Origin of the sequence: Micromonospora cremea (assembly GCF_900143515.1) — a bacterium.
GTDB lineage: Bacteria > Actinomycetota > Actinomycetes > Mycobacteriales > Micromonosporaceae > Micromonospora > Micromonospora cremea.
On record NZ_FSQT01000002.1, the window covers coordinates 4771250 to 4826671 of the forward strand.

The window sequence follows — 55422 nt, forward strand, 5'->3', positions numbered from 1 at the left end:
CGTCCTGTTCGCGTTGCAGCGTGGAGATCGCCGTCGACATGAGGCCGGTGCGCCGCTGGTCGAGGGCGGCAAGGAGAGCGCCTTCACCGACGAGTTCCGCCGTTATGGCCCCGTCCAGTGGCTCGTCGTCCACGCCGACGACGGCTGATCCCCTCGTACGTATGTGACGGCGCCGTGCCTGACCTTGTGGGTCGACAGCCGTCGCGGTGTAGAACGGCCGAGCTGCGGGAGCGCGCCAATCGAGCAGCAGTGGCTCACTGTCCTCGCTGTCGTTGCGGAGACCGACACGGCCTACGTGTCGTACGGTGCCATCAAGACCGTCGAGGCGGCCGAAGACCAGCCCTTCTCGTGCTCGCCGTAGCTCTTCGTACTGCTGGCGGAGCATGCGCTGCCGGGCCCGTTCCAACGCGTCCAGGGCCTCTGACGAAAGCTCGACCTGTAGGTGGTCGGCCAGCCTGTCGCGCCGGGCCGTGGCCAAGTCGAGAAACGCCTGTTCCTCGGCGACCGCGGATCGGCGCGCGACGCCCTCTGCGGTAGAGGTCGGCGGGTCGCCGTCCGGTGTTACTTCGCTGACGCCAGCAGTGCCGTTGTTCAGAGCAGACGTCCGGCGCATTCGCAAATCCTTGTATTGGTGTCCCCTCGGCCCGGATGAGCCGCAGTGCATTCGGCGGCAAGCATAGAGTTGGTTTCCCGCGTCGGCCAGGAACTCCGCCGGCAGAGATGGGAATCTCAATACCTTGCAGTTCCGGGTCGCTTGTGGCCTCAACCAATCTTGATTCGCTTATTGACAGTCCGGTCCTTATCTGATCTGCGGGTGCGTTCCGACCAGCCACACGTCGCCCACGATGCGGATCCACGATGCCAGCACCATCGGGAGTGGGCCGAGACGCTTTTCCAGCCAGTGAAGGTGCTCTTCGGCCTCAGGGTCGGGTGTGGTGTATGGCTCTGTCGACGTCTGGTCGTCGTTGTTCTGGTGGAATCGGTAGCCCTGCTCGCGCAGGCGCGTGACCAGTGTTTCGATGTTTGCTCCGGGCTGGGCGGCCATCTCGTCGCATACTGCCTGTGCCTTTGGGCCCATCCGGTCTGGCGATCGGTGATTGGAACCGCTGACGATCGCGCGAGGCAGGAGTTCGTCCGGACTGCCTGGCATGGGAAGCGCTTGACGATCCGCGGAAACGAGCTCGGGAACGGGGGGGTCGCAACGGGCGGATGAGGCGGTGAGCCGCAGCATGGAACGGCATATGAGGGCGTCGTACCTGTCCGTTTCTAAGGACGTTTCAGCCTATCCTGGCATGTGGCTCAAGGGGTCGTCGGTTCGAATCCGGCCGTCCCGACACAGGTGAGGGGCCATCTCGGAAGTTCGAGACGGTTCCTTTGTCGTACCTGGGTGACTAACTGAGTGACTACGCCTCAGCGTCGAAGATTCGGTCCATGGCGATCGCGCCGCCTTGGAGCACCGGCCGCAGTTGGTGTCGGTACACGCTTTCGGTGACAGTCGTACCGGAGTGGTCGCAGAGGTCAGCGATTTGTTCGAGGCTCATGCCGCTATCGGATAGCAGGGATACGAAGCTGTGCCGCAGCTCGCGGGGTGTCCAGTCGCGCGGGTCAAGGCCCGCTTTTGCGACGACCGGGCGGAAGGCCCGAAGCGCGTTGTGCCGATCGAGGGCCGTGCCTGCGGCAGAGGCGAAGACGAGGCGGTCGGCCGCAGGTGGGTCCTGGCGGTCGCGGTGGGTGCTGAGCGCGGTGACGCACCGGGCCGGCAGAGCCAGGGTGCGACGCGACTTCTTGGTCTTGGTGTCTCCGTCGGAACGGACTGAGCGCCAGACCTGAATGGATGGCGGCACCCGGGGATCGTTGTCCGGCTTGCCGGTGAGGTCGATGTGTGCCCGGGGTGAGGGCTCGCAGTTCTTCGGTGCGAGCGCCGGTCAGCAGTGACAGCACGATGTAGGCGTGCAGTGAGCTGCCCTCGGCAGCGGTCAGGAGCGCTTTGCCGTGGTCGAGCGTCAGTGACTTCGATGGACGGCCGCTGCGACCGGTGGGCACCTCACAGAGTGCTACGACGTTGCGCTTGACCATGTTCCGCGCCACGGCCGATTGACCGCGCGGTTCAGCAGCGAGTGAAGGAGGCGCAGAGTGCGGGTGCTCAGGTGTTGGGCTTTGCCCATGAGCCAGCGGTCGACGTCGGTGGCGCTGAGGTCTCGCAGCTTCCTCGCACCGAGGTCGCTGATGATGTGGGAGCGCACGAGGGTCGCGTTGTTCGCCTTGGTGCTCTCCGACTGGTTGCTCAGGCCGTAGGTGAGCCGGTCGATGAGAGCGCCAGCCACGGTGTGCCCGTCTTTGACAGGGGCGAGGCCGTCTTCGTAGTCACGGATCTTCTCCCGCAGTTTGGTGCGGGCCTCGGTCTTGGTCTCACCGCTGCCTTTGCGCACGATGCGTTTGCCGGCCGGGGTGTAGCCGACGGTGACAGTGGCGATCCAGTGTTGCCGGGACTCGTCCCAGTGCAGGCCGCCTTCTCCTCGGGCGCGGCGTGTGGTCATCGGGTACCTCCTCTCTCGGCTTCCTGTTCGAGCAGGTTGACGTAGGCGGTGATGGCGGCGGGGATGAGCCGGGTGCGGCCGTGTCGGACGGTGCGGAGTCTGCCGGCGCGGATCTGTTCGTAGATCACAGACCGCTGGGGCATGCGATTCCCCGATGCCGGTCAAGACACGCGGTCAGCGGCAGATGAGGATGTCGCCCTGGGGCCGGCGGCAGAGCGTGCATGCTTGCGGTACTTAGTTGGGCGACCCGATCGCGTCCCAGCCGCCGATATTGCATTGATGATCCTCGTTGTCTCCGGCGGCGACAACCGTCCCGTCCGCGCATAGTCCGAGAGTGTGGGTGGATCCGGCCGCCACCGCAACGATCTCGCGCCAGTCGGCTACGTCGCACTGGCCGAAATCGTTGCTACCCACGGCCACGACTCGGCCAGCCACGGTGACTCCGACGGTGTGGTAGCTCCCAGCCGCCACTGCCACAACGTCCCTCCAAGCACTGACGTCACAGGCGCCCGTCGATTGATCCCCGACCGCAAATACACGCCCGTCGTTGGCGAGACCGACCGTGTGAAGGTAGCCGGCGGCGACGGCGGCAACGTCACGCCACATGTCGACCGCGCACTGACCACGGCGATCGTTCCCCACGGCAATGGCGGTCCCATCGGCTCTGAGGCCCACCGAATGCCAGTCGCCACAAGCCAACGCGACGACCTCACGCCACTGCCTCACGTCACATGCTCCCTCGCGGTGCCGTCCCGCAGCCAGCACGGTGCCGTCACCAACTAGCCCCAAGGTGCGGCGCCAGCCCGCGGCGACAAGTGTGACGTCGCGCCATGACGCGACGTCACACTGTCCGTCGCCGTTCCAGCCGGTCGCCATCACGATGCCGTCCACGCGCAGGCCGACGCTGTGGGACCGCCCAGTGTTCGACGCCGTATGCACGTTGCCCGCCGCTACGGCGACCACTTGGGCCCAGTCCTCGACTCGACACTCGCCAGATGTCCCCCTGCCGGCCGCGACCACGGTGCCGTCGGCACGTAGCCCCAACGAGTGTCGGCGTCCAGCGGCGATGACAGGACCACTCATGTGCACAGCATTACGGATTACATGGCCCTGGGCAGACCCGGTCCCGCTCCATGTCCCTCCAGGCTGATGAGCGTTGCCACGAAGTCTTCGAGATTCCGGACCTCCAGCACCCGCTCATCGGCTACTTGTTTCATTGACCTGCGACCGTGGCCCGGCCAGGCTTCGGTCGAGGCGCCCGGGCTGTCGCTCTCATTTCGGCTGCCCACGATGGTCGTGTGGCTCTTATCTGGCCTGCGCGGCCCGCGCGTCGCCCCAGGGCGGGGAGAGGCTCAAGAGGGGTTTGCTCGGCTCGAAATAGCGTTGCCCTCCCGGCTCGACAACCCAGGTGGATCGAGCATCGAAGGACCCGTTGAGTGGCACGTCAGATCGTGTGGTCATCGGCATGGACCCGCACAAGCGCTCTGCCACGATCGAAGTCATGGCCGGCAACGAGACCGTCAGCGGCGGCGGCCGGTTCGGCACCGACCGCGACGGCTATGCGGCGATGAGGAAGTACGCCAGCCGGTGGCCGAACCGGGTCTGGGCGATCGAGGGCTGCCAGGGCATCGGCCGGCACATCGCCAACCGGCTGCTGGCCGATGGCGAGCAGGTCGTGGACGTGCCACCGAAGCTGTCCGCCAAGGCGCGGGTGTTCGCCACCGGGCAGGGCCGCAAGACCGACGCCACCGACGCCCACTCCATCGCGCTGGTCGGCACCCGCATGGCCTGGCTGCGCCCGGTGGTTAACGATGAGCAGCGGTCCTTGTGCTGACGGCCGAGCTTGAGCATTGTCCGGTAGCCGTCGCGGTCGGTGCCGAACCGGCCCTGTGCGAGGATCTTCTCGCGGTGATTGATGATCTCGATGGTCGCGGACCGCTTATGCGGATCCATACCGATGATGACTTGTCCCACGCTCGTCCTCCTCGATCAGACAGGGGCTGAATCCGGCGAGGAGGGCAGCGCTACTTCGAGCTGGGCAGACCCCTCTTGAGCCTCTCCGCGCCACGGTGACCGGCGGGACGCACGCCATGAGTGAGCCACACCGAGACGCGGTGGGCAGCCGATGAGAGAGCAACCCCGCTGGTCACCTCGACCAAGCCTGGCCGGGCTGCGGTCGTACCACCAGTAGATAAGTAGCCGATGAGAGGTGCACCGACTGAGGCGTCGCCACAGCTTTCCCGTGGGCGTTTTCAAGCCTGCATCGCCAACTCGGCACCGAGACGACTATCGAGCTGCCACAAGGTCCTCTCACTGTTGGAATTCAAGGCCCGGAGTGGAGGACTCGAGTGACCGGGGTCACGCCCGGGTATGTCACGGATCGGAAGGCCGCCTTGTCCCGTGGCCATGACGGAGATGAAGAACCAGAGTGTGATCGTGGCCGGAGCCAGTGGTGTTTTCGGCCGGCACATCCGCGAGGCGCTGACCGACGCCGGGCACACCGTGCTAGGCGTGGGCCGCGGCGAGGGCAACGAGATCCGCGCCGACCTGCTCGACCGCGACGGACTGCTGCGGGCGTTCGAGGGGATCAAGGCCGACGTCGTGGTGCACGCCGCGACCGCGTTGCGCAAGCCGCCGATGACGCACAAGGGCATGTTCGGCACCGACGACCTGCGGGTCACCGGGACCGCAAACCTGATCGAGGCGGCCAAACTTACGGGCGTACGCCGCTTCATCGGCGAAAACGTCGCCGTCGGCTACGGCTACCGCGACTTCGGCGACCGCGTTCTGACCGAGGCCGACGAGTTCGGGGCATCCGTGACGGACCCGAACATCAACCGGCACCTGGAGGGCATGCGGGAGAAGGAGCGCTTGCCCCGGGAGTCGGGGCTGGAGGCGATCTCACTGCGATTCGGCTTCTTCTACGGGCCGGGGGGCACCGAGACGATGGTGCACATGCTGCGGAAGCGACAACTGCCGGCGTTCAACGACCACGGTCACATCTCGCCGTGGACGCACCTGGCCGACGCGGCCGCCGCCGTCGTCGCGGCGATCGATCGCGGCCGGCCCGGTGAGGCGTACAACGTCGTCGATGACCACATGGGCTTCGGGGAGATGATCCGGGCGATCGCCGAGACCTTCGGCACACCCAAGCCGTTCACCGTGCCCACGTGGATGATGGCGGTCGCGCCCTACATGCACCTGATGCTCGGCGTCACCATGCGGGTCTCGAGCGAGAAGGCCCGCCGCGAGCTCGGGTGGCAGCCCGCGTACGCGACGGTGCTGGACGGGCTGCGGGCGCAGGCGCTCGGTCACGTCTAGCCTGTTCCCATGATCGATAGCCAGGTCTTCGCTCAGCATCGGCGGCTGCTCTTCGACGTCGCGTACCGGATGACGGGGAGCGTCGCCGATGCCGAGGACATCCTGCAGGAGGCCTGGCTGCGGTGCCGCGACGTCGACGGCGGCCAGCTCGCGAACCCCCGGGCGTACCTGGTCAAGACCGTCACCAACCTCTCGCTCAACCAACTCACCTCGGCCCGCGCCCGCCGCGAGACGTATGTCGGGCCGTGGCTGCCCGAGCCGGTGCTCACCGCGCCCGACGCGGGCCAGGAGGCCGAGATGGCCGAGTCGATCTCGATGGCGATGCTCGTCGTCCTGGAGACGCTCACCCCCGCCGAACGCGCGATCTTCCTGCTCCACGACGTTTTCGGCTACAACCACGCCGAGGTCGCATCCATTCTGGACAGGTCCGAGGTCGCGGTGCGGCAGACCGCGGTCCGGGCGCGGGCGCACGTCGCGGCCCGCCGGCCTCGCTTCGACGTCGACCAAGGCGTACGCCGAGAAGCAGTGGACCGGTTCCGAAAGGCCTGTGCCGGAGGCGACCTGAACGCGATGATGGAACTCCTGGCGCCCGAGGTGATCTGCTGGTCGGACGGCGGTGGCAAGGTGACCGCGGCCCGCCGGCCGCTGGAAGGCGCCGACAACGTCGCCCGCTGGCTGCTCGGGGTCTTCGCCAAGCCGGAGACGCAGAACACACGGCTCGTGATCACCGAGATCAACGGCGGGCCGGGCATCCTCGGCCTGGCCGACGGGCAACCGGCCGGGGCGATCTGCCTCGACTTCGACGGCGAGCGGATCACCGGCGTACGCATGCAGGGCAACCCGGACAAGCTCCGAGGCCTCACCCGCTGATCCCACCTCCCCCGTCGATCATGAACCTAAGATGATCCTCAACGGAACAGTTCCGGATCACCGTTCCATTCAGCCAGCCACATCAACGAGTACGCCGACAAGCGGTAAGTTGAACAGCCAGCGACCTGGTCGGCCACCGCAAACACGGCCACGTCGCCCTCAACGCACGGATTTGCCGATGAGCGCGCACCCCTGGCTTCCGGAGCGACGTCACGTGACGAGCACGGCGGTGAGCATCGAGAGATACGACTCGTGGGCGAGACGCAGGCTGTCAAGGTCGGATGTCTCGAACCACGCCACAGCGTCGTGCTCGTCCGGCGCGGCGTTGACGGGTGTTCCGGTCCACGTGTCGATCAACCAGATCTGCATGTCGATCGTCGCGGTCCGGATCTCATGCATCGGCGGGCTGGGCGGCACCGATGCCGTGATTCCCAACTCCTCCCGAAGCTCGCGGACAAGGCTCTCTTTCGGATCCTCCCCCTCCTCAACATGACCGCCCGGCAGGTCCCACACGTCGGGATACCAACGGCGTCCGGCGCTTCGATGACACAGCAACACCCGATCGCCGTCGCGAAGAACGGCCGTCACAATCCGGACCGGACCGGAGTCGTCAGTCGAGATCGTCATGGGCACATCCTGACCCATGCGGTTCTGCCGCCGTTCGTGCGCTCGGCCTGTTCGCCGGCCGTCACTGTTGCGTGGATTGCGTTGGATCGCCGCCCGTAGAGGGCTGCGAAGACGCGGTCCCGCAGGATCTCGTACTGCTGGCGGCATCGCCGAGGTGGGCCCGGCGGGCGTTGCTGGACTTGACCGCCGACAACGACTTCCGGTGGCTGGAACTGGTCAGCTGTCAGGTCGACCTCGCGGCCGTCGGCCAATCGATTCCAGTAGTGGTAGCCGACCTTGGCGTCTCCGGCGAGGACCTCGCCGAGGATCAGCTCTCCGCCGAGCAGGTCCTGAATGATCAAGGCAGTCACCCCGCATTGACCACGGGCTGCGTTGCCGGCGTGCCAATCCTGCACATCGTGCGGGTCGCAGGTATCCGCTCCCCAGCCGCCGCGCAGTACCGGCCGCAGCATCTCGAGGTCAATCGCGAGAGGGACTGATCGTTGGTCGCGCTCTTCAGACGTCACCCAGGAAGGGTCAGCCCTCGACCGGGTCGAGAGCCAAGAAATACCCCGCCTCGGGTCCTGGCCGGCCGAACGGCGCCTACGTTGTGTCTCTTAATCCGAGGGTCGTCCGCAGCCCGTCTTCCAAGATCGCCCTAGGCCGTGTTTCATTGGCGTGGTCATAGCCATTCGTTGATCGCGACGACGTGGAGGGTGGCCTGGTAGCGGACGGCCAGTTTGTCGTACCGGGTGGCGACACCACGGTGACGTTTGAGCCGATTGATGCCGCACTCCACGGAGTGGCGTTGCTTGTAGACCTCGGCGTCGAAGGCCGGAGGGCGGCCACCCTTCGACCCCTTCTTACGGCGGTTCGCCGCCTGGTCGGACTTGATCGGGATGCAGGCCTTGATGTCACGTCGACGCAGGTGTTCCCGGTTGGCCTTCGAGCTGTATGCCTTGTTGGCCAGCACACGGTCAGGTCGAGTTCGTGGTCGGCCACCGTCGGGGCGGGGAACCCGGATACCGGCCAGGACCCGGGTGAACTGCGGGCTGTCGCCGCGCTGCCCGCCGCTGAGCAGCATGGCCAGAGGCTTGCGACCCTGCTCACAGCCCAGATGAAGCTTGGCGGTCCAGCCCCCGCGGGAACGGCCCAGGGCGTGGTCGGCGGGCTCGGGCTCACCGCTGCCGCCGGGTGGTTCCTTCTGCACCTCGGGCCGGGTACGGGCACCGGCAGCATGTTGATGCGCACGGGCGATGGTGGAGTCCACGCTCACCTCCCAGGTGATCAACCCAGCGGCGTCGGCGCGGGTCTGCAACCCTGTGACGATCCGCTGCCAGACCCCGGCGCGCTGCCAGCGCCGGAACAGTCCATACACCGTCTGCCAAGGCCCGTAGCATTCCGGCATGTCGCGCCAGGGCGATCCCACCCGCACCCGCCAACGGATCCCGTCGATGAGCTGCCGTTTACTCCACTTCGGCGGACGACCTGGCTTCTCTCCAACGGGCAACAGCGGCGTCAGCGCCGTCCATTGCGCGTCGGTCAGGTCGAAACGCCTCGTCACCGCTACCCTGGCCACAACGTCTCCGGACTGATGGTCTTCATCTTGGTCGATGAACCACCTGCCGGAGACCTCGCTACATCTCGGGCACCGACACGCGCGTACTCGCCGGCTTGATTCGGCCTGAGCCGACTATTACTCGGCTTCGACCTCAGTGCGATAGGCAGTCAAGCCGCGTCGCTGATAGTTGCGTAGTGCATTCGGATGGTCCAACGAGCATGTGTGCAGCCAAACCCTGCGTACAGCCGGAGACTCCACGGCCTCACTGTCCCATGCTTGCCGGATGGTCAGCGTCAGCGCATGGCCACCGAGACCCCTCCCGACATATTCGGGCAACAGCCCAAAGGTGGTGATCTCCACATCTCCGTCAGGCTGGGGTTCCAAATTTGCAACCCCCACGGTCTCGCCCTTCAGGGTGATGAACCAGTACTGGCGCAGCGGACGACACCGCATCAGCTCCCGCCACTCTTCGTTCGTGCGAGACGCACTCCGCCACCCGTAGGGGGCTCCGACCTGAGCATTGGTGGCACGCACGAGCGGCAGGCCACCGTCAACGCGCCGTAGGAGAAGTTCCGGCACCACCTTCCCAGGCCGCAGGTCCTTGGCGTTATTCATCTCCAGGTAGGTGACAACCCTTGCCATCCCGGCAGGCTACCCATCGTTCCGAGTAGGCCCAACACGAGCACTTCTGAAACACGGCCTAGGTGGGTGATGTAGCGGCTTCCGTTGTTCCTGGCTCGTTGAGTGAAGTGATCACTGATACGAGGGGAACGCCATGACCGCTTTGGGACCCTGCGCTGGGCTGATGACAGATGGGTGAGCCGGGCGGCGAGCGGCTGATGCGCGAGGAAGCCAGCTGGCGGCGGGCTAGTTTCCTGGAGCTGTTCTTCGATCTCGTCTTCGTGTTCGCGCTCAATCAGATCAGCTTGCGGCTGATCAAGGACTTCAGCACCGGGCACCAGCTTCGGTTCGGCGAGCTGGCGGCGACCTTCCTGCTGTTCCTGATGCTCTGGACGTTGTGGCTGACAACGGTCACTCTGACCAGCCGATTGCACCCCGATGCACTGCCGGTCCAGATCATGGTGTTCCTGGCGGTGGCCGGGGCGGTGGTGATGGCCGTGGCGGTGGCGCAGGGGTTCGAGCAGCGGGCGCTCGTCTTCGCCGCCGCCTACGTCGCGTCCCGGATAGGCCGGGTGCTGCTCGCCCTGATCCTCCGCCTGGGTCAACGGGCCCCTATCCCGGTGCTGGTCTCAGTTAGCGCGAGCGCGGTGCTGTGGATCGTGGGCGCGTTGGTGGACGACCTGCTTGTCCGCGGCGTGCTCTGGGCCCTCGCGCTGGCCATCGACTACGGCGGGTACGCGCTCAGCGTTCGACGGACAGCCGGCGGACCAATCGCCGGCGAGCACCTGGCCGAGCGGTTCCAGCAGTTCTATTTGATCACGTTGGGTGAGGCGATCTTCGTATCTGGCAGGGCACTCACCAATAGCGACTTCGGCATCCCGCATGCGGCCGGGTTCGGTCTGGCGATCGTCACCACCGTGCTGCTCTGGCGGATCTATTTCTACCGGGCGGGGCTTACCCTGCCGATTGCCTTCACCCGCGCCCGGAACCCGGCCCGCGAGTCCCTGGCGGTCGCCGGGAGCCACCTGCTCATGATCGCCGGTGTCGTGCTCGCCGGTGTCGGTTTCGAGCTGTACATCGTCGAGCCGCTCGGCCGGCCGGAACCGCAGTGGCTCATCGCCATCCTCGGCGGATCCGCACTGTTCCTGGCCGGGCGGGCACCCTTCGAACTGCAGGTCTTCGGCCGGATCTCCCGATCACGGCTGGCCGGCCTGCTCGCCCTAGGCCTCCTGATCCCGGCCACGTGGTACGCGCCACCGCTGGCCACCGGTGCCGCCGCCACTGTTGTACTGGTCGGAATCGCCGCCTCGGATGCGTGGCGTGCCCGAGGCCGGGCACCCGAGCCACCCGCCCCACGGATCTGACCCACCAAAGCGGTTCGGGCACCGCGTGTAGCAGCGTCCGTAGCAACAACGCTGGACGAAGCCGGACGATCACACACCCGGGTTGCATGCGATCCTCGATGCCGGTCAAAGCGCGGTCAGCGGCCATGAGAGTGCCTGGGGCTGGCCCCTCGACGCAGCGAAGCGAAGCACCCGGATGCCGGGCGACGTCATGGGAGGGAGAGAGGAATCAGCGGGCGGGCACCGGTTCGGGCGACGGCCGCCACTCTCGCCTGATCAGCCCGTAGACCCACGAGTCGGAGACCTCGCCGTTCACGACGCAGTCTTCCCGCAACGTCCCTTCACGCACGAACCCGAGCTTTGCCAGCACCCGGGCAGATGCCACGTTGCGTGTATCGGTCTCGGCCTGGACTCGATTCAGGTTCAGCGTGTCGAATGCCCAATGCAGCAAGGCGCGCGCGGCCTCCGTCGCGTAGCCGTGACCCCACGCTGCATCGTCGAAGCAGTAGCCCAGCGATGCGCTGCGGTAGTCCGGATTCCACCGGTTCAGGCTGCACCAGCCGATGAACGACCCGTCCGAGACATGATCCACGGCCAGGCGCGCCCCGGTGCCTCCCTCTACCATCTGCCGGCAAGCCGTGATGAACCGCTCGGCGCGCACGCGTTCGCTCCACGGTGGTGGCGCGTCCCAGTAGCGCAGCACGTAGGCGTTGCTGTGCAGCGCGAAGAGATCGTTCGCATCCGCGTCGTCGAAGGGACGCAGTCTAAGGCGAGTGGTGTGCAGCGTGGGGGTGGGCAGCGACATGTGTGTCGTGTTCCCTCCTGTGATTGGTGGCCGATCAACCAGACATCCGGAACCGGCCACTTGCAATGTATTTCTTCGGAGGGGCGGGCGGAACGACGTGCTCGCTCATCGGCAGAAGCGGATGCCTGGCACACCAGCCGTCGTGGACAGTCGACGTCACGGTCCGTATACGGCATGCTCGAGGCCCGTGTAACCCATCAACCGAAGTCACCGCGTAACGCATCATACGGAGTACGACACACCGTCACCAGAATTGCCGGGTCTCAGGACCTCCGTGACAGATCAGTCTCATGACCCGCGTGACACATCCGGCTAGACGATCTTCCTCGGGTCGGCGATCTAGGGTGAGGTCGATGAAGCTAGCCGAGATTCGCCGTTATCCGATCAAGTCACTGCTCGGTGAGCAGCTCACTACAGCCGAGGTCGACCAGCGAGGACTAGTTGGTGACCGCTTGTGGGCCGTGCGTGACGCGGACGGGAAGTTGGGCAGTGGGAAGAACAGCCGTCGCTTCCGGCGGATGCGCGGCTTGTTCACGCTGCGCGGACATTCTGGTGATCCGGTGCCGGTCGTCGAACTGCCAGACGGAAGTCGCTTCGCTGCGGACGAGCCCGCGGGGCATGAGACTGTCAGCGAGGTGCTCGGCCGTCGCGTGACGATCGAGCGCGAAGCGGAGGTCATGCACCATGACGAGGGCCCGGTAAGCCTCATCACCACCGCCGCCCTACGGCGGCTCCATGACCTGTTAGGGAAGTCGGTCGACCCAGTGCGGTTCCGGGCGAATCTGCTCGTCGACGTACCGGGCAGCGACTTCCCAGAGGATGGCTGGCTCGGGCGAGCCGTCCGCATCGGTTCCGAGGTGGTGTTGCGACCACGCCGGCGACTCACCCGGTGCGTCATGATCGACCTTGCGCAGGAGGACGCTCCACAGCATGGACACCTCTTGCGGACCGTTGCCGAGCACCACGACATGACGTTCGGCGTGTGGGCAACAGTCGAACAGCCTGGTCGTATCCGGCTACAGGACGCGGTCGAAGTCACCCCGGCCTGAGACCCCACCAAGCCCCCGGAGTGTCACGCAGGTCCTGATACCGATCTGTCACGGAGGTCCTGAGACCGGACACACCGTCACTAGAATGTCCTCCGTCGACTGATGTGCGACACGTGTCCGCCAACTGATCTGCGACACCTCAGCACGCTGATCGCGGCATGTGCGGGCGTTACCGCGCAGTGGCCGATGGCGGGAGGTGCGAGTGTGACCCTGAGGGCGCGCAGCTGCGTCTCCCGCCGGGTGGATACCAGCATGTCTGACGTGCTGGTATCAGGGGCCACCGAGCAGTTGCTGGCGAGCCGCAGCGAACTCCTCGTCGGTCAACTCGCCGCGTTGATGCTGCCCGACCAGCACCGACAGTTGGGAAATCTGGCCGATGATCGGACGGGCTGCCCCAGCGACCGGCGCTGGCGCCGAGTCCCCCAGGTAATGAGTTGCTGGCGCCGAGTCGGCCAGGTAATGAGTTGCTGGCGCCGAGTCGGCCAGGTAATGAGTTGCTGGCGGCGGTGCCAGCTGTCTGACCGGACGGAAGAAGCGGTTGGCTGAGGGTCGCGCGAGCAGCACGACGACGACGATCAGGGCGAGCATCGCGAAGAGGGCAAAGCCGGCGCTGAGGTACTGATAGGCCGGCGGGTACGCGGCCGGCAACCGCTGGACGAACGTGTTAGTTCCGGAGGCGTCGCGGGTGAACGCGGACACGTAGAAGATTCCGCTGAAAGCGGGCGTACCAGCTTGACCCAGACCGCAGAAGCTGCACATCAGGGACAGACCGATCGCGATCCAGGCGATGATGCGGCCCGCGAAGTGCCCCGCACGCACTGAGGCCGCGATACCCAGTAGGACCAGTGCTGCCACGGCGGTGATCAACGCCGCGACGTAGGGCAATGCCGAGGCCAGTGGTTTGATAACGTCAAAGGCGCGTGGGTCGACTTCGGAGGTGTTCAGTGCCTCCCGCACACGGTCCGGGTACGCAGCTGCCCCAACGGCGACCGCCATCGCGTCTGCGAGATACCCGACGGCCACGACGGTCATCAGAGTCACTGCAATCGTTACTGACCGCGGCCGTCCACCGACCTTCGCCCGATCCACCATCGGCACTCCCTTCTCAACGGTTGCCGGTGACGCTAGCAGCGGCCGTCGATGGGACGCGATCGGCGCCTCGACACACTCTCGGCATAGAAAGACGTTCTGCGTGTCGATGCAGGACGTAGGAACGTCCCCCTGATGCGCTTGTCGGGCTTGGTGTCCCATCGCAGGAGGAGGACGTTCATGGGTAACGGTAGCGGTGTGTCCCGGGGTGATCGCAACCGCAACGCGCGGCTTGCTCGGCTGCGGGCGTTGGTGCCGGTGACCAACGCGATCGTGGGGATCGACTTGGCCGACGCGAAGCAGATGGTCGTAGTCACCGATCACGACTCGAAAGTGTTGGCCCGTAAGACATTCCGCTGCCGCGCCTGGAATCTCGGGGCAGTGTTGGACTGGGCCGCCGAGCGGGCCGCGGCGAAAGGCTGGGCGGGGGTGACGGTGGCGTGCGAGCCGACCGGGCACCGCTGGCGGGTCCTCGGCCAGCTCGCTGCGGACCGGGCGATGCCGTTCGTGTGCGTGCAGCCGATGCTGACCTCGTGGGCGCGGCGCAGCGAGGACCTGACCTCGGACAAAACCGATGAGAAGGACGCTGTGCTCATCGCTCGGCTGACCGCGCAGCTGCGCTGCTACGTGCCGGAGCCGATCGATGAGACCTGGGGCCGGCTGCGGCATCTGGGCGCCCGCCGCGAACAGCTCATCATCGAGATGGTCAGCCAGGTCCAGCAGATTCGCGCCCTGCTCGAGTGTGTCTGGCCCGCCGCGCTCGATACCGCCAAGCAGCCGTTTCGGTCGGCGCACCTGGGCTGCAGCGATGACGGTGATCTGCCAGCGTGACGGCGGCGACCTCGCCCGCACCCGACGCCTCGGTGCGGCCCGGTTCGAGCAGGCCGTGCGCCGTGAGATCACCCGCCGCGGCGGGTGCAAACCCTCGCTGCGCATCCTGCGGCACCTGTTCACCGCCTTGGCCGACCCCACCGGGGTGATCGCCCACCGGCCCGGTGCACTGGAGCGGGTCGCGTTCCTGCTGCAGGACTGGCACACCGCCACCGACAAGCTCACCGACACCGAGACCCGGATGACCCGCGTCCTCGACGAGCTCAAGCTGACCGATCTGGCCACCTCCCTCCCCGGCCTATCGGCCGTCGGCGCCGCGGCGATCCTCGCCGAGACGGGTGACCCGAACCGGTTCGCCACCGCCCGCGCCCTGGTCAAGCACGCCGGCCTCGCACCGCGGGAGAAACTGTCCGGCACGTTCGTCGGCCGCACCAAACTCACCGGCCAGGGCCGACCCGCGCTGCGTCTGGCCGCCTGGCGGGCAGTCTGGGGCGCCCAGCGCAGCAATGCCGTCTATGCCGCCCGCTACCAGCATTTGACCACCCGGGAGACCAACAAGCTCACGGCGACCCAAGCCCAGACCGTCATCGCCGCGGCGATCCTGCGCCAGTTGCACGCCGTCATCACCACCGGACGAGCGTGGAACGCCGACATCGCCACCTACGGCAGCCACCACCGCAGGCAGGTGGCTCTAGCCGCCTGATTCTTCGTCGCGGCGTTCAAGCTGACGGCCGGGGCGAGCCCTACGCGGCATTGAGACACGCACTGTGACCTCGCCTGTCATCATGGGCAGCCCCGGCCCGTCGTCTCATCAACCCGATTACACGCTGCCGGGGACCAACCCCATCACCGCTATGCAGGGACAGACGACGGCCGAGGCACCGACCAGAAGCTTGACCAAAACGACTTACGCTGATGACAGGACGTTTCGTCGGCGGCCAAACCTGCCGCCTCTAGATGAATGAGTCCGAAGTGCGGGCTGGTCAGTGGTCGTAGGCGATGAGTGATCGTTTGCTGGGTGCGCCGATGTTGGTGTTGTGCCAGATGCAGGTGGCCATCGCGAGGAGGCGCTGGCCGATACGGGCGTAGATGCCGCCGCGGGTACGAGATCCGTGGTGTTCCAGGCTGAGCTGGCCTTTGAGCGTGTCGAAGATCGCTTCGATCCATTGGCGCATGCGGAGCAGGCGCTGCTCGGCTGGGCTACTGGCCGGGTCGCTGGTGTTGCGGCGGGCGGGGCGGACCAGGTGCGCACCGAGGTCGTCGAGGAACGTCTCGAAGTCGGCGCCGGCGAAGCCCCGGTCGGCGAGGATGACCTGCCCGGCGTGGATCAGGTGGTGGTCGACTTCCAGAAGGGCGGCCATCACCTCGCGTTCGCCGAATTTCGGATTCGCCAGGCACCAGGTCACCGGCATCCCTTCGACGGTGGTGACCAGATATAGGCGCATGCCCCAGAAGTAGCGCGAGTGGCTGGCGCAGTAGCCGTACCCGGCGTCGCCGGCCAGGTCGGAGCGTTTGGCGGTCTCCCTGGACGTGCCGCACGGCACCGGGGTGGAGTCGATCAGCCGCAGGATCGGCACCCCGGTCGTGGTGACTTCGGCTAGGCGCCGGATCGCCTCGGCGATCAGTGGGCCGGCCGCGCGCAGCCGTTTGCCGTACCCGGACTGGTCGGGGATGTAGGGGAACAGATGGCGCAGGTGCTTGCGGGCATAGCGGATCCAGTGCCGCTCGCGCGGGAAGTCGAGCAGGACCTGGGCAATTGCCAGGCACAGCAGCTCGGCGTCCGACAGCAGCGGCGGGCGTCCGATCCGGCGACGCCCGATGACGTGATCGTCGCAGAACACGTAGAGTGCCGTGAGAAGGGTGTCAAGGTTCGCTGTCACACGCAAACAGTGACACCCTTCGCCGTGCGGTCAAGCGAGTCGAGGGTCGCCGGACGGGTCACGATGCCGACTATGATCATCTCCATGACCACCGCTCTCGTACTGATCGACCTGATGCCGCGAATCATCGCTCTGCCTGTTGCCCCGCACTCCGGCCAACAGGTTCTTGAACGGTGCGGTCGGCTGGCCAAGGCGTTCCGCGCGAATGATCATCCGGTGGTTCTGGTCCGGGTGGAGCGGCCGAACGTGTCCGAGCAGCCACCCGGCAGTGACTTCGCCGATGGCCTGGTCCAACCCGACGACATTGTGGTGGTCAAGCGCACCATCGGGGCATTCCACAACACCGACCTGCACGACCAGTTACAGAGTCGTGGGGTGAACACACTGGTCCTCGCTGGGCTGGTCACCACGATGGGGGTGGAGTCCACGGCGCGGGCGGCCAGCGACTACGGCTACGAGTTGGAGTTCGTCGCCGACGCGATGTCCGGCCTCGCCGCCGAGGAACACAAATTCACCATCGAGAAGATCTTTCCTCGGTTCGGCAAGGTGCAGAACACTGACGCCTACGACCACTGACCAGCCCGCACTTCGGACTCATTCATCTAGGTCGCTGGATCTGTCGCACCTCAGTTGGCGGACACGTGTCGCGGATCTGTTGTCGGATCACACACCGTCACCAGAATCCCCGTGAGAACTTTCTGTACGTCTTCAAGGCGGCCCGCAACGGGCCGCACGCGCCGCCGCGAGGGCGCGCGCCGGCCGCTGCCGCTGTCGCTCTGCGGCCGTCACGCCGGACGCCCGGCGGCCGGCGCGGACAGCGGGTAGCCCGGAGGGCCGCCGCAGAACGACAGCCCGTTGACCGGTGGTGTGGTGGGCCGCCAGCCGGCCGGGCCGCGCGGCCAGCACCGCGCGGCGTAGCGGAGCGCACGCCGCCGCGTCGGCGAGCTAGCGGCGGTCGCGGGGTTGCGGTTAGGGCTGCCTCCGGCGGGGGCGCTCCGGCTCCAGGATGGCCGGGGCTCCGTCGGCCGGTCACGGTCCCTGGGTGGCCCCGCGCCATCCCGCCTGCCATCGACCAGGGCAAGCCGAGCAGACCACCGCCCGACCCGCCAGCCTTCGAACCTGCGTCAAGGTCGTCTTGACCTGGCGGGCCGGGCGGGGCCCGCTCCGCCAAGAGGGCGGGTCGACGGCACACCGGATGGCGCGGGGCCATTTGAGACCGGGGCATGCCTACTGCTAGCGATCAGGAGGAGCTAGATCTGGACTAAGAGTCGACCCCCAGCCAGCCGGGTCCCCGCGGAACTCACTCGTCAGCTGCGCGTTCGGCGCAGCCAGTCCTGGGTGAGCGACCGCAGCAGCGCGGGTTGTTCGAACGGCAGGTAGTGCCCGGCCGTGTCAATCACGGTGAAGGTGCCTCGGGGATAGTGGCGCATGGAGCGGAACTGGTCGAAATAGCCGACTATCCCGTCCTGTCGGCCGGTGATCACGCTGACCGGACCGCCGAAGACGATGTCGGCATCCTCGTCGGGAAGCGCGAAGTCCGGGCCCCCTCGCAGATCTTCCTGGAACTTCTCATCGCCAGGCCCGCCGGAGTCCAGGGCCGCGAGCAGCGTCGCGACGACAGCCGACGTGCGATGACCCAAAGCCATGTCAAGGTGTGCGCGCAGTTCGGCGGGGGCACCGTCCAGCCAACCCGTGGGCGCTTCGGGCGGCTCAAACTCAGGCAGGTCCCGGCCTTCTCGCGAAATTTTGGTGGTCCCTACCCGAGTGCAAAGATGCCTCGCGACCAGGAGCCTCGGTCGACCGGCGTCAGGCGCCCGGAGCGATCGCGCAGGCTGAGACGCAGACCCAGGTGCCCTCACGCTTCTGGTACACGTCCGTGTACAGAGCTTCCTGCTCCGCGCCGTCCGCGATCATGGTGTATGAGGCGCGGCCGTGGATCAGAGCAACGTCGCCGAGGATGCGGATCTTGGCCTCGCGCAGCGCGAGATCCTTGAAAGGGCGCGGGTTAGCGATGTACTCGAGGTACTCGTCGCGGTTGCGGGTGACACCCGGTGTCTGCACGATGAAATCTTCAGCAAGAAACTCACTGAAGCGCTTGGCATCGCTGGCCTGGTCCGCATTGTTGTAGTCAAGGTTGAGCTGCTCGAGAATCGCCAGGTCTTCGGTGGACTGCTTGGTGTCATTCATTTTCTTGCTCCTTCTGTGTGTGGTTCGACGTTTGCTGTAGGTGGGCACAACGAACGGCGTTATGGCCCGAGTGTTTAGTGTCGGTTCGCGGCGCCGTCCTAGCAACGACGTCGCGATCTCGCTCGTTTCTCGACGCCGTCCCGCCGCAGCCCGCTCCGGTCCGCGTGGTGTGACGCCGAGGGGCGGTGTAGCTAAGGATGGTGAGCCGACGAGGCGCCAAGTCGGCCCAGGGTGAATGTCCCCAGCGAGCCCGATAGAAGATACGCATGAGATGCGGCCCGCCGGGCACTATCGTACAACAGGGATCTGCTGCAGGAACGGATCTGTTGAACGAAGGGTTGATGGCTTCACCGGTCCCGGTTCGGCCGCAGCGCGTGCCGATGCGTGGGCGGTTCGGCCGCGGAGTCGTCAGTGGACGCGGTGGTCCTGGATCGTGATACGCGGGCCGAATCGGGGTTTGCGGAATCCGCTGGCGCCGATGAGCCGCACGATTCGCTGCCGGTGCCCACGCCACGGCTCGAGCAGCTCGAGCATCCCGTCATCGTCGACGGGGCTGCCGGTGAGCGCCCAGCCGACCTCCTTTGCGAGGTTGTAGTCGCCGACGCTCACCGAATCCGGATCGCCGTGGGACCGCTGGGTGGTTTCGGCCGCTGTCCACACGCCGACGCCGGGGATGCTGCGCAGACCGGCGCCGACGCGCTCATCGCCGGAGTCGAGACTTGCCAGACGATCCACGGAGGCGGCGACTCTGCTCGCGGCGATGGCTGTGCGGGACTGTGACGGCTGTACACCGGCCCGGTGCCAGGCCCAGGATGGGATGAGGCTCCACTCCTGCGCGCTCGGCGTGACTCGCAGGCCGTGCGGTGCCGGTCCCGGCGGGGCAGAGCCGTAGCGGACGACGAGGTAGCGCCAGGAATGGTGCGCCTGCCGACCGGTCGTCTTCTGCCCGAGGATGGCAGCGACGAGCGCGGAGAACACGAGTCCAGTTCGAGTGAGGTGCAGGCCGAAACACCGGCGGCGTACCTCAGCGAGCCGCGCGTGACCGGAGAGGTCGAGCCCGCTCCAGTCGTCGCGCGCGCCAAGCAAATCCGGCACGGACGTTCGCGCCCACTCGGCGCCGTCTCCCCACGCCCGGATCCGGAACGCACCCCGATCCGCACCCGCCCCCATCTGAACGTGCAGCGTCGCGGGGCCGTCGGGGGTGCGCACCGCGCGCCAGAACCCATCCGGCGTTGAGAGGAACGTGGGGTCGCCGTTACCGGAGAAGAGCGGCCGCACCGTCGCCCGCAGGTCCACCTCGTGGCGAGGCCGGTACACGTCCTCGTGGACGAACTCGGGGTCCGCGTCGAGGGGCATGATGTGAGCGTAGAGTCGGCGAGGGTAGCTCAACCGAGGTCGCGTTCGAACGCGGCGAGATGCTCGTCGTCCTGGCCTCCCGCGGGTTCGTGCTTGGGGTACGCGCCGGAGCCGGGATGGATCTTATCGATGAGGTCGGTGTACTCCGGGTTGCGGGCAATGAATTCACCCACGACCGGGCAGATGATAGTGATTTTCTTCCCGCTCTCGCGGATCTCTTTTAGGACGCGAGAGACGAGTTCCGTGGCTACCCGATGGTTGCGGTAGGCGGGATCGACCCAGGTCGTCAGCAGAACGACACGGCCGCCCACGAACCGGTACGGGAGTTCGGCGATCGCTTCGGCACCGAGGGTGGCGACCCATCGCCCGTGCTCCGCGTCGTTGATGACATCGAGCTCCCAGCTGGACTCCACCTCGCTAAGACCTGACTTGTTTAAAGCGGCGATGATCGCCGCGTTGTTCTCTTCGCGGGCGACCGCCTCGGCCTCGAGATTGATCGTCATCGTCACACTTTCTGTCGGTGAGCTAATAGGTGGGTTTAGGACCGGGGTGACCCTTTGGTCACTCCCGGGTGCTCAGGGTCGATGAGGTCGGTGTACGCGGGGTTGTGCTCGATGAAGGTGCGCACGATCGGGCACAGGATGGTAACGGTCTTGCCTTGCGCGCGCACGTCGTCCAGGACGCGTCGGATCAGTTCGGTGGCGATGCCCTGTTTGCGGAACTCGGGGTACACCAAGGCGGCCAGCAGCACGAGTCGGTCGTCGCCGGCGAGATTGTAGGTCAGCCCGGCGATCTCGCGGTCGTCGACGATGGCGTCGTAGATGCCGGCTTTCTCGTCGTTGACGAGGGCGAAGTCGAATGCGGGGGCATGGGGGTCATCGAGCACCTCGTCGATGATGACGGCCTGGTCCTGACTGAGGGTGCCTTTCTCGTCGGGGTGTGCGGCCTCGTCGGGGTACTCGAAGGCGTAGCGGGTCGGCTCGGCTGGGCCGGTCATGGGGGTGTCCCTTCGTTAATGGTCATCAGATCGGTCCCGGGTCGCGGCGATAGTCGGCGTCGGCGACCTGCAGCTGGATTTCACCCTCTGTCGACGACATGCGGCTGGACGAGTACGACCATCAGATGGGTCTTCCAGTACGCGTCATACGACGTCAGGGACCCGTTGGCCCAGACGCTCGCCGCAAGCGTCCCCACGAGAAGGAACAGGACGCCGATCCGGTTCTGTCCCATCGCGCCGATCCGTCCGGCGATCGATGGGCGTCGACGAAAACGGTCGGTGCCCCGCTCACGGCCGCGTGAGGTCTGGATGACGGTGAGGTTCGTCACATGATTACTCACCGTGCTGGCTGTTCTCGGCCGTGTCGGTGTGCGCGTTGCGTGCGGCGATGGCGGTGAACAGGGTGGCGATGAGGGCGAGTGCACCGTAGCCGAGGGCGATCTGCGGGAGCGAGAAGGTGTGGGAAAGCTGGCCGGCGATGAGGGCCGGGATCGTAGCGCCGCTGTAGCAGAGTAGGTAGATCACGCTGAAAATCGGTGCCCGGTCGGCCAGTGTGCTTCCGTGCAGCAGACCGCGAGTGGCGGCGCTGATGGCGATCCCTTGAGCGGCGCCGGCGACGATCGTTGCGGCAATGAACAACGCCAGTGTGCCGGTGGCGATCGCTGTGATGATGCCGATCATTCCGGCTAGGAAGGCGATCATGCCGAGACGTTGGGCTGCCGTTGTTGTGAACCGGCCGCCGAGGGGAGCGCCGAGAACGCTGGGACCCATGTAGGCGGCGAACACCAATCCGACGATGAGCGGGCTGCTGGTGTGGAGTTGATCCTCGACCAGCGCAGGCACGAACGCTTGGTAGAAGGCCCCGGCCGCCCAGGTGGCCAGGAACACCGCCGCCGCGACGGGGAGCAGATGCCTGACCCGGGCCGGCACGTAGACCCGGGGTCGCAGGGATCGCCAAGCACCCGGCATTCGAGTCACGGTCTCCGGGCTGACGGCAATGAGACCGACAGACAGGAGGAGAAGGCCGATGACAACCAGGAAGATGAGGTCGCGTGGCCACGGCCCGAACTGAACCAGGGCGCCGGAGGCGATGGCGCCGACGGCGAGGCCAAGCATGACTGTCTGGCTGGAGGCGACAGAGGCCAACCACGCAGGCCTGGCGGGTGCGGCGTCGACGATGTATGCAGTGAGGCTGCTACTGGCCAGACCGGCACCAAGGCCCATCAGGAGCCGGCCGGTGATCAGGATGCCGATGTCGTGCACGTTCAACAGCAGCACACAGCCCAAGAGGAGCAGGGCGAGGCTGGCGATCGAAATGGGCCGTCGGCCCAGATGATTGGACAGTCGCCCCAGCACCAGCAGCGTGGTCAGAGTGGCGGCGGAGTACGCGACGACGGTCATCGAGATGCCGGCGTTGGTGAATCCGTCCTCGGCCCGATAGATGTTGAACAGCGGGATCGTCGAGCCCACAGCGGCAAACGCGGCCACCAGGGAGACCACCGCAGATATGAAGGTCAGCCGGAGCGTTCTGCCCCGGCCGGCCACGTTGGTCACTGGTGCCGTGTTGAGCATCGAGCTGCGCCTTTCTGTTGTCCTGAACTATTCCTTGGCTCCCGTGTGGTCCCTACCCGAGTGCAAAGATGCCTCGCGACCAGGAGCCTCGGTCGACCGGCGTCAGGCGCCCGGAGCGATCGCGCAGGCTGAGACGCAGACCCAGGTGCCCTCACGCTTCTGGTGCACGTCCGTGTACAGAGCTTCCTGCTCCGCGCCGTCCACGATCATGGTGTATGAGGCGCGGCCGTGGATCAGAGCAACGTCGCCGAGGATGCGGATCTTGGCCTCGCGCAGCGCGAGATCCTTGAAAGGGCGCGGCTTAGCGATGTACTCGAGGTACTCGTCGCGGTTGCGGGTGACACCCGGTGTCTGCACGATGAAATCTTCAGCAAGAAACTCACTGAAGCGCTTGGCATCGCTGGCCTGGTCCGCATTGTTGTAGTCAAGGTTGAGCTGCTCGAGAATCGCCAGGTCTTCGGTGGACAGCTTGGTGTCATTCATTTTCTTGCTCCTTCTGTGTGTGGTTCGACGTTTGCTGTAGGTGGGCACAACGAACGGCGTTATGGCCCGAGTGTTTAGTGTCGGTTCGCGGCGCCGTCCTACCAACGACGTCGCGATCTCGCTCGTTCCTTACCGGCACGGTCCCGCTCAGAGCACGGGTCGAGAGCGCGGCTCATAAGGTCGATGCCGCACTCGACGGAGCGCTCCATCGGGAGCCCAACGCCGACACGGCCCACGAGATCGAGTCTGTGGCTATTCGATGCGGAGAATGCCGCACGCGCGGTCCTTGCTGGCACCGCCACTGCGGCTCCCAAGAGCGCCGAGTGCGCCCGGGACTCTGAGCGTCCGGCCACCCCTGACTCGCTCCGGTCTCCTCATTCTCTCCGGACGAGTGTCACGAATCGCGTCGCCACCGCGGCGAGCACGGCGGAGGCAAGGACAATGAACCCCGCCGTGAGGAACACCGTCTGCAAGGTTGTCGACGAAACAAGGATCGCGCCGAGGCCAGACCCTGCCGCCAGGGCTATCTGAAGGTTCGTCACATTCACCGCCGACGCGGCTTCCGGGATTTCCGGGGCCGCGTCGAGTATCCAGACCAGCGTTCCCGGGTTCACGATTCCCCAGAACAAGCCCCACAGCACGAGCAACAGGCCAGCCACCCAGGGTAAGGTGCCCGCGCTCGCCAGCCCGACGAGCAATGCGGCCACTACCGTCGCCGACCCGGCGAAGCTGCCGATTACTCCGCGCTTGAACAGCGATCCGGCGACGAGTGAGCCGACGATGCCACCGCAGCCGTAGATGACGTACAGCAGGGAGATCACGTCGCTGGACAGATGCGTGTGGTCCATCAGGAACGGGGTGACATAGGTCCAGGCGGCGAACTGTCCGATGAACACCACCGCGCCGGCTGCCATCCCCAACCGGGCGGCCCGCCGCGTCACGACTTCTACGAGATCACGCAGGTGCGTACGGCCGTCTGGCGGAATACCCGGCAGCACGACCCTCTGCACAACCACGACGAGCAATGTCGCCGCCGCTGCAATGGCGAAAGTGAGACGCCAGCCGACGAGGTTGCCGAGGAACTGTCCCGCAGGCAGCCCTACCACCGTCCCACCCGAAATACCCGCCGCGATGATGGTGATGGCGCGAGTTCCGCCCGCCGGACCCACCAGCTTGGGTCCGACCGGTGAGACCACGGTCCAGAAGGCTCCGAGGGTGGCGCCGAAGAGCATCCGGGCGATCAGCACCAGGACGAAGTTCGGCGCCACCGCGACGACCGCGTTCGACACCAGCACCGTCAGACCCAGGACGACGATGACCGAGCGCCGGTTGAAGCGGCCGGAGCCGAGGAAGAACAGCGGCGCCGACACCGCGGCGCTGACACCCGGCACGAGCACCATCAGCCCTGCGAGGCCGAGCGAGACATGCAGTCCGTCGGCGATCTGCGGCAGCAGCCCCACTGGCAGCGTCTCCGTCATGACGATGACGAACGCGCCGAGCGCGACCGCACCGACGGACGCCCAGCCCCGCCTGCTACCGGGCTCCCCAGCAGTGGCGGCAGCGCGGGCGGCTGCAGGCTGAGTCGGGACGGCCGCGGTGCACGTCGATGCCGTGACCACGCGCACCTGCGGTGCGTGGTGTGTCGGCGTCGCCTCCGCGTGCTCGATCACGCGTTCTCCTCACTCATCGCATGCTCCTGACCGGGCTCTGCTCTGTAAGCACCCCAGGATGTATCCGCGCGAGTCACGCGGGCAGTCAAAACAGCTCACGTTGCGATCTATAGGCGCCGCATCGCGTTCAAGCTGTCGCGGTCGATGGACTCACTGTCGCCGCCTGGGGCGGAACGACAACTGCTTGCTGCATTGCCGTGATCGCCGAGCGGCCAGTGGCCTGATTTCAGCGCGGTCCGATGAACTCGGTCCTCACGCTCCATGCGAACTGGATCAGCAGGGTCACCGGGGACTTGTCGGCGATGTCATGCATCACCTTCAAGTCGTCGGGGTCAGGGTCTTCGCTCAGTGTGATCGTGCGCTGCAGGTAGCGCTCTGCGCCGTCCTGCTCGGGTTCGTGGTAGTCGATCTCGACGGTGATGTCGCCGGCGGTGTCGTACTTGTAGTCGACGTACTGCCTGAGGGTCTGAGCGGTGCACGACGCGAGCGCCATCAACAGGTACTCCGTCGGCGTCGGGCCGTCGCCGAGTGCGCCGTGGTGCGGTTCATCGGCGACGAACGTGAAGCCGCGGGTGGTCATGTCCGTGCGCCGGCGCTCAGTGGCCGGAAGGACAGCTCGGGCGGATGCGACGACACGATCCCGATCGGTTTCCATCTGCCGTGCCTTCCTGTAGATCCTGGTAGTGAGGGTCGAGGTACGCGGATCCAGCGGCAGCCGTGTCGCTGTCTGAGCGGGGGCAGCGGCCGGGCGTGTCACTGCATGACCGGGTACCTCCGCAGGCTAACCTCCGTGGACTGGATAGTCCAAGTCGGTCACTCGTTGCTAGAACCGCTCGGCGCTCGTGAAACCGCCCCCTCAGGGTGTTAAGGTGCACTGAGAGGCGGCTAGGACCACGATGCCCCCAGGTGAACTCGTTCACCGCCAAACCCCGAGATGGACTCATTGGTCCGTTAGGGGCTAGGATGTGCCGTCGTTCACGCATCAGGGCGGCGATCGTCATCGCCTCCCGCGGCTCGGGCGGACTCCCGCGGTGAAGACGACCGGCACCTACTTTCGGCCATCGTGTCGCGCCAAGACCCCTCGCACGGAAGACGTCGACTTTCACCCGACAGCGGCCAGTGCCCAGCTCGCTGGATGGTCTTCTGCCTGCGGAACAGCTTCGGCCGGTAACGGTGGCGCTTGAACTGCGTGCGCACGCTCCCGCCGTCTCCTTGGTAGCCCTTGTCCGCGAAGGTCATCACGTCGGCGCCGGTCAGCGAGTCGATGATGCCGTGAGCGCGGGCGGCGCTGAGGTCGTGGGTGGCGCCGGGCAGCGCGGTCGATGCCCAGATCAGCCGACCCGCCGCGTCCGCGATGACTTGCACGTTCACGCCGTGCCGCTTGTGTTTGATGCCCCTATGTTCGTCAACTGGTAGCGGTCGTGGGTGTTGCGGTGATGATTTTGAAGATTTCGCGAGCGATGTAGCGCTTGAGGCAGCGGAGGATGTCTCGTTTGGTGCGGCCGTCGGTGGTGCGGCGCTGGACGTAGGCTCAGATCCCCATTGACGCTGCCTGACCCATACCGACCAGGCTCCCCCCAGCGGGGGTCGTGCTCCATTGGGCGTGCGGAAACCACCGGCCCGAGCGATACGAGCCGCCCTCCGGCAGTCCATAGCTTCAGGGCCAGGTCGTGCGCCTACTCTCTCGACCACTCGCGGAAGCAGCAAGGAAGCACCGAACGTGCCGCCTGCGGGCGACACTCCACGACAACATGCGGGGCGATGGCCGAGCTGAGAGGCACGGAATGACAACCGATGGCAGCAGACGATGCGCCGCACCGGCGTTCCGCCGGCCGCCATACCTGAATCTCCATCGCGGTCGTGCTACGCCCCGTGTAACGCCTCCGGCGACGACATCGCCCTATACCAATGGGGCGACGATCTTGTCGCCGACCCGGCACCGGCCTCCGATCACGACACGCCGGCTCGCCGGGCATCACGGGGTATCAACCGAAGGGAGACCGCGTATGCGGTTCCGCACAGTGGCCCGCTCGGCCCTGGCATCGGCGCTGGTCGCGGCGACCGGACTCGTCGCCGCCGTCGCACCCGCGCAGGCCGCGGACAGCAGCACCGTTCTGCAGGGGGTGAAGTTCGTCAAGGACATCGCCGCCGGCAACGGCCGGCTGTTCATCTCCGCCAGCAATCAGATCGTCGTCACCGACGACAGCGGCACCCCGGTCGGCGCCGTCACGGGGCTCGCCGAACCGCACGGCCTGGCTGTCACGCCGGACGGCAGCCGCCTCTACGCGGCGCTCAACGGCTCGAACGAGATCGCCGAGATCGACACCACGGCCCTCACCGTCACCCGGCGGTTCGACCTGGCTGCCTACCCGTACCCGACGTACCTATCGCTGGCGGGCGACCGCCTCTGGGTCGGGCACGGCCCCACCAACAGCTGGAGCGGCGGTGTCGTGGGTCTCGACCTGTCGGCGACGACGCCGGAGCCGGTCCGCATCGCCAGCGGCCTGTACGGCCCACCGAAGATCGCCGCCGGCGGGTCCACCGTGGTGGCCGGTGAGAACGGAAGCAGCCCCGCCGACCTGTACGTGTACGACGTCAGCACCACCCCCGCCACCCTGCGCGGGGTGCTCGACGGCCACGACAACAACTTCATGTACCTGAAGGACATCACCATCACGGCGGACGGTTCGAGAGCGATCACGGCGTTCGACTCGCCGTACCGCTACGACATCTGGGACACCGCCAGCCTGACCAGGGTCGGCGCGTACGGCGAGGAACCCACCTTCGTCGGCTTCCCGCACGCCGTCGCCCTCAGCCCGGACGGTGCCCACGTCATTGGCGCACGCGCCTCCCGTGACCGCATCGAGCTCGCCGGCCCCCGCATCGCGGTGTACGACGCGGCGACGACCACGAAGCGGCACACCGCCGACAACCCGGCCGGCCAGGTGGTGGAGGGCGCACTCACCTTCTCCGGCACCGACGCCTTCACTGTCCTGTATGAGATGTCGACCGGGCGCTACACGTTGTGGCGGCTGCGGGGCGCCACCCTCGCGGCGTCCTCGGTGACCGCGACCGCCCCGGCCACCGGGACGGCGCTCGTACCGCTCACCGTGACCGGCCGGCTCACCCTGTCCGACGGGTCGGCACCCGGTGCGCGGCCGCTGGTGGTGACGCGCCGGCACCCGGACGGCACCAGTGCCACGCTCGCCCCAGTGACGACCGCCACCGACGGCGCCTTCAGCATCACCGACACGCCGCCGGTCGGCGGGACCGTCCACTACGAGGTGCTCTGGGACGGCAACTCGGCCTTCCGCTGGAGTCAGGCGGCGGCCACCGTCGAGGTGGCCCGGCAGCCGTCCACGCTGAGCCTGACCGGCCCGAGCACGGCCAACACCAGCCGGCAACTCCGGTTCAGCGGCGTGCTGAAGACCCCCGGGCGGGCACTCGCCCCGGGCACCACGCTCACGGTGACGCGCATCCTCAACGGCGAGGACATCACCACCGTCTACCTGCCGACGGTGACCCCCGCCGACGACGGGACCTTCCGCTTCACCGACACGCCCGGCGCGGCCGGCGAGTACACGTACACCGTCCGGTGGGACGGCGACGCCACGTTCCTGCACGCGCGGGCCGACCACGTCGTCGTGGTCCGGTAACACGCCCCGTGGCTTCGACGGGGCCGGTCTCCTTCCCGGGGGCCGGCCCCGTCCCGTGCTCAAAAGTCGATCCGCATCACGACCCGCCGCAGGGGGGCCGGCTGACATCGACGTACCCGGCGTCGGCGAAGATGCTCCGACTGCCGACGTGCAACTCGCCCCAGGGACGTCCCGCCCCGGCCGCGTGACCATCGGGTACCCCTCGACGCGGGCGCCCCGCTGGCGGGCCAAGTCCGCGGGATCGATGGTTACGACGAGATCGGCGATTCCGAATGCGGAAACGCCGAGGAGCCAGAGGCGGTACGACGAGAGGCGAACCAGCCTGGGTTGAGTGTGTCCTAGCCGGTCGCGGACAGCAGCGTGGGAGGTGTTCCAAGCCCCTGATCAAGGCCCAGGGCGGGTGGCTGCGAGACAGGCAAGGTGCTTCGGTGGGAGTTCGACACGGAGGACGAGGCCCGCGCGTCCGGCGTCTCGTCCAGGCCGACGGGGCCGGTGACGCGAGCAGACCGGCGACGCGGCCACGCAGCCGCCGAGTTGAGGCGGCTGGCGGCCGGCATTACGGCTCGGACGTGGCGGGCGCGTCGGTGATGTTGCGTTCCAGCTCGCGGGGCAGTGACTGCCAGGAGGTGTAGGTCGAGGTGCGGAAATCTGGGTCGCCTGGGCGGGCGGTGGTGCGTGCAACGCGGTGGAATCCAGCAGTGTCGTGGTCGATCCGCTTGAAGGAGGCGACGACGCGCCAGCTGGTGCTGGCCCACGGAGGTCGGACTCCGCCCAGCCGGTCTGGCGTTTCGGGTTTGTCTGCGAGGGTGTCGAGTTCCGGTTGGGGCGGCATGCGGATGCCGGTGAAGTCGAGGGCGACGAGAACGGGTGCGACGGAGTGCCGGTCGTCGTCGATGCGGGCAACCCGCAACAGCACCAGATGCCCGTTGGCGGCGCGGTAGCTGAGAACATCGCCGGGTTGCAGGTCGGTGACGTGTCGCCTGGGACGGCGCACCTTCTTGCGCTGAGGCTGTGGGCCGATCAGTTGTGCGCGTGCCTTGTCCAGGACGTCCCGGCGTTTGGCAGCAAGGCGAGGGTTGTCCGACCACCTCGCTAAGTCGGTCCCGCTTTCGATGGCGGCGAGGGCGCGCTCGCGAACCCTGGGGTCGAGGCGTCCGAGCTTGGACTGGGTGACGGCCATGGCCAGCCAAACCGATGTGGCCTCGTCCGGGTCGTCGAGCGCATCGGCATAGGAGTCGAGCATGCGTTGGGTGGCCTCGTCGTCGTCCAGGCCGTCTTCGAGCATCTCGCGGTACTCGTCGCGCACGTCACAGGCCGTGTCGTCGGAGAGCAGGCCAGGCCCCCAGGCGCCCATGGTCACCCCCTATGCGTTCACGTGTCCGCGCCTGGACAACCTGCCACAGGTTCGGCTCGCCGTCACCTAGGGCCGGCTGCCGGCCAGTGTCGGGTCTCAGGACCTGGGGTGACAGATCAGTCTCGGGACGTGGGTGACACTTGCGGCTAGACCGCCGCCTACTGGCAGCCGTGGGACAGTGTGGAGACGGCCAGGAGGGTGCGCGAGTCAAACCGGGTCGCCCAGGGCTGACCTGCCTCGGTGACCTCAATCTCGTGGTCGCTCAGGAATCGGGCGGTACCGAAGGTGCCCTCGGGACCAAGTCCATCGAATGGCGTGGCGAAGCATGCGAGGTCCTGGTTGGCCTCCCGACTCCTCAGCCCCGCCCGCGACCGGATACGTAAGACATCAAAGCCCGTCATGAATTCGGGGTAGTGCAGCAGGACCACCTCGAACGAACCGTCTGAGGAAAGGGCTACAACTTCAGTATCCCCGTCTGACTCCACGCCGTAGAGCGACGGCCCCAAAAACTCGACGCCACTACAGGCCGCCATCAACGCCAAGACGGTCGCGACCACAGCCACCGCCCGCGCGAGTGCTGGCCGCAGGACAAGCCACGCCGCGACGCCGAGCAGCACCGATGCGGCGAACAGCACAGCCGCCACGACTGACGTGCGGCCGAACGGCATGAGGTGTACGTAGTGCCACGGATTGCGCCAGGCAACGAGACGGCTGGCACCGCAACGACGACCAGGCCGGTGAGCACGATTGCCATAACCCGCCGACGGACGATGTTCATCGGTCGTTGCTCGATCAATCGCTCGATCACTCGCTCATCGTGATTGATCGCCCAGGCCCCAGGTACCCCCAAGCCGTGTCACCCGGGTCCTGATACCGATCTGTCACGCAGGTCCCGAGACCGGACACCGGATGCCAGCCAAAATGTCGGGCTCCGCTTGACGCTTCTATGGCTCGTCAAGTCCTTCCGGCGGTTTCCATGAGCCGGAACATGTGTCGGGCGGTGTAGCGCTTGAGGCAGCGGCGGATCTCGGCGTCGGATTTCTGTTGGGCACGTCGGCGGGTGAGGTAATGCTGGGTGGGTTCGTGGCCGTGGATCATGCGCCAGTTGACGATGGTGTGTAGGGCTCGGTTGAGTTGCCGATCGCCGAAACGGTTGAGCCGGTGACGGGTGATGCGGCCGGAGGATGCCTGCAGTGGACTGACGCCGGCGAGGGCGGCGAAGGCGGCTTCGGAGCGGCATCGGCCGGGGTGGGACCAGGCGATGATGAGGTGCGCGGCGCTGACTGGGCCGACGCCGGGTTCGGCCAGCAATGCGGGCATGATGGTATCGACCAGGTCGTGGAGTTGGCGCTCGTTGGCGCGGATCTCTCGGTCGAGCTGACGGATGCGTTGGGCCAGGTTGCGTAGGGTCTGTCGCAGGACCCGCTCGGCGGCGGTGTGGCGGGCGTGGACCCTCAGTAGGGCGCATGCGGCTGTCTGCCGCGGGGTTGACTGTCGGCGTAGCGGCTCGCGCAGCTGGTCGGGTGCGATCAGCAGCAGTGCTTTGAATACGTTGATCGCGGCGGTGCGGGTCGCGTTGGCGTGTTCGCGGGCCACGAGCAGGATGCGTAATGCTTCCCGGTCGCGTCGCTGCGCGGCTGGGCGTGATGTCCTGCGGCCAGGGTGGTGCAGGCGGCCAGGCGGGCATCGGACGGGTCGGACTTGCCGCCTGGTCGGCGGCCGACGCGTTGCGGCCGACCAGCTTCGACGACGTGCTGTCCCGCAGCCAGGAGGGCGCGCAGCAGCCCGGCTCCGTGCGAGCGGCAGCCTTCCACCGCCCAGATCAATCGCGGGCCTGGCGCCTGGTGAGCGGCCCAGGCGATCAGCTCGCTGTAGCCGTCAGGGCTCGCCTCGAAGGTGACGGCCGCGACCTCGCGGCCAGTGCCATCGACCAGGCAGGCGGTGTGCGTGTCGGTGTGGTTGTCCACGCCGATGACGGCGTCGACCGATTCTGCGAGCATGGGCATCAGGCCGCTGCTCCTTCCCAGAGGCGGTGGTTGACGTTGGCACCGGCCTGGGTGGAGACACCTACGGCACATCTGTGATGAGCCACGCCACACGGCGGGCAAGCTTCTGATCAGGCCAGACGGGGCGGATTCCAGTGGTCGTTGCAACACCTCAATCAAGGGGTGTGTGCATGGGTAGGCCACCAGGTTGGGTGACGGAGGTGACGGGCAGGCCAGCGATGCGATCGCCGGGCCGGCCGGGTGTGAACGAGCACCGGGAGGTGCGGCGGCAGTTCTGGCGTCGGATCGCCGAAGGTCTGTCGAGCGAGGAAGCTGCGGCGGCGTGTGGTGTGTCGCAGCCGGTGGGTGGGCGCTGGTTTCGTCAGGGTGGCGGTATGGCACCTTTGTCGCTGGTTCCGCCGTCGGGCCGGTATCTGTCCTTCGCCGAGCGTGAAGAGGTCGCGCTGCTCAAAGCACAAGGCAAGGGCGTGCGAGAGATCGCTCGAGCGGTAGGCCGTGACGCGTCGACGATTTCGCGAGAGCTGCGCCGCAACGCCGTGACTCGTGGCGGCAGCCTGGACTACCGTGCCGTGGCCGCGCAGTGGCATGCCGAGCGTCGTGGCCGTCGCCCGAAAACCGCGAAGCTGGCGGCGAACCAGCTGCTGCGCGACTACGTGCAGAAGCGGCTCGCCGGCACGATCACCGACGTTGATGGTCGGCCGATCCCGGGCCCGAACGTGCCGTGGAAGGGACGCCGGCACGGGCGTCGCGCAGATCGGCGATGGGGCACGGCCTGGAGCCCGGAACAGATCAGTCGGCGGTTGCGGGTGGACTTCCCGGATGATGAGTCGATGCGGATCTCGCACGAGGCGATCTATCAGTCGCTCTACGTTCAAAGCCGCGGTGCGCTGCGCCGTGAGCTGACGGCGTGCTTGCGCACCGGCCGGGCGTTACGGGTGCCGCAGGCGCGCACCCGTAGACGGGGCAAGCACTTCCTCAGCCCAGAGGTCATGATCAGCCAACGGCCGGCGGAGGTCACCGACCGGGCCGTGCCAGGCCATTGGGAGGGCGACCTGATCATCGGCCTGGAACGCTCGGCCATCGGCACGCTGGTCGAGCGCAGCACCCGGTTCACGATGCTTCTGCACCTGCCCCGCATGGATGGCTACGGTCAGCAGCCTGTGGTGAAGAACGGCCCGCCGCTGGCCGGGCACGGCGCCGAAGCGGTCCGAGACGCTATCGCCGACCAGATCACCAACCTGCCCGAGCAGCTACGCCGCTCGCTGACCTGGGACCAGGGAGCCGAGATGGCCCAACATGTCCAGCTGCGTCTGGACATCGGTCTCGAGGTCTACTTCTGCGACCCGCACAGTCCCTGGCAGCGCGGCACCAACGAGAACACCAACGGACTGCTGCGCCAGTACTTCCCTAAAGGCACCGACCTATCACGACACAGCATCACCGACCTCGAGGCCATCGCCGCCGTGCTCAACAGTCGGCCCCGCAAGTCTCTGGAGTGGAGAACGCCAGCAGAGGCCCTGGACGAACACCTAAGATCAATCCAACAGGCCGGTGTTGCAACGACTCCTTGAACCTAAGCGGTGAGCCAGGCCGGTGCCAGCGATCAGAGACGACAGGTCAAGCGCAGGGCACGCCATCGACGGCCAGATGCGTTAGGAGTCAGTCCCTGATCACCGGCATCGATCCTGGCAGGAGTCCACCCAGGACCACCACCGCGAGCCTCACAGATGCGTTACGGATCGCTGTCACTTGATTCGTGACACGTCCGGCTAGGCGATCTTGGTTGTTCCTTGGCTCAGGTTACTGGTTTTCAGTCCCAGAAGTTGAACAGCAGCTCGCCGGCGGTGGTTGGCTTCCAGTAGCGGATCTGGTCGTGCTCGCCGGGGTGGAGATTGCTCAGGTCGACCTGTGACAGAGGGGTCTGTAGCTGGTTGACGGTGAGGACCTGGACGTCGGTCAGGTTGGTGATGGCGGCGGCGAGGTCGGGGTGGTCGACGAACGTGATGGTGACGTCGCCGTTGGCGTGGGGGCGGGCGAAGGCGATGAACGGCAGCGTGGTGTGCCGCAGCACCGCGATGTGGTGCTGCGCCTGGGTGATGTCGATCGTGTGGAAGTTCGGCGTGACGCCGGCAGGGGTCACGCCGGTGACGGTTGCGCCGATGGCGCGGGCGGCGTGGTGACACGTGGCGGTGAACCGGGCTGAGTCCGCTTGATGGCTGGAGCGCGGGTTGAAGCCGGTCGTTCCGGGTGGCGGCTTCATGGTCGGGCTCCGTGGTCGTCGCGGTCGGTGCAGGCTATCCGACGCTGTCGAGGGGGTTCGGGTTTGCGGACCTTGAACCGGGCGATGGGTTTGGGGGTTGTGCAGGCACTTCGGTGAGGAGCTGGTCGCCGTCGTGGACGCGGAAGGTGGTGTCGGCGTCTTCGACGGTGAGGGTTCGACCGGCGTGCTCGATGCCGACGTGGATTTTCTGGCCGGCGATGACGAGTACCGCGGCTCCTGACGCGTCGTTCGACGCGTGGTGGTTCGGTTGCCGGGTGGGTGGGGTCCGGCGGGGCGGGCGTCGCGGATGCGGGCCTGCGCCATTGGGGTGAGCGGGTTGGGCAGGCTGCGCGGCAGGGTCCGGTCGGCGTCGAGGAGCGAAGTCCACGTCCGCCTTGGCGGCAGGGCCCCGGTCAGAGTGCGGCCGGTGAGGGTGGACCCGGCCGGTGGGCGGGTTGGAACAGTTCGATGAGGTTGCCGGCGGGGTCGGTGAGCAGGATTTGGCGGCCGCCGGGACCAGTAACCACGTCGCTGCGGAACGACAGTCCCGTGCTGTGCAGTCGGTCGATCTCGGCATCCAGGTCGTCGATGATCAGATGGATGCGGTTGCGTCCGGCGGTAGTCGCGTCTTCGGGGGTGGCGCGGGCGCCCGAGCTGGCTGGCCCGGACAGCAGCAGCCGCAACGGGCCGCGCACCACGTCTGCGAAGGCGGGCGCGGCGCTGGTGTTCAGGGTAAAGCCGAGATGGGTGGTGTAGAAGTCCACGGCCGTCTGGACGTCATCAACGAGGTAGCGGACGCTGGCGTACTGGTCGGGTGTCACTGCTGAATCTCCTTGAACGGCGGGCGGCGGCGAGGACTGGCAGCAGGTGTCTGATGCGGGTGTCGATGTCGGCCGCGGTCTGCTGGAAGGCGGGGTAGCTGGCTTGGTCGGTGTCGCCGGCCGTGGCGGGGTCGGAGACGCTCCAGTGCACCCGCCGAGGATGGTCCGGAAAGTCAGGGCAGGCCTCGCGGGCCTTGTCGCATAAGCTGATCACGTAGTCGAACCGGCGGCCGGTCACCGTGTCCAAGTGCCGGGGGCGCTGGCCGATGATGTCGATGCCGAACTCGTCGCGCAGCAGGCGTACGGCGTTGGGATGAAGCTGGGGCTTGGGCCGGCTGCCGGCGCTGGCCACCTCGACCTGGCCGCCGGCGCGGTGCCGTAGCAGGGCCTCGGCGATCGGTGAGCGCGCGCCGTTGCCAGTGCACACGAACAGCACGCCGACGCGGGGCGAGCGCCGCAGGTCGACCAGAGGTATTCGCGGCGCACGCTCCCGGCGCAGCGCCGGGTGCAGTGCGGAGCCGGATTCGGCCAGCGCATCTGCGCAGCGGTCCAGATTCAGGTGGTAGTAGCTGTCGCGGCCGTCGAAGCTGCTGCGCGTGGCGGTGACCAGCCCGCCGTCACGCAGCAGCCGCAGATGGTAGGAGACCAGGTTCTGCGGCTCACCTATCAGCGTCACCAACTCCCGGACCCGGTAGTCGCTGTCGGCGAGTTCGGTCAGCAGCCGCCACCGCAGCGGATGGGCCGCCAAGCGCACAAACCCCGGGGGGCTTGATTCGATGACGCCATGACAGCAATATACATCAAACAGGATTGATGGAGTAGTCACGTGTTGGGGAGGTGGGTAGTGGCCGAGCCGTCGCCCATCGCAACAGCAGCCAGGCTCGCGGTGTCAAGGTGAGTGTCTATTTGAGTGACTACGGGTGCGTACACGGCCGTACACCTACGGACGACGGCGGACCGTTCGCGCAGGTTGCAGGCTCAGCAACGCCAGCTCAACGAAGGGGAATCGTTGCCTGGGGGTCAAGGGGTCGTCGGTTCGAATCCGGCCGTCCCGACGCAGGCGGGGGCCATCTCGGAAGATCGAGTTGGCCCCTTGGCGTACCTAGGTGACTGACTGAGTGACTACGCCTCAACGTCGAAGATCGTGTCCATGGCGACTGCGCCGCCCAGGAGCACCGGCCGCAATTGGTGTCGGTCGACGCTCTCGAGTTGACCGCCGCGATCACGCAGGCGTGCATCTCGCGCAGGTGGGAACGACCGTGCCGAGCGCCTCGGTCAGGGGGCGGCTGTACGCGGCCGCGTCGCCCGCCCGACCGACGGCGCCGCGCAAAGTCAGCCAGATCACCGCCGAGCGGAAACGCCTTGCCCGCGCCGATCAGCACGACGGTCCGTGCCGGCCGGGTCGTACGCCAGCGCGGCGGTGTGCCGCAACTGGACGTTGAGCACCTCGCCGTTGAGCGCGTTGCGGGTGTCCCGCCGGTCCGTCACGAGTACGGCGACCGATCCACGTATCTCGCATGAGACGCAGGGTGCAGTGACGCGGCGGTCACTCATGGAACACCAGGACCCAATCGGCGACACAGACCGGTTTGATCTCGCCCTCGACCTCCACTCGCATCTGCACGACTACCCGGCCTCCGGCAGCCATCCGGCGGGTCTCCAAGAGGGTCGCGACGCCGCGCACCCGTGAGCCGACCGGAACCGGAGCGCGCAGGCGCACCTTGTTCAGCCCGGCATTGATGACCAGGCGGACGCCGTCGACCTTGACCAGTTCGGACAGAAAGGTGGCGCAGAGGGAAAGCGTGAGCATGCCGTGCGCAATTGTCGTCTGGAACGGGCTCTCCGCCGCCGCCCGCTTCTCGTCGACGTGTATCCACTGGTGGTCTCCGGTGGTGTCGGCGATCGCGTTGATCCGGGCCTGGTCGACGAGGTGCCATCCGGTTGTGCCGAGCGGCTGGCCGACGCGCTCGAGCAGGGCGTCGATGTTGTCGTATCGGCTCACTTTGTCCACCATCCGTCAATGACGGCCCGACCGCAATCCCACCGGCTTTTAACGGCAGCGCATCAGCCGTCAGGCTGAGCGGTCTGTCCGATGATTGTCGCGTGCGTCGAACGAAACATGTGCTAGATGGAAGTCGATGACTCGAACAGTTTGCCAGGACGCGGTCGTGGTCGTGGTTGGCGGGGCCGAGGCCGTCCTGACCTCGTTCACGGAGGCCATCCTCCTCCCGGCCGGCGCACTTTCGGTCACCCGCCGCTCCGTGCCGGTCGAGGTGCCGGACGCGGTTCGTCGCAGCGGAGCGTCAACAGGGCGGCCTAGTCTGCATGTACCCCGGAGGTGACGGGGCCACCGGACAACCTGCTCTGCCGGAGCAAGACCGGGGCGGCCCGGATCGCGCTCACCACCGGCGCACCGGTCATTCCGGTTGCCATGCTGAACACCTACGAGATCCAGCTTCCGGGCAAGCTGATCCCGAAGGTCATGAAGGCCAGGGTGCCCGCCGGTACGCCGATCGGCCTGGTCCCCGTTCCGGGGCCTCCCGTCCGGCGTCGCCTCGTGCGCCCTGACCGATGAGATCATGCGACAACTCCAGGCCCTTTCCGACATGTACGCGCAGGCCGCCAAGAAGGAGCTCGAACGCGGGGTGCGACCGCCGACCTGCCCGGAGAGGCCCCCGGGCCCGGGACTGGGTATCGCGACGCCGGCGGGGGACACCGCGGTCAACTGACCGGTCCCGATGCCTTCTCCTCTCGGGAGAGGTGGCCACCCGTCCAGGTTACGGTGGTCAGCCGGGCACCGAGTAGCCGCCGCGCCCTGGCGACCTGACGCGCGTTCGCGTTGACCAGCACTGCCTGCTGCGCAGCGCCAAGGATGGGCAGATCCGACAGCGAGTCGCTGTAGGCCACCCGCCAGGGCGGCGTCACCCCCTGGGCGGCGAGCTGCGCCATCTTGGTCGCCCCGTAGTTATGCACAATCAGCTTCGGCCCGCGGATGTGCGAGGCCACGAGCTCGACCTCGGCGAGGCCGATCGCGTCGAGCACCGCGCGCGCTAGGGTGTGCTCGCACGCGGTGACCACGACGACCCGGTCGCCTGCGGCGAGGTGGGCACGGATCACCCGCAGACCGGGCGCGATGATCCGCTCTGGCTCTTCACCGAGGTCCGCGCCGAAACGCCCGAGTTCCGCCCGCAACTGTTCCGCGCTTCGGCCCAACAAGCCGATCCGGCTCATCCACCGCGCCGCCTGCGGACGATAGGCGGGAATGGCGACGACGGGTGCGAGGAGAATGAGCAGGACGACGGCGAGCGGCAGTCGAGCACCCGCGAAGGCAATGCGTCGCATGAAAAGCCCGAATGCGTCCCCGCGCAGCAGTACGCCGTCGAGATCGAAGATGACGGTGTCGGCGGAAGGCGCTCTCATTGGCCTACCCGCTCCGGTGCCACAGGCGGTTGGGCATGAGCCGAGTGTATGGGGAGCGGGGCCCGTCTGAGGTCCTCGCCCTACAGTCATCGGGGGAGCGACGTGTTGTGCTTTGCGACGACGAACCAGTCGGATCCAGCGGCAGGGTGGACTCTTGACAGTCCGCCGTAACGAGCCCGGTAACGACGAGGGGTTGCGGGCGGCGGAGTGCCCGACATGGGCTGGCGGCGTCGTCATCAGCGATGCCGATCTGTCCGCATTGGAGGTCGTCGGAACCAGCGCCAGCACCACCAGGCGCAGCCCGACCGGGTGATCGCTCAGCCGGGACAGCCAGCCGCGGTCCGCGAGACAGCGGGATGAGCCCATGCACCTGCAGGCGACCAGGTCGAGGGCGACGCCGGCGGCCGACAGGATGTACACCAGGATCAGGTTGAGGGTGAGGTGCCGGCACAGCACCTCGACCCCGAGCCGGATGCGTCTCGCGGTGAGCGCATCCAGATCGCCATGGTGCTCAGCATGAACGGCAGCAGGAACACGAGGGACAGGGTCCGGCCAGCGGTGCCCGAGGGCAGGTCGCCCCACCGGTACGCCTCGGGCACGACCCCGCCTGGCCCAACGGGCGTCGGGGTAGCCGGCCGCGGGCGGTAGAAACCGGCGTTGCGGTCGCCGGCGACTTGGTGGACCAGCGGACGGTCCAGCACCGGCAGGGGACTCGCGCCGGCGACCCCGTGAACCCTCAACTCCACGACGTCGCCGGCCCCGCCCCCGTCCGGGTCTGGTCCCGCCCGCGGGTCGCCCTGAGCTGATCCGCAAGCTCCGTCCTTCCGTGACAGACGTCGACAAACATTGACACCCGAGAGTTTAGTGGGCCCACGGCATCGAAATACGTCGCTACGCTCCGGTCGTCATGTCCACACCTGACGGACGGGGAGAGTCTGTGCGCGGACGGTTACGAAGAAGGACCCTGGCTGCGGCGGTGGCGACCGCTGTCGTGGCGCAGGTGGCGCTGTTCGGTGCGGAGGCGACGGCAGGCGAGACGCCGCTTTGGCAGGTGGAGGTCGCAAAGATCCCCACCACCGAGTACACCCGGGACGCGAAGATCTACGTCACCGAGTCCTGCCAGGCGCTTAGCCCGTACGTGGAGGGCGGGCTCGGCGACAGCCGGCTCGCCCCTGTGCTGGCCGACGTCGAGAGCCGGTACTTCGACGGCGCGCGGCTGAAGAGCGCCGCTGACGGCGAGGTCGCGTTCGACAACCTGAAGCACTTGGAGTCGTTCCTCAAGAGCCGGCTGACCGGCGCGAGCCCGCCGAACGGTGAGGCCGAGCAGGCGCACGTCCGCGCTCTGGTGAAGACCCTCACCGGTGCCCGGCTGTTGGCCGACGCGGCGATCCAGGACGCCGAGGTGACCATCGGCCCGTTCCGGGCTAGCCCGCCCCCTGCTCCCGCCCCGGTGGGACTGACCGAGGCGTTCGCAGATCTCGAGGCGGCGAAGGTCGATCTCGCCAAGGCCGACGAGATGCTGGTCAAGGCCAACCCGGTGCCGGCGACGATCCAGGCCGGCCGGGCCTGGGCGAGCGGCTTCAACGTGCTGGCCCGGCTGGGCATCACCTACGCCGGCGACCACGACAACGACGGCGTGGTCGACGTGGTGGAGCTGCGCCTCGGCGCCAGCCCGCTGCTGGTCGACACCGACGGCGACGGTCTGACCGACAAGTTTGAGATCACCGAGCTGGCCGGCTGGACCGCGCCGAACAAGGCCGACACCGACGGGGACTCGGTCGCCGACGGCGCCGAGGACGTCGACAACGACGGCCTGACCAACCTCCAGGAACAGGACCTCGGCACCTCGCCCACCAACCCGGACACCGACGGTGACGGCGCCAAGGACGGCACCGAGGTCGCCCAGGGCAGCAACCCGCTGGTCGCCGACCAGCCCCGCGCCCCGCCCACGCCCGGCGACGTGCCGCCGATCGTCCCCGTGCCCACCGACCTCGACACCGACGGCGACGGCGCACCGGACATCGTCGAGGAGGACGACGGCACCAACGCCAACAACCCGGACACCGAAGGTGACGGCCTGTCCGACGGCACCGAACTCGAGTGGGGCAGCAGTTCACTCGCCCAGGACACCGACGGCGACGGTCTGCGCGACGACTATGAGGTCGCCAACGCCGAGTCCCAGGACCTGGACCCGGCCCGACCGGACGAGCAGATCAGCAAGTGGACGTACGTCGCCGACTTCGCGCTCGGCCTGGTCGCCGGCGAGTTCGCGATGCGGGACTCGATGGCCTGGCTCGCGGGCAACATCTGCTCCACCGCCCTGAGCTTCATCCCGGTGTACGGCTGGATCGTCGGGGCGATCACCGACATCCGGGACGCGGTCGCCGCCGCGATCCGCGGCGACTGGGTCAGCGCCGGCTTCAGCGTCCTCAGCCTGATCCCCTACGCGGGTGACGCGGTCGCCATTCCCGCCAAGATCGCGAAGTTCGTCCAGCGGTACGTGCACCGCCTCGCCGAGGTGGCCCGGTTCGTCGCCAGGTACGACAAGATCCCGGCCTCGGTCAAGGAGGTCACCTACGAGCTGATCATGCCGGAGGTCTGGGCGGCTCTCGTCGAGCCCGAGGGACTGACGGCGGCGGTGGCGTCGGGGCGGGTGAGCAAGTCGAACTTCGACCGGCTGCTGCGCGGCGCGCGCACTGATCTGAAGAAGCTGCACGAGGTGGTGTTCCAGAAGCCAAACCACGTCCACGGGCCCAACGTCGACTGGGTGTACCGGTGGACCCAGGCCGAGGAGCGGCTCGTCGAGCTGATGACGTCGCTGGGAAAAACCGGCAGGCACGGCTCCAACAAGCTGTACCTCAAGAGGCCGGACCTGCCTGACCTCCCGGCGAACTCCCGCGGCCGTTACCCGGACTTCGCGGAGGAGGACGCCAACGGCAACTTCACCCTGCACGAGGTGAAGGCCGGCATCCCGATGCGCGACGAAGACATCGAGCAATGTAAGAAGGACGGGTGGTACAAGGACCCGGCCAACCAGGCGAAGATCCAGGCGGACAACCCGGGGATGGGGAGCAAGAAGGTCGTGGGCGTCCACTGGCACTTCATGCCGCACGGCGGTGGCTCGCCGAACAACCCCTACAACAGCCTCGGGGTGTGGGATGACCTCCTGGACTGTCTCGTGCAACAGAACATCACCTTCACCATCCACTTCCCGGCCAACTGACAGGTCGTCAGCGCGTCGTTGACCGCGCATAGGGTGAATCCGGGGCATCCTCGCCGATGCCCCGGATTCACCGGTAGTACCCACCGACGGAGGACACCTGGCCATGAACTCGCCGACAAGCTCCGCGCTTCCCCCGTACGCCGTGCCCGGCATCCAGCCGCTCCGGGTCAACGAGGAGGGCCGGCATGTCGAATACCGTGGTCACCAGCTCATCCGGACACCGCTGGTGGCCGCGGTGTTCGCTCGCGTACCCGAGACCTTCCTTCCCCTCACCGAGGGGGAGCCGCTAAGTCGCGAGGAGCTCTGCGCGGCGCTCGACGTCAGTTCCCGCGACGGCCTGGCCTGGATCGTTGGCCTCGGCGACGCGGTGAAGTCCATGGTGGACAGCGGCGGTGACTTCGTCGACGACGACCTGATCGAGGAGGCGCTCGCCGCCCAGCCGGACGTGGTCGAGGTCTACCACGTGGACCGAGAGGTGTTCGACGTCGTGCTGGCGCGCTTCCTGCGGGCTGACGAGATGTTCGCCCGCTGGCTCGACGCCATCACCGCCGCCCACCGGGAGTTCGCCCGGCGGCTCGGCGTGGAGCTGCCCTACTGAGCTGACCCTGCCCCGCCACCGAACTGCCGAAGACGTTCGAATGGTAGGCCCCCCGGCCGAACGACTGTCCCGATCCCAGGAGCGCGTATGGCGGGCAGGAGTTCGAATCCCTGGCCGCGCACGCCAGCCAGGCGAGAACCTTTTCCTGCAACTCGGCCACGATCGGATCACCGACCTCATGGCAGTGGAGACCTTCGTCCGGGCCGCGCTGACCGGCACTGCTCCGGCGGTGCGATGCCCCGGCGCACGCAGGCTCCGACCACGAAACGGTCGGAGCCTGCGTGCGCCGGGCAAATCAGCGGGACGGTCTCACTGGGCCAGGAGCCATTGCAGGATGGCCTTGTCCTCGTAGTGTTCGTAGCGGCGGATCGGCTGGCTGGTGCCCCCGTCGAGGTCGGCGAGGGGGGCCACCCGGGCCCGGGCCAGGATCGTGTGGCATGTGGAGGTGGGCAGGCCGAGGCGACCGGCGATGCGGGCGCGTTGGAGTCAAGCAGCGGTCTTGTGGTCGTGCTGTTCGCGGTGTTGCCAGGCGGTGGTCTCGTCGTAGAGGGGTGCCGGTTTTGAGGCAGCCGTGGAGGATGCCGACGAGGCGGTTGCCGAGTTGGCGCAGGGCGGCGTGGTGGCCGACGCCGCGGTGGCGTTGCTGGTCGTAGTAGGCGCGGGCGCCAGCCGAGGCGATGAGGGCGGCGAAGGCTTGCCGGCCGAGGGCGTCGATGAGCCGGTCGTTGTGCACAAAGCGGGCTAGGACGATCTTCTTCTTCCCCGATTGGCGGGTGATGGGGCTGGTGCCGGCGTAGTTGCGGGGGGCTTTGGCATCGGCGTAGCGGGTGGGGTCGTCGCCGAATTCGGCTAGCACCCGGGCGCCGAGGATTCGGCCCAGGCCGGGCTGGCTGAGGTAGACCTCAGCGTCCGGGTGCTGCCCAAAATGCGCCTCGACCTGCTCCTCCATCGCCTTGATCTGCGTCTGCAGGGTGGTCAGGATCGCTACCTGGGCGCGGACCGTGGCGACGCAAGCCGCAGCGACCACGGGCGGCTGGCTCAGCTGCTGGCTGCGCAGCGCTGTGCGTAGCCTCCCTGCATTGGCAGGCACGTCGTGGCGGCGGGCGCGTTTGAGCGTGGCAGTGATCTGCGCGGTCGTCAGCCGAGCCGCCGTGGCGGGGTCCGGGGCCTTGCCCAGCAGGTCCTAGGTGTCTGCGGCGGCCAGGTCGTCGAAGGCGGCCAGCGCGGCGGGGAAGAGCTCCCGCAGCGTCTGCCGCAGCCGCAACGTGTGGCGGGTGCGTTCCCAGATCAGCGTCTGATGCGCCCGGGTCACCACCTTGACCGCGTCGGCCTGGGCGCTGTCGCCGGCGACCGGGCGCAGTTGATGCCGGTCGGTGCGCACCGTGTCGGCCAAGGCGTGTGCGTCACCGGCGTCGCTCTTGGCCCCCGACACTCCGTGTCGTTCCCGATAGCGGGCCGCCTGCAGCGGGTTGATCGCATAGATCTGGTAGCCGGCGGCAATCAGCGCCTGCACCCATGGGCCCCGGTCTGTTTCTATGCCGATCACCATTTGGGCCGGCTCATCGTCCTCGACCAGCTGCTCTCCGATCAGCCCGTGCAGTCGGGCGATCCCGGCGATCCCCTCCTCGAGCCTGGCTCTGCTTAACCTCCGGCCCGCCTCGTCCTGTACCTCCACGTCATGGTGGTCCTCGGCCCAGTCGTCCGATACGAACAGCACGCCAACCCTCCCGCGAGTTCCACAGTCGAGCGAACCGCCTGGCAGCGTCCGGGAGAGCTTCCGCGAGCTAATGACCAAGTGCTCACACCGGCGGGGCGGGCACGACATCCCATCAGCGGTTTCGTCTCCCGACCACCGGCAGGGGCATAATCTGTCACTAGGACTGCCAAGGCGTCCTGCAACCGCGAGTGCTCACCCGCCAGCGGTTACCGGATCCGAGTCTGCCGCAACCGACCCGGCAACTCTCATTGGCAACCGAGGCAGCCGACCTCACGCCTGACCCCGCTGTGGCGCTAGGCGGACTGAGGCGGCGGGCCAAGGAGCATAGGGCCAGCTGTGCCTCTTAATCCGGTGGTCCGGCGCTGTCCGACCGGGCGTGTAGCCAGCGAATGTTGAGTCGACGGGACGGCGGCGGACGGTGACGGCGTTCCTGACCAGGCTAACCGTGCGACGCGTTAGCGGATGCGGCGGAAGGTGTGCTGCTCGATTACTTCTGGATTGCTGGAGAAGGTGGCGAGGACTAGGTCCTGGCCGTCGGCGTAGATCCCCAGCGGCCGCGTGCCGAACGATGGCTTGCCTGCGATTTTCCCGATTGCGAGGACCGTGGTAGTAGCAGGCCCGAAGGGATCGTGCGGTGGTGGCTTCATCGACCAGGTGCCCTCAGAGCTCAGCGCGCCTTCCAAGCTGATCCCGTATGGGAGGAGCTTCTCGGCGCCGACATACGCGAACCGCAGGTCCTCCGCTGTGTAGCTACCGTCGGCGTTCAATGCGAGCCGCGCGCCGTGCTGATCTCGCCACACGCCGATCAGCTGTCCTCGGCCGGCAGCCGTGGGAACGCCCAGCGATGGACGGCTAGGCGCTACGTGAGGGCAGCTGTTATCGCACCGAAGATAGCTAACCACATCGTTGAGATCGGGGTCGCCGACGTTGTAGCCGAGCTCGATGCTGTCGTCATTGCGCCGTGCCAGCAGCTTGTCGATCTCGACTCGGGAGGGCTGGTTGGCGACGACGTCGAAGCTCAACCCGACGAAGGCGTGCTTGCCGTTCGGATTGCCCAGTGGCGTCGTGAGGTGCCATCGCCCTGAGCCGGTCGCTCTGTCCTGGCTGAGGTCGAGGTTCGATGCCAGATCGCTGTCGGCGAACATGTACTTGACGTCATCGCCAAAGAACTCGCCGTCTGCGGTGAATTCGATCGTGTCGCCTCGGTCGCTGCGCCACATGCCGATGAGGGCCGCCGGTGTCAGATCGACCCACGTCCGCTGGCCGTCGCCAGCCGACAGCGCCTCGCCGAGGCCGCACCCCGCTAGCAAGAGAAGCACGCCCAGGTACGCCAAGAGCCGTCGCATGCCCGTCCCATCGCCGTCCAACCATCGCGTCGGCAGTGTAGAGGTGACCACCGATCCGGGATGTCCGGTGCGCGTGGCGTGGTCGGCGCAGATGGATGCTGTCGGACAGCAGAGACACGAAGCTGTGCCGCAGCTCGCGGGGTGTCCAGTCGCGTGGGTCAAGGCCCGCCCTGGCGACGACGGGTCGGAAGGCCCGAAGCGCGTTGTGCCGATCGAGGGCAGTCGTACTTCACCTGCGCTACATGCCGCCTGGTGAGGGAGTGTGCGCAGGTCAGGATGGTAACGACTCTGAGCCGGGGGCGGCCCTTGCGCTGGGAGCAGATTGGGTGCACGCCGACGATGTGGTCATCGTTGCCGAAGTGCTCAATCCGACCGTGGTCGGACCCCGGCCTAGGGTCCGACCACGGCGGCCGCCGAGGCTGGCGCGGCCCGGCACGGGCTCAGGGAACCAGCACCACCTTGCCGCCGGCGTGACCGCCGTCGCTGAGCCGATGCGCCGCCGCAGCCTCTGCGAACGGGAAGGCGGCGGCGACGGTGGCGGTCAGCTCGCCGCGGACGAGCCGGTCGACGGCCGCTGCGAGGTCGGCTGCGGATCGCTGCTCCGGGCCGGCGGTGAACACAACGCCGAGCTGCTGAGCTGCGCCGTCGGCGATGGTGACGATGCGGTCGGTGCCGCCGCGCAGTTCGATGGAAGCTGGCAGCGCGTCCTTGCCGGCCACGTCCAGCACGGCGTCGACGCCGTTGGGGGCGAGGGCGCGCACCCGGTCGACCAGTCCTCGGCCATAGGTGGTGGGGGTGGCGCCGAGGTTACGGACTCGATCCTGGTTCGCTTCGCTGGCCGTGCCGATCACGGTGGCGCCGCGGTCAGCCGCGAGCTGAACGGCGAGTTGGCCGACCCCGCCGCTCGCGCCGTGGATGAGCAGGGTGTCCCCGGCGCCGACCCGAAGCAGATTGAGGGCGCGGGTCGCGGTCTCCACAGCGACCGGCAGCGCCACGGCCGCCGAGAACTCCAGACCGTCCGGGAGCTTGCTGTATGTGCTGGCGAGCGCGAACTCGCCGTACGCGCCGGCCGGCGAGTCGGCCCAGCCGACCACTCGATCGCCGACTACGACGTCGGTGACCCCGTCGCCGAGGGCGTCCACGATCCCGGCCACGTCGACTCCGAGCACTGCGGGCAGCCGGGTCGGGAAGATCGCCTCCATCGCACCGCTGCGGATCTTGCCGTCGATCGGGTTGACCCCGGCGGCGCGGACCTGGACCCGGATCTGGCTCGGCCCGGGCACCGGCAGCGGCACCTCGGTGAGACCCAGGACCTCAGGTCCGCCGAACGCGTTGAACGTGATCGCCTTCATGATCGGCTCCTTGCTCTGCCTGGGGGCCCGGACGACCCTCCCGACGAATTGGCTGTCTGAGACAGGTAAGCGCTTCCTGGTGGTGCCGATATTTCCTGCCTCCGAGTGACCGCAGTCACCGCTGACCCCAACAGGTAATCTGGCCGTCGTGGATAGGGATGACATACCAGCCGGGCGCAGGCCACCGAGCGCTGCCGCAGGCGGGCCGGTCAGCTACGCAATCTTCCGGCTCGGCCGGATCCACCGGATACGCGCCGCTCAACTGCTCCGCAAAGTTGGCCTGCACCTCGGACAGGAGTTACTGATGATGCGCCTGTGGGAGTCCGGCCCGCAGCGGCAGGTCGACCTCGCCGTCGAGTTCGGCACCGACTCGGCAGGCATGACCCGAATCGTGCAGCGCCTCGAACGTGCCGGCTATGTACGACGTGTGCCTGATCCTGATGACCGCCGGGCTACCCGGGTCGAACCCACGCCGGCCAGCCTCGCCCTGCGCAGTCAGGTGGAGCAGATTTGGACGGACCTGGAACAGTTCACCGTCGGCGCAATGACCGCCGAGGAACAGCGCGACGCTATCCGCGCCATGGAGCGGCTGGAGGGCAATCTGCTGGCAGCCCTCGCAGCCGAGTAGCGCTTCTCAACCAGCACAGGTCCACCCCCTCGGTCGGGCCTGGGCCGGCGACTCGCTCGACCTCGATCGGCTACCGCCGATGTTCACGTGGCTGCAGCCGGCGGTCTTGGCCGCCAACAGCGCACCGTGCAGGTTCGGCGCCAGCCCTGCGCCTCATCCGAGCCGCAACATCCATGCCACCTCCGATCCATCAAAGCCGTGCCCTTGCATCCGTTCCGGCCTGACTTGCGGCCACTCGGTCAGCATGGGCAGCGCGGCGATCGTCGACAACACCGGTAGATGGCGCCGAGTGCCGGCCACTCGGTCCAGCAGGCCGTCGCCGTACACCGTCAGACCCTCCGCAACGCGTCAGCTGCCGAGGAGCCCGACGGGGAACGGGTACGGCGGCTGTGGCGGCACTACGACCCGGACGGCGTCTTCCGGGCAAACTCCTCCTACGGCAGCGGGGCGGGAACGCCGGCGGCTGAACGAAGCAGTTCGCCGGCGCGCCGGCCCGGGACCGTCAGGCCCGGGGGGCCGGCGGCGCGCTGCAACGCCGGCCCCGGATCGTGTCGGCGGCCGCCACCCCGATCAGGACGGCCGCGGCGACGCTGCCGACCACCAGCGGCGGGGCCCGCCACAACGCCGGCACCAGCAATACCAGGAGGCCGATCGCGACCAGGCGCGGCCAGGCGAACCGGGCGTAGAGCTGGCGGTCGAAGGCCACCCGGCCGACCAGGAAGAGCGCGGTTCCGCCCAGCATGGCGGCGAGCCAGGCCGGCGGCGTCGCCCCGAGTGGGTGGTGGATGAGCAGGTCGAAACCGACGGTGGCGAGAACGATGCCACTGATCATGGCAATGTGGCTGCCCGATGCCCGCCGGGCGAGCATGGCCGGCACCCGCGCGGCGCTGATCGCCTCGGGCAGGACGTACCCGGCGCGGAAGAAGTAGATCCGCCAAAACAGCACGGTGGTCAGGAACGCCACCAGGAACGCGGCGTTGCGCTCGAGGGTGCCGTCGGCCGCGACGGTGGTCATACCGATCACCAGGATCGACTCGCCCAGCGTGATGAGCAGGAACTGCTGGTGCCGCTCGGCCAGGTGCTCGCCGGCGAGCGCGACCTCGGCCGGCGAGAAGTGGCCGAGCCGCGGCGCGGGCCAGCCGAGGCGGAAGCCGGCGAAGTCGAGCAGTACGGCTACGCTCCACAGCAGCGCCCGTACCCAGCCGGTGGCGAGCCCACCGAGCAGCCACGGCACCCCGCTCATCCCGAACCAGAAGAGCGTCCGGGCGGCGCCCCGCCGTCTCGCTGGCAGGGACAGCCAGAAGAACGTCGCACGGCCGACCTGCACCGCCACGTACGTTCCGGCGAACCCGAGCGCGCCCTCGTCGAAGCTCTCCGGCAGGTTGACCGCCATCACCATGGCGGCCAGCACGCTGCCAACCACCACCAGCTGGGCGTGCGGTTCGTCCGGAGGCAAGACGCTGGTGGTCAGCACGGTCCAGGCCCAGAGCACCCAGAAGGCCAGGAAGAGCAGCAGGGTCTGCCCGGCCTCGGCGAAGACGCCCCGTGCGGCGTCGAAGTCGCCGATCAGCTGTTGGGAGATGCGGTTGAGCGCGAGGACGAAGGCCAGGTCGAAGAAGAGTTCCAGGAAGGTGGCCCGCTGCGCGGTTCCCGTCCGCCGCAGGCCGTCCGCGGCGGCGGTCATTCGGCTGCGCAGTCGTTCGTGACCACGGCATCCCCCAACCCCGTCGGCGATCTCCCCGTCCAACGAGGCAACACCGCGCCGGGACATTGCCGGCGTCGTCGCGCCAACCGCGCGTGGCCCTGCTACCGCGGGGATCGCCCGGCCGGCGGCGTACCCGGGCAGCGGCTCCCGGCGGGCCAGCCAGTCGGCTGGGATGCCGGCCGCCGGGTGTACGTCGCGTTCGGCGAACGCGGCGGCGAGCCGGTCCTGGTCGATCCGGTCGTGGTAGCGCAACTCGCCCACGATCGAGCAGGCCATCTCGGTGTCGTCGTCCACGGCCAGGGCCCGGCCGGCCACCGGACCGCCGACCGCAGGTATGTCGACGTGATCCCACACGCCTCGATCATCATTCGGGCGGAGTGAGGGACGGCTGGTTTGCGCCATCATGGCGGAGAACTGCCGACGTAGCCTCCTTCGACGCGGTCATCGTTCTGCCGAGTCGCCATCCGTGGGGAGTGCAGCAGTGAGTCCAGCAACGCTGCCAGCCGCAACGGCCGCAGCCATTGGATGACTCGATAATGGTTGTCGGCGCCGGTGAGCACTTCGTGCAGGGACGCGAGCGCGGCCGGGACTGGGCCGTTCCCGGGTGAGAGCACGTCGGTCACGCAAGCTTCAAGGATGCATCGGGGGCAGCTACCGTCCGGCAGGAGGTCACCGGACTCGCCGCAGGTCACGCATTCCGGTGCCAGCTGGTCGGATGTTCCTTCGCACCGAAGCGTCGGCGTCGCCGGACTTCGTGCAGGCATGGAGGTTGGACCGGCGGCGAGCGGCGCCCCGGGTCCTGACGACCCGAGGCGCCGCCGACTTATTTGATGATGACCGGGGTCGAGAGCAGTTCGTTGTCCGCTGGGAGCGCGTCACGGCTGGGGCTCGGGTCGGCCGAGGCGCGGAAGGTGAGCTTCCCGTAGGCCAGGTCGTCGCTGGTGACGGTGTAGGTGAACGAGAATCGGGTGGTCTTGTTGCTGCTCGTGGCCGGGACCGGCTCGGTCAACGCCCCGACCGGCTGGTAGCCCGACGTGGGAGTGCTCCGTGCGAGCTCGACCCGTACGCTCTCGTCGTACCGGGTGTTCCGCACGTGGACGTCGACTCCGATGGTCTGCCCCACCCGCGCCGTCGTGGGCACCGTCATCCGCACGATCGCGACGTCGTGGGTGCGCACCTGGATAACGTGCGCGGCGGACGCGGTCCGCCCGTCAGGCGTCCGCACCGTCAATCTGACCGTGTGATCGCCATCAGCGGTTATCTGGTGGACCGGATTCGGGTCGGCCGACGTCGTCCCATCACCGAAGTCCCAGGCGTAGGAGGAGATGTCCGCACCCGCCGGGTCATTGACGGAGCTGCTGAAACTGATCCGGTCGTACGAGCTGGGCTCGCTCGGCCAGTAGGAGAACTCCGCCGTGGGTTGCTTCGCGGCCTCCAGTTGGAAGGTGTGCACGTTGATTCCGTCCGCCGCCACCTGGAAGAGGTACGTCTTACCCGCCTCCGCACGGAAGGTCAGCGGCCGATAGCTGTAGAGGGTGCTGCATCCCGACATGACCAGGTCGGTGAGCGAGGAGCCCGTGTACACGGCCATGCCTGCATAGCCGGGGCTCGTTCGGGCCGTGATCGACTCGGTGGTCGTCGGCGTGTACGAGTACCAGGCCGTACGGGTCGGGGTGAAACAGGACGAGGGCTCGCCCGTCTCCCGGGTGGCACCCTGGTAGTCCTGCGTGTCCGCGTAGGGCAGCGCGCCGACCGGGATCGCGTCGGCGAAGTTGTCGTTGGTCGGCGGCAGGACCTCCTTGACCGAGAACCGAAGCGAACCGCCGCCGTCGCGGCCGTTGCCGCAGCAGTAACCGGCCATGAAGCGGTAGGTGGTGCCGGCGTTGACGGTGAAGGCGAGCCGCGCGTCCTGGCTGTAGTAATTGTCGTTGCAGCCGACCAGGGTCAGTGCCCCCTGGTCGCCGCTCCAGGCGGAGAGCACCGTGTTGTAGTTGCTGCCGATGGTGTCGGCCCGGATCCACATGTCCCGGGCCGGCGTGAAGCTGAACCACACCGATCCGTTGTTGTAGCACCCGGTCGGATCGGTCGGGTCCGACGTGGCGTCACTGGTGTCGATGGTGGTGGTGAAGGGAACGGACTCCACCGCGGTGGCGGCAGAATAGTCGTCGTTGGTCGGTGCGGCGAAAGCCGCGCTCTGTCCCCCGACCAACAGAGCGATCACCCCCGTGAACGCGACGACGAGTCGTGCGGCATTACGTCTGACCACTGCAAATCCTCCTAGTTCCCATGTCCCGCCACGTCCAGTTGTCGCCGGCGGCGGGATTCCGGCGGTACGAAGTGAAGAAGGTCCTCTCTCTTCACGTCGGCGGCGCGCGAACGCACCGATGGAATTCGAAGTCTCTCGGTGACAGGGTTAAGAGATCACTAAGGGTGTGCTAAAGGTGGCTCGGCGTAGGGCGTCGAGACGCGTGGCTGCCGCTAGACCTCCTCCCCGTCGCCGATGTAGCGGTGGGGGCCGGTGGCGGTGTTGTGTGGCCCGTGGTCTCTCGGCAGCTCGTGGAGCCACCGGCGGGGGCCGGGGTTGGCGGTGAGGGTCCAGGCAGGTCCGGCGGGGTGCTCGCGGTGCAGACCGGTGGCGACGGGCATGACGGTGGGCACGCCGGTGAGGGCGTCGAGCAGGTTGGCTTCGCGGCGCCGGTTCGGTACGCGCAGCAGGACCGGGTATCGGGGCCCGAACTCGGCGAGGCGTTCGTAGGCGCGCAGCTTGCGCACGAGGGTGGCGAGGGGTTCGGTGCCGTCGTCGTGTTCGAGGAAAAACCCCACCGTTCGGCCGCCGGCCTGCCAGATGCCGTGGGTGTCGGGTCGGATCTCGGCGAGGGCGTAGGCGGTGGTGGCGTGCTGCTCGGACCACCAGCCGACCAGGCAGGCGCTTGCGTCTGTGCGGGTGTATCCGAGCAGGTCGGCGGGGGACGTGGTGGTGCGTGAGCGTCCACTGCTGCCCGGCCATCTCTTAGGCGAGGGCGAGGAGTTCTGCGTCGGTGACGTGGTAGGCGAAGGTGTCCGCGTCGGTGTCGGCGGTGACCGCGACGATGTGCTGCAGATACCCCAGCCCGACGTTCGCCGCTGCGGCGGCGAGAGGGCTGAAGTTTTCCGGCGTCCCGATGGTGCCGGCGGGGACCGCGACGATGAGCACGAGGCAACCGCCGGGGCGCAGCAGCCGGGTGCAGGCGGTCAGCAGGCACGCCAGGCGTACCTGGTTCGTGGCCTCGCGAACCACGGCGCTGTGAGGTCCCTGAAGGGCTCCGCTCGCTGTCGGATGGCAAGCTCGTGTCCCATGATCGATGATTTCGCGAAGGACTGCCTGCATGGCCGGCTCAAGGGGATCCGGGAGGCACTGCTCTGGAAGCTCGACGGCCTGTCCGAGTACGACATCCGGCGTCCCCTGACAGCGACGGGGACCAACCTCCTCGGCCTGGTGAAGCACATGGCGACGTTGGAGGCCTGGTATTTCGGTGAGGTCTTCGGCCGCCCGTCCCCGGATGCGCTGGGGCGATGGCAGGACGCGGACGGCAGCGACCTGTGGGTGACCCCGGGCGAGACCCGCGAACAGATCATCGGCTTCTATCAGCGTGCCTGGGGGCATGCGGACGCGACGATTCAAGCGCTTCCCCTCGACGCGCCCGGCCACGTGCCGTGGTGGTCGCGGTCGGACGTCAAGCTGTTCGCCATCATGATCCACGTCCTTCAGGAGACCACCCGGCATGCCGGACACGCCGACATCCTGCGTGAGCAACTCGATGGCCGCACCGGGGTGAGGCCTGAGTACGAGGAGCAGATCGACACGGTGGCCCGCGAGGCGTACCGGGCGAAGATCGAGCGGGCTGCGCAGGAAGGGGCGGGCGGCTCGCGTCATGCCGGCCTGTCCGACACGCATGGTGCATAGTGCCGCATCGTCGCGCTGCTGCGCCACGATGGTCGTCGGGAGAAATCTGGGAGACGATCTTGCTAGTGCCCTGACCACAAACGTTCGCCGGGTTGGTTAGGCGGCCTTGGCTGCGGGGTGGCCCCAGCGGTGTTGTCGTTCGCTGCGGACGCGTGCGCGTTCGCGGCGTTGAGCGGTCAGGACGTCGGGGTGGCGGGCGTTGGCGTTGCGCCAGCGTAGGTATTGATGCAGGTGGCGACCGAGGGCGACGTGGTTTTGGTGGTCGGATCCGGCGATGACGAAGGTGCGCAGCGGGCCGAAGTGGGCCTCGATCGGGTTGGCCCAGGATGCGTAGGTCGGGGTGAAGCAGAGCTCGACCTTGTTCCGGGTCGCCCACTGCCGGATGGCGGCGCCTTTGTGCGCGGACAGATTGTCGAGGATGACGTAGATCGGGGCGCCGTCCGGCCGTTTCGCGCGGATCGATTTCAGGGCGGCGAGGGTGTTGGCCGCGGATTTCTGCTGGTGGATGACGCCGAACATGGTGTCGTCACCGACGGAGTAGCAGCCGTGGAACTGCCGGACGCCGTGCAGTTTGTGGTAGTTCGCAGGCAGCCGGTCCGGATGGTTTTTGCGCTGCCATCCGGACCCGGCCTGCGGTCGGATCGCCAGCGGCCCGAACTCGTCGAACGCGAACACCCGGTGCGGGAAGTGGTGCATGACGTGCTCGATGCGGGCCAGTTTCGCCTCACGTTGCGGGTCGTTCGACTCCTTCCACGTCTTCGTGCGCTGGAAGGTGATCTCGTGTTTGCGCAGGAGTTGCCGCAGTCGTTCGCGGCCCACCAGGACGCTCCGGTCGGGGTTGGTGGCCAGGTACTCGGCGAGTTTGCGGATACTCCAGCGGGTGAATGGGCGCCGGAGTTTGGTCGGGCGGGTGTTGGCCGTCGAGACGATGAACTGCTCGTCGTCAGGACTGATCTGGCGGGGACGGCCACCCGCCCACTGAGGGTCCAGGCTGGGCATTCCCATCTCGTTGAACCGGTGAATGACACCACGGACGGAGTCCTCGTCGGCTTGGACCAGCCGGGCGATGACCGGCACGCTGTTGCCGCCGGCGGAGGCCAGCACGACCATCGCCCGGCGCAGCCGGACCGCTGAACCGGTCCCGCGACGCACGAGGCGTTGCAGCTTCTGGCCTTCTGGATCGCTCAATCGGCGTACTCGAACGGGTTCTGCCACCTACACAGCCTTGACCGGCCCCGGGTCCACGCAGCGGACCCGGCCCGGTGTGTCACCCAACCCGGCCAACGTTTGTGGTCAGGGCACTAGCGAGACCCGTCCGCACCCAAGCATGCCGACGACTGCCCCCACTCGAAGCAGCGCAAATAGTTGTCGATGCATGTCGGGGCCCCGACCTGACCTTGTTCACACCGAAGGGGTCACTGGTTCAAACCAAGCAGAGCCCACCAGCTCCGAGGGGGCTGACGAGACGGGCAAGATCCGGAATATGCGCGGAATGATCAGCGGGAAGGCGAGCGAGTGATCAGGCATCTGTCCTGGTAGGAGACCGGTCCGGCCGACGAGCGCTATTCCGTTCCTAAACCGTGTGTCGGAGGTTCGAATCCTGCCCGAGGCGCCTGGAAAATCCTCAACGTACCCTCACACAGTGCTGATCAAGGTGATGGACGACTACGGATGCTGGCCCCTGTGGGTCCGTGACGACCGCAATAGCGTCTACGGGCCGCGGGATCCTGCAACGCTCGGGCTATCCGCCAGCCTCGTGGGGCGGTTGGCGTCTTGGCGGCAATGGTCCGAGGCCATGGTCAACATCGCCGATCCAAATGACAGCAGACCCGTTACGGCAGAAGAGGATGCAGCCTTCGCCGCTGAGGGACGTCTGCTGGCGGCACGTGTTGCGGATGAGCTTCCCCACGCAGTGGTCTGGTTCTACCAGGAGCAGCCAACGGAGCAGCCAAACCGGCGAACGCGAGCGGACGATCGCGGACAGGGACGCCATGTCAAGCGGCAGGATCAGGCGGTGGACCAGCGGACGGGGACGGACTCGTAATGCGTCGGTCAGCGGCCGACGCGGATGCGATCGGCGGCGTACAGCTCCCGGGAGCCGTCTGCGCGGAAGATCACGATGACTGGGACGCCCTCGCCGATCTCCAGCTCGCGTCGCTCCGCCGGGGTTGGCATCCGGGCGGAGGCGGTATCGCCCTTGAGGAGCGTCACCGTCTCGGTCGGCTCCATAGCGCGGACGAAGGTGCCTCGCGGCGGTTCCACGATCACGAGCCCTTCCGACCGAAGTAGCGCTATCGCCTGTCGGACGCTCGTGCGGCTCAGCCCGTACTCCTGAGCTAGCCGCAGCTCGCTCGGCAGCGATGCGCCGGGCGCAAGGTCGCCAGACGTGATCCGGTCTCGCAGAAGGTCTGCGAGCTGCCGGAACACGGCGCGGTCTGCGCTCGGGTCGATCACGGCTGTGACGCTACGTGTCCAACAGCTCTACATCTTATTGTATCTACAGTCCTACGTCATTACGGTGATTTGGAGACGGTCTGGGGCTCAGTTCCGGACCGGATGCCCTGCCATCGACTTCATGCTCTAGGGGGTCCAGTGCCGCGCGTCTCGTACGACAG

General features: G+C 67.4%; 58 protein-coding genes and 7 pseudogenes (2 of these 65 only partly in view). 19 read left to right on the forward strand and 46 right to left on the reverse strand.

Annotated features, from left to right (window positions below):
* The 6 genes and pseudogenes from BUS84_RS35880 to BUS84_RS41395 form a co-directional block, all read right to left on the reverse strand.
* Positions 1-613: the 5' portion of a HelD family protein gene (locus BUS84_RS35880; RefSeq protein ID WP_074318717.1), read on the reverse strand. The gene continues 1622 nt to the left of window position 1, outside the view; only the first 613 of its 2235 coding nucleotides appear in the window; the start codon lies at positions 611-613; its stop codon lies beyond the left edge, outside the window.
* 186 nt (positions 614-799) lie between these two features.
* Positions 800-1045, reverse strand: a complete 246-nt coding sequence (locus BUS84_RS35885) for a hypothetical protein (RefSeq protein WP_074318718.1) — start codon at positions 1043-1045, stop codon at positions 800-802.
* A gap of 358 nt (positions 1046-1403) precedes the next feature.
* Positions 1404-2537, reverse strand: a pseudogene (locus BUS84_RS35890) (tyrosine-type recombinase/integrase).
* The gene (locus BUS84_RS37955; protein ID WP_143728622.1) at positions 2534-2680 is read right to left on the reverse strand and encodes a DNA-binding protein; all 147 of its coding nucleotides are present in this window, start codon (positions 2678-2680) and stop codon (positions 2534-2536) included. The pseudogene BUS84_RS35890 and the gene BUS84_RS37955 overlap by 4 nt, the downstream one beginning before the upstream one ends.
* Positions 2681-2771: 91 nt before the next feature.
* Complete coding sequence (locus BUS84_RS35895) at positions 2772-3428, reverse strand: RCC1 domain-containing protein (RefSeq protein ID WP_244298847.1); 657 nt, start codon at positions 3426-3428, stop codon at positions 2772-2774.
* A 111-nt stretch (positions 3429-3539) separates the two neighbouring features.
* Positions 3540-3620: pseudogene (locus tag BUS84_RS41395) on the reverse strand (RCC1-like domain-containing protein); the annotation flags it as partial.
* 418 nt (positions 3621-4038) lie between these two features.
* On the opposite strand from BUS84_RS41395, the gene BUS84_RS35900 reads away from it, so the two are divergent.
* The 3 genes from BUS84_RS35900 (at position 4039) to BUS84_RS35915 (ending at position 6728) form a co-directional block, all read left to right on the forward strand.
* Positions 4039-4371, forward strand: a complete 333-nt coding sequence (locus tag BUS84_RS35900; RefSeq protein ID WP_244298848.1) for an IS110 family transposase — start codon at positions 4039-4041, stop codon at positions 4369-4371.
* Positions 4372-4952: 581 nt separating this feature from the next.
* Entirely contained in the window at positions 4953-5858 is a 906-nt protein-coding gene (locus BUS84_RS35910) for an NAD-dependent epimerase/dehydratase family protein (protein WP_208869814.1), read from the forward strand.
* Positions 5859-5867: 9 nt separating this feature from the next.
* Positions 5868-6728 carry an RNA polymerase sigma-70 factor gene (locus tag BUS84_RS35915; protein WP_074318720.1) on the forward strand — a complete coding sequence of 287 codons (861 nt, stop codon included), beginning with the start codon at positions 5868-5870 and terminating at the stop codon, positions 6726-6728.
* A gap of 210 nt (positions 6729-6938) precedes the next feature.
* Here BUS84_RS35915 and BUS84_RS35920 read toward each other — a convergent pair whose 3' ends face one another.
* From BUS84_RS35920 to BUS84_RS35935, 4 genes are all read right to left on the reverse strand, one after another.
* Positions 6939-7355: an NUDIX domain-containing protein gene (locus BUS84_RS35920; protein ID WP_074319376.1), complete on the reverse strand. Its 417-nt coding sequence runs from the start codon at positions 7353-7355 to the stop codon at positions 6939-6941.
* Entirely contained in the window at positions 7352-7861 is a 510-nt protein-coding gene (locus BUS84_RS40450) for a YunG family protein (protein ID WP_244298849.1), read from the reverse strand. The genes BUS84_RS35920 and BUS84_RS40450 overlap by 4 nt, the downstream gene beginning before the upstream one ends.
* A 155-nt stretch (positions 7862-8016) precedes the next feature.
* Positions 8017-8898: an IS5 family transposase gene (locus tag BUS84_RS35930; protein ID WP_425293481.1), complete on the reverse strand. Its 882-nt coding sequence runs from the start codon at positions 8896-8898 to the stop codon at positions 8017-8019.
* Positions 8899-9030: 132 nt separating this feature from the next.
* A complete protein-coding gene (locus BUS84_RS35935) occupies positions 9031-9537 on the reverse strand; it encodes a GNAT family N-acetyltransferase (protein ID WP_074318722.1) in 507 nt (168 codons plus the stop codon).
* 170 nt (positions 9538-9707) lie between these two features.
* Between BUS84_RS35935 and BUS84_RS35940 the strand changes: the two genes are divergently transcribed.
* Positions 9708-10880: a low temperature requirement protein A gene (locus BUS84_RS35940; RefSeq protein WP_074318723.1), complete on the forward strand. Its 1173-nt coding sequence runs from the start codon at positions 9708-9710 to the stop codon at positions 10878-10880.
* A gap of 208 nt (positions 10881-11088) precedes the next feature.
* Here the strand turns inward: BUS84_RS35940 and BUS84_RS35945 are convergent, their stop codons facing one another.
* Positions 11089-11664 (reverse strand): GNAT family N-acetyltransferase, encoded by a 576-nt coding sequence (locus BUS84_RS35945; RefSeq protein ID WP_074318724.1) that lies wholly within the window; start codon positions 11662-11664, stop codon positions 11089-11091.
* Positions 11665-12017: 353 nt separating this feature from the next.
* Here BUS84_RS35945 and BUS84_RS35950 point away from each other — a divergent pair, with 353 nt between their 5' ends.
* Positions 12018-12713, forward strand: coding sequence for an MOSC domain-containing protein (locus BUS84_RS35950; protein WP_074318725.1), 696 nt, complete (start codon positions 12018-12020; stop codon positions 12711-12713).
* Positions 12714-12983: 270 nt separating this feature from the next.
* Here the strand turns inward: BUS84_RS35950 and BUS84_RS35955 are convergent, their stop codons facing one another.
* Positions 12984-13745 carry an SHOCT domain-containing protein gene (locus BUS84_RS35955; protein ID WP_143728623.1) on the reverse strand — a complete coding sequence of 254 codons (762 nt, stop codon included), beginning with the start codon at positions 13743-13745 and terminating at the stop codon, positions 12984-12986.
* Between the two features lie 309 nt (positions 13746-14054).
* Here BUS84_RS35955 and BUS84_RS35960 point away from each other — a divergent pair, with 309 nt between their 5' ends.
* Both BUS84_RS35960 and BUS84_RS35965 read left to right on the forward strand, forming a co-directional pair.
* The gene (locus tag BUS84_RS35960) at positions 14055-14633 is read left to right on the forward strand and encodes an IS110 family transposase (protein ID WP_244298523.1); all 579 of its coding nucleotides are present in this window, start codon (positions 14055-14057) and stop codon (positions 14631-14633) included.
* Positions 14611-15336, forward strand: coding sequence for a transposase (locus BUS84_RS35965; RefSeq protein ID WP_074307998.1), 726 nt, complete (start codon positions 14611-14613; stop codon positions 15334-15336). The genes BUS84_RS35960 and BUS84_RS35965 overlap by 23 nt, the downstream gene beginning before the upstream one ends.
* A 280-nt stretch (positions 15337-15616) precedes the next feature.
* Here BUS84_RS35965 and BUS84_RS35970 read toward each other — a convergent pair whose 3' ends face one another.
* Entirely contained in the window at positions 15617-16513 is an 897-nt protein-coding gene (locus BUS84_RS35970; protein ID WP_074318727.1) for an IS982 family transposase, read from the reverse strand.
* 84 nt (positions 16514-16597) lie between these two features.
* On the opposite strand from BUS84_RS35970, the gene BUS84_RS35975 reads away from it, so the two are divergent.
* Complete coding sequence (locus BUS84_RS35975; protein ID WP_084757745.1) at positions 16598-17089, forward strand: isochorismatase family protein; 492 nt, start codon at positions 16598-16600, stop codon at positions 17087-17089.
* 731 nt (positions 17090-17820) lie between these two features.
* Here the strand turns inward: BUS84_RS35975 and BUS84_RS35980 are convergent.
* The 10 genes from BUS84_RS35980 to BUS84_RS36020 all read right to left on the reverse strand — a co-directional run bounded on the left by BUS84_RS35980 (position 17821) and on the right by BUS84_RS36020 (position 25433).
* A complete protein-coding gene (locus tag BUS84_RS35980) occupies positions 17821-18159 on the reverse strand; it encodes an alpha/beta fold hydrolase (RefSeq protein ID WP_244298850.1) in 339 nt (112 codons plus the stop codon).
* Positions 18160-18319: 160 nt separating this feature from the next.
* Positions 18320-18700, reverse strand: a complete 381-nt coding sequence (locus BUS84_RS35985; RefSeq protein ID WP_074318729.1) for a nuclear transport factor 2 family protein — start codon at positions 18698-18700, stop codon at positions 18320-18322.
* Positions 18701-19108: 408 nt separating this feature from the next.
* The gene (locus tag BUS84_RS35990; RefSeq protein ID WP_074318730.1) at positions 19109-20056 is read right to left on the reverse strand and encodes a DNA-3-methyladenine glycosylase family protein; all 948 of its coding nucleotides are present in this window, start codon (positions 20054-20056) and stop codon (positions 19109-19111) included.
* 29 nt (positions 20057-20085) lie between these two features.
* Positions 20086-20559 carry a GNAT family N-acetyltransferase gene (locus tag BUS84_RS35995; RefSeq protein WP_074318731.1) on the reverse strand — a complete coding sequence of 158 codons (474 nt, stop codon included), beginning with the start codon at positions 20557-20559 and terminating at the stop codon, positions 20086-20088.
* A gap of 35 nt (positions 20560-20594) precedes the next feature.
* The gene (locus tag BUS84_RS36925) at positions 20595-21053 is read right to left on the reverse strand and encodes a GNAT family N-acetyltransferase (RefSeq protein WP_084757746.1); all 459 of its coding nucleotides are present in this window, start codon (positions 21051-21053) and stop codon (positions 20595-20597) included.
* An 80-nt stretch (positions 21054-21133) separates the two neighbouring features.
* On the reverse strand, positions 21134-21382 hold the full coding sequence (locus BUS84_RS37960; RefSeq protein WP_143728624.1) for a hypothetical protein: 249 nt from the start codon (positions 21380-21382) through the stop codon (positions 21134-21136).
* A 4-nt stretch (positions 21383-21386) separates the two neighbouring features.
* Positions 21387-22625, reverse strand: a complete 1239-nt coding sequence (locus BUS84_RS36005) for an MFS transporter (RefSeq protein WP_074318732.1) — start codon at positions 22623-22625, stop codon at positions 21387-21389.
* Between the two features lie 102 nt (positions 22626-22727).
* On the reverse strand, positions 22728-23108 hold the full coding sequence (locus BUS84_RS36010; protein ID WP_074318733.1) for a nuclear transport factor 2 family protein: 381 nt from the start codon (positions 23106-23108) through the stop codon (positions 22728-22730).
* 374 nt (positions 23109-23482) lie between these two features.
* Positions 23483-24778: an MFS transporter gene (locus tag BUS84_RS36015; RefSeq protein ID WP_084757748.1), complete on the reverse strand. Its 1296-nt coding sequence runs from the start codon at positions 24776-24778 to the stop codon at positions 23483-23485.
* A 226-nt stretch (positions 24779-25004) separates the two neighbouring features.
* Positions 25005-25433 carry an OsmC family protein gene (locus tag BUS84_RS36020; protein ID WP_074308859.1) on the reverse strand — a complete coding sequence of 143 codons (429 nt, stop codon included), beginning with the start codon at positions 25431-25433 and terminating at the stop codon, positions 25005-25007.
* Positions 25434-25809: 376 nt separating this feature from the next.
* On the opposite strand from BUS84_RS36020, the gene BUS84_RS41400 reads away from it, so the two are divergent.
* Positions 25810-25962: an Ada metal-binding domain-containing protein gene (locus tag BUS84_RS41400; protein WP_208869817.1), complete on the forward strand. Its 153-nt coding sequence runs from the start codon at positions 25810-25812 to the stop codon at positions 25960-25962.
* On the opposite strand, the pseudogene BUS84_RS36030 reads toward BUS84_RS41400, so the two are convergent.
* Positions 25904-26167: pseudogene (locus tag BUS84_RS36030) on the reverse strand (transposase family protein); the annotation flags it as partial. The gene BUS84_RS41400 and the pseudogene BUS84_RS36030 sit on opposite strands and share 59 nt — an antisense overlap.
* A 16-nt stretch (positions 26168-26183) precedes the next feature.
* Positions 26184-26309 (reverse strand): annotated as a pseudogene (locus BUS84_RS41405) (IS110 family transposase); the annotation flags it as partial.
* 475 nt (positions 26310-26784) lie between these two features.
* Here BUS84_RS41405 and BUS84_RS36040 point away from each other — a divergent pair.
* Complete coding sequence (locus BUS84_RS36040) at positions 26785-28434, forward strand: hypothetical protein (protein WP_074318734.1); 1650 nt, start codon at positions 26785-26787, stop codon at positions 28432-28434.
* Between the two features lie 556 nt (positions 28435-28990).
* Here the strand turns inward: BUS84_RS36040 and BUS84_RS36045 are convergent.
* The 4 genes from BUS84_RS36045 to BUS84_RS40460 all read right to left on the reverse strand — a co-directional run bounded on the left by BUS84_RS36045 (position 28991) and on the right by BUS84_RS40460 (position 31866).
* Positions 28991-29794: a hypothetical protein gene (locus BUS84_RS36045; protein WP_143728625.1), complete on the reverse strand. Its 804-nt coding sequence runs from the start codon at positions 29792-29794 to the stop codon at positions 28991-28993.
* Positions 29795-29946: 152 nt separating this feature from the next.
* A complete protein-coding gene (locus BUS84_RS36050; protein WP_074318736.1) occupies positions 29947-30456 on the reverse strand; it encodes a hypothetical protein in 510 nt (169 codons plus the stop codon).
* A gap of 286 nt (positions 30457-30742) precedes the next feature.
* A complete protein-coding gene (locus BUS84_RS40455) occupies positions 30743-31384 on the reverse strand; it encodes a transposase (RefSeq protein WP_244298851.1) in 642 nt (213 codons plus the stop codon).
* Positions 31318-31866 carry an IS110 family transposase gene (locus tag BUS84_RS40460; protein ID WP_342199641.1) on the reverse strand — a complete coding sequence of 183 codons (549 nt, stop codon included), beginning with the start codon at positions 31864-31866 and terminating at the stop codon, positions 31318-31320. The genes BUS84_RS40455 and BUS84_RS40460 overlap by 67 nt, the downstream gene beginning before the upstream one ends.
* A 98-nt stretch (positions 31867-31964) precedes the next feature.
* On the opposite strand from BUS84_RS40460, the gene BUS84_RS36060 reads away from it, so the two are divergent.
* A complete protein-coding gene (locus BUS84_RS36060; protein ID WP_074308642.1) occupies positions 31965-33365 on the forward strand; it encodes an IS30 family transposase in 1401 nt (466 codons plus the stop codon).
* Between the two features lie 239 nt (positions 33366-33604).
* Here BUS84_RS36060 and BUS84_RS36065 read toward each other — a convergent pair whose 3' ends face one another.
* The 5 genes from BUS84_RS36065 to BUS84_RS36085 all read right to left on the reverse strand — a co-directional run bounded on the left by BUS84_RS36065 (position 33605) and on the right by BUS84_RS36085 (position 36877).
* The gene (locus tag BUS84_RS36065; protein WP_074318737.1) at positions 33605-34054 is read right to left on the reverse strand and encodes a hypothetical protein; all 450 of its coding nucleotides are present in this window, start codon (positions 34052-34054) and stop codon (positions 33605-33607) included.
* Positions 34055-34467: 413 nt separating this feature from the next.
* Positions 34468-34875 (reverse strand): VOC family protein, encoded by a 408-nt coding sequence (locus BUS84_RS36075; RefSeq protein ID WP_074318738.1) that lies wholly within the window; start codon positions 34873-34875, stop codon positions 34468-34470.
* On the reverse strand, positions 34835-35629 hold the full coding sequence (locus tag BUS84_RS40825; RefSeq protein WP_280175164.1) for an arsenate reductase/protein-tyrosine-phosphatase family protein: 795 nt from the start codon (positions 35627-35629) through the stop codon (positions 34835-34837). Before BUS84_RS40825 ends, BUS84_RS36075 begins: the two co-directional genes overlap by 41 nt.
* 587 nt (positions 35630-36216) lie before the next feature.
* A complete protein-coding gene (locus tag BUS84_RS38500; RefSeq protein ID WP_159451111.1) occupies positions 36217-36363 on the reverse strand; it encodes a hypothetical protein in 147 nt (48 codons plus the stop codon).
* Positions 36364-36421: 58 nt separating this feature from the next.
* On the reverse strand, positions 36422-36877 hold the full coding sequence (locus BUS84_RS36085) for a MaoC family dehydratase (RefSeq protein WP_244298852.1): 456 nt from the start codon (positions 36875-36877) through the stop codon (positions 36422-36424).
* A gap of 336 nt (positions 36878-37213) precedes the next feature.
* On the opposite strand from BUS84_RS36085, the gene BUS84_RS36090 reads away from it, so the two are divergent.
* The gene (locus tag BUS84_RS36090; RefSeq protein ID WP_074318740.1) at positions 37214-37450 is read left to right on the forward strand and encodes a lysophospholipid acyltransferase family protein; all 237 of its coding nucleotides are present in this window, start codon (positions 37214-37216) and stop codon (positions 37448-37450) included.
* Between the two features lie 4 nt (positions 37451-37454).
* Complete coding sequence (locus BUS84_RS38505) at positions 37455-37604, forward strand: hypothetical protein (protein WP_159451112.1); 150 nt, start codon at positions 37455-37457, stop codon at positions 37602-37604.
* Here BUS84_RS38505 and BUS84_RS38510 read toward each other — a convergent pair.
* A complete protein-coding gene (locus BUS84_RS38510; protein WP_074318741.1) occupies positions 37597-38295 on the reverse strand; it encodes a haloacid dehalogenase-like hydrolase in 699 nt (232 codons plus the stop codon). The two genes, BUS84_RS38505 and BUS84_RS38510, sit on opposite strands and share 8 nt — an antisense overlap.
* A gap of 976 nt (positions 38296-39271) precedes the next feature.
* Here BUS84_RS38510 and BUS84_RS36105 point away from each other — a divergent pair.
* Both BUS84_RS36105 and BUS84_RS36110 read left to right on the forward strand, forming a co-directional pair.
* Positions 39272-41518: a hypothetical protein gene (locus BUS84_RS36105; protein WP_074318743.1), complete on the forward strand. Its 2247-nt coding sequence runs from the start codon at positions 39272-39274 to the stop codon at positions 41516-41518.
* A 103-nt stretch (positions 41519-41621) separates the two neighbouring features.
* On the forward strand, positions 41622-42116 hold the full coding sequence (locus BUS84_RS36110) for a hypothetical protein (protein ID WP_074318744.1): 495 nt from the start codon (positions 41622-41624) through the stop codon (positions 42114-42116).
* Positions 42117-42602: 486 nt separating this feature from the next.
* Here the strand turns inward: BUS84_RS36110 and BUS84_RS36115 are convergent.
* From BUS84_RS36115 to BUS84_RS36130, 4 genes and pseudogenes are all read right to left on the reverse strand, one after another.
* Positions 42603-43833: pseudogene (locus tag BUS84_RS36115) on the reverse strand (IS110 family RNA-guided transposase).
* Positions 43834-44288: 455 nt separating this feature from the next.
* Entirely contained in the window at positions 44289-45167 is an 879-nt protein-coding gene (locus BUS84_RS36120; protein ID WP_159451113.1) for a hypothetical protein, read from the reverse strand.
* Between the two features lie 109 nt (positions 45168-45276).
* Positions 45277-45402 (reverse strand): annotated as a pseudogene (locus BUS84_RS40470) (site-specific integrase); the annotation flags it as partial.
* A 217-nt stretch (positions 45403-45619) separates the two neighbouring features.
* Positions 45620-46531, reverse strand: coding sequence for an NADP-dependent oxidoreductase (locus BUS84_RS36130; RefSeq protein WP_074318746.1), 912 nt, complete (start codon positions 46529-46531; stop codon positions 45620-45622).
* A 148-nt stretch (positions 46532-46679) separates the two neighbouring features.
* Between BUS84_RS36130 and BUS84_RS36135 the strand changes: the two genes are divergently transcribed.
* Positions 46680-47159 (forward strand): MarR family winged helix-turn-helix transcriptional regulator, encoded by a 480-nt coding sequence (locus tag BUS84_RS36135; RefSeq protein WP_208869818.1) that lies wholly within the window; start codon positions 46680-46682, stop codon positions 47157-47159.
* A gap of 502 nt (positions 47160-47661) precedes the next feature.
* On the opposite strand, the gene BUS84_RS36140 is transcribed toward BUS84_RS36135, so the two are convergent.
* The 5 genes and pseudogenes from BUS84_RS36140 to BUS84_RS36160 all read right to left on the reverse strand — a co-directional run bounded on the left by BUS84_RS36140 (position 47662) and on the right by BUS84_RS36160 (position 52141).
* The gene (locus tag BUS84_RS36140) at positions 47662-49218 is read right to left on the reverse strand and encodes a low temperature requirement protein A (protein ID WP_159451115.1); all 1557 of its coding nucleotides are present in this window, start codon (positions 49216-49218) and stop codon (positions 47662-47664) included.
* A gap of 47 nt (positions 49219-49265) precedes the next feature.
* Positions 49266-49487: a hypothetical protein gene (locus BUS84_RS39225; RefSeq protein ID WP_074318748.1), complete on the reverse strand. Its 222-nt coding sequence runs from the start codon at positions 49485-49487 to the stop codon at positions 49266-49268.
* 200 nt (positions 49488-49687) lie between these two features.
* Positions 49688-51130, reverse strand: a complete 1443-nt coding sequence (locus BUS84_RS36150) for a PKD domain-containing protein (RefSeq protein WP_167627090.1) — start codon at positions 51128-51130, stop codon at positions 49688-49690.
* Between the two features lie 212 nt (positions 51131-51342).
* A pseudogene (locus tag BUS84_RS36155) lies at positions 51343-51825 on the reverse strand (replication-relaxation family protein); the annotation flags it as partial.
* A 49-nt stretch (positions 51826-51874) separates the two neighbouring features.
* Positions 51875-52141: a hypothetical protein gene (locus BUS84_RS36160; RefSeq protein WP_425293482.1), complete on the reverse strand. Its 267-nt coding sequence runs from the start codon at positions 52139-52141 to the stop codon at positions 51875-51877.
* Between the two features lie 57 nt (positions 52142-52198).
* Between BUS84_RS36160 and BUS84_RS36165 the strand changes: the two genes are divergently transcribed.
* A complete protein-coding gene (locus tag BUS84_RS36165) occupies positions 52199-52807 on the forward strand; it encodes a DinB family protein (RefSeq protein WP_074318750.1) in 609 nt (202 codons plus the stop codon).
* A gap of 96 nt (positions 52808-52903) precedes the next feature.
* On the opposite strand, the gene BUS84_RS36170 is transcribed toward BUS84_RS36165, so the two are convergent.
* A complete protein-coding gene (locus BUS84_RS36170; protein WP_074308194.1) occupies positions 52904-54022 on the reverse strand; it encodes an IS630 family transposase in 1119 nt (372 codons plus the stop codon).
* A 427-nt stretch (positions 54023-54449) separates the two neighbouring features.
* On the opposite strand from BUS84_RS36170, the gene BUS84_RS37970 reads away from it, so the two are divergent.
* Complete coding sequence (locus tag BUS84_RS37970) at positions 54450-54851, forward strand: hypothetical protein (RefSeq protein ID WP_143728628.1); 402 nt, start codon at positions 54450-54452, stop codon at positions 54849-54851.
* An 8-nt stretch (positions 54852-54859) separates the two neighbouring features.
* Here the strand turns inward: BUS84_RS37970 and BUS84_RS36175 are convergent, their stop codons facing one another.
* A complete protein-coding gene (locus BUS84_RS36175) occupies positions 54860-55261 on the reverse strand; it encodes a GntR family transcriptional regulator (RefSeq protein WP_074318751.1) in 402 nt (133 codons plus the stop codon).
* Between the two features lie 138 nt (positions 55262-55399).
* Between BUS84_RS36175 and BUS84_RS37975 the strand changes: the two genes are divergently transcribed.
* On the forward strand, positions 55400-55422 hold the start of the coding sequence (locus BUS84_RS37975; RefSeq protein ID WP_425293483.1) for a hypothetical protein. Its footprint extends 115 nt past the window's final position; the window shows 23 of its 138 coding nt (coding positions 1-23); the start codon lies at positions 55400-55402; its stop codon lies off the right edge, out of view.

Coding starts and splice junctions, on each gene's coding strand:
- BUS84_RS35885 (WP_074318718.1), bottom strand. CDS start 1,045: ATGGCCGCCCAGCCCGGAGCAAACATCGAAACACTGGTCACGCGCCTG.
- BUS84_RS37955 (WP_143728622.1), bottom strand. CDS start 2,680: ATGCCCCAGCGGTCTGTGATCTACGAACAGATCCGCGCCGGCAGACTC.
- BUS84_RS35900 (WP_244298848.1), top strand. CDS start 4,039: ATGGCCGGCAACGAGACCGTCAGCGGCGGCGGCCGGTTCGGCACCGAC.
- BUS84_RS35910 (WP_208869814.1), top strand. CDS start 4,953: ATGAAGAACCAGAGTGTGATCGTGGCCGGAGCCAGTGGTGTTTTCGGC.
- BUS84_RS35915 (WP_074318720.1), top strand. CDS start 5,868: ATGATCGATAGCCAGGTCTTCGCTCAGCATCGGCGGCTGCTCTTCGAC.
- BUS84_RS35920 (WP_074319376.1), bottom strand. CDS start 7,355: ATGACGATCTCGACTGACGACTCCGGTCCGGTCCGGATTGTGACGGCC.
- BUS84_RS35935 (WP_074318722.1), bottom strand. CDS start 9,537: ATGGCAAGGGTTGTCACCTACCTGGAGATGAATAACGCCAAGGACCTG.
- BUS84_RS35940 (WP_074318723.1), top strand. CDS start 9,708: ATGGGTGAGCCGGGCGGCGAGCGGCTGATGCGCGAGGAAGCCAGCTGG.
- BUS84_RS35945 (WP_074318724.1), bottom strand. CDS start 11,664: ATGTCGCTGCCCACCCCCACGCTGCACACCACTCGCCTTAGACTGCGT.
- BUS84_RS35950 (WP_074318725.1), top strand. CDS start 12,018: ATGAAGCTAGCCGAGATTCGCCGTTATCCGATCAAGTCACTGCTCGGT.
- BUS84_RS35955 (WP_143728623.1), bottom strand. CDS start 13,745: ATGACCGTCGTGGCCGTCGGGTATCTCGCAGACGCGATGGCGGTCGCC.
- BUS84_RS35965 (WP_074307998.1), top strand. CDS start 14,611: ATGACGGTGATCTGCCAGCGTGACGGCGGCGACCTCGCCCGCACCCGA.
- BUS84_RS35975 (WP_084757745.1), top strand. CDS start 16,598: ATGACCACCGCTCTCGTACTGATCGACCTGATGCCGCGAATCATCGCT.
- BUS84_RS35980 (WP_244298850.1), bottom strand. CDS start 18,159: ATGGCTTTGGGTCATCGCACGTCGGCTGTCGTCGCGACGCTGCTCGCG.
- BUS84_RS35985 (WP_074318729.1), bottom strand. CDS start 18,700: ATGAATGACACCAAGCAGTCCACCGAAGACCTGGCGATTCTCGAGCAG.
- BUS84_RS35990 (WP_074318730.1), bottom strand. CDS start 20,056: ATGCCCCTCGACGCGGACCCCGAGTTCGTCCACGAGGACGTGTACCGG.
- BUS84_RS35995 (WP_074318731.1), bottom strand. CDS start 20,559: ATGACGATCAATCTCGAGGCCGAGGCGGTCGCCCGCGAAGAGAACAAC.
- BUS84_RS36925 (WP_084757746.1), bottom strand. CDS start 21,053: ATGACCGGCCCAGCCGAGCCGACCCGCTACGCCTTCGAGTACCCCGAC.
- BUS84_RS36005 (WP_074318732.1), bottom strand. CDS start 22,625: ATGCTCAACACGGCACCAGTGACCAACGTGGCCGGCCGGGGCAGAACG.
- BUS84_RS36010 (WP_074318733.1), bottom strand. CDS start 23,108: ATGAATGACACCAAGCTGTCCACCGAAGACCTGGCGATTCTCGAGCAG.
- BUS84_RS36020 (WP_074308859.1), bottom strand. CDS start 25,433: ATGGAAACCGATCGGGATCGTGTCGTCGCATCCGCCCGAGCTGTCCTT.
- BUS84_RS36040 (WP_074318734.1), top strand. CDS start 26,785: ATGCGGTTCCGCACAGTGGCCCGCTCGGCCCTGGCATCGGCGCTGGTC.
- BUS84_RS36050 (WP_074318736.1), bottom strand. CDS start 30,456: ATGCCGTTCGGCCGCACGTCAGTCGTGGCGGCTGTGCTGTTCGCCGCA.
- BUS84_RS40460 (WP_342199641.1), bottom strand. CDS start 31,866: ATGTGCCGTAGGTGTCTCCACCCAGGCCGGTGCCAACGTCAACCACCG.
- BUS84_RS36060 (WP_074308642.1), top strand. CDS start 31,965: ATGGGTAGGCCACCAGGTTGGGTGACGGAGGTGACGGGCAGGCCAGCG.
- BUS84_RS36065 (WP_074318737.1), bottom strand. CDS start 34,054: ATGAAGCCGCCACCCGGAACGACCGGCTTCAACCCGCGCTCCAGCCAT.
- BUS84_RS38505 (WP_159451112.1), top strand. CDS start 37,455: ATGCGACAACTCCAGGCCCTTTCCGACATGTACGCGCAGGCCGCCAAG.
- BUS84_RS38510 (WP_074318741.1), bottom strand. CDS start 38,295: ATGAGAGCGCCTTCCGCCGACACCGTCATCTTCGATCTCGACGGCGTA.
- BUS84_RS36110 (WP_074318744.1), top strand. CDS start 41,622: ATGAACTCGCCGACAAGCTCCGCGCTTCCCCCGTACGCCGTGCCCGGC.
- BUS84_RS36130 (WP_074318746.1), bottom strand. CDS start 46,531: ATGAAGGCGATCACGTTCAACGCGTTCGGCGGACCTGAGGTCCTGGGT.
- BUS84_RS36165 (WP_074318750.1), top strand. CDS start 52,199: ATGATCGATGATTTCGCGAAGGACTGCCTGCATGGCCGGCTCAAGGGG.